Raw genomic sequence first — 57,671 nt, forward strand, 5'->3', positions numbered from 1 at the left:
TAGTCAACCAACTCTGTGCAGATAACCGAAAGGGAGGAACTGTGAAAAGAGACAAGGAAGGAGGAAACAGACAAGATGAGGTCGTATGAAATCTCCTTTGCACATTGGACAATGAGGATAATCTATGCGGCTGGATAATGGGAGCCGGATGAATCGAGAGGTTCAAGTCCGGTTCTGAGAGAGCCTGGGGGTGAAATCTCCCTGGGCTACTCACGGAGAGACAATGACCGTTGCTGACGGTGAAGAATGCTGGATCGTCGAATTCTATGGAAGAGACCTCTGGGCTGGCGTAAGAATCCCTAGTGATCACTTCACAGTTGCTGCGAACAGAGCAAGGATCATGGAAGTCGATTTCGAAGATACAGAGAACGTGATGGCCTCCCCGAATATCGTTTCTTTTGCAGTTGACCAGGGCTGGTACGATCCCAGTTCAGGTAAGCCCTTCAACATAGCAGAGATTTACGCTCCGAACGACAACCTTTATGCAACTAGAAGAGAGTGGAGAGCATTCGATCTGGTAGCCCCGTCTCTGGGTCTTAGCCCTCACGACGTAAGGTTCCCTCTTTCAGTGAAGCCTGACAGACTGCTTACGGTTCACGACATATTTGTGATTAAGGGCGATTACTATCAGGGAACGGATTACGATCTTACGGTAGGACTTGCTGCCGGACCTTGGGGCGATCCTCTCAGGTACGCAAACACAAGTAGAACTGGAACCTGGGAACGAAGCATCAACATGCACAGGACTTGCTACGTCCATATCGGGCAGACAAACTCCGCCTATGCAGACCCGTTCAAGGGAATCAGCTGGTACGGTTACGGTGCGCCTGATACAACTTACATAGTTCCACTGTGGCCTATTATGAGAGAGCTTCCCAAGTTCTACGAAACAGGCAGCAGGTATGAAGAGTTCAGAAGAGACTCCGGTTGGTGGGTCAACTCTTACGTTCAGCAGATGGCTGAACTTCACTATAATCTTGCGATCCAGGATATCAGGAATTACAGGGATCCCAAACTGGAAGTTCTCTACAAGGTTACACCGGAAGTTCAAAAGATTGCTACAGAGATGTATGAGACTGATCCAGAAGGCGCCATAGATTTGATTTCCAATTATGCCTTTATGAACGCGGTTGCATGGCACGAAGAATGGAAACTGCTTGGCGACAGACTTCTTGGAAACTACGCTCTCGGATATGTCAACTTCAGATCTTCACCGTATCCCGACTGGTGGAACGAAGCTATCGGTTACGGATTCCCCGAGAGATAATTGATTGGGTATCGGAAGCGGCCCTTGCGGCCGCTTCTTTTCATTGCCTATGAGTCTTGAAACGCTTGAGTGTCCTACACTCTTCTTCATCTCAAATGACTACCCGAATAATCAAATCTGCGCTTCCATTTCGACTTTGTTCAAGAAGAATATCGAAATTGGAAATTGGAGCTTCTCACTGTACAAAAAACGTTGGACTTGTGATAACATCTGTCAGTATAGAAGCTGAAGCCGAAAGGAGTGGCAAAGGTGCAAAACATAGAGAAAATCCTTGATCTAGTTGAGGAGCTTTTCGACGAGCTTGAGAATGCAGATGTTCAAGAACTCCATGAAGCGTTGCCTGACATGGAGCAGGACGAAGTGACAGAGTTGAGATCTAGCATTGAGGATTGGATCGACGGTCTTGACGAAATCGTCGCTCGCCTTCCCGAGCTTCAAGCCTCGATTCTCGATCTAAAGGGTGATCTTGAGAGATTGAATGATTCTGTGGTAGAGATGGAAGAGGGTTTTGAGGAAGACTGATAACTACTTCTTGGGGGCTGTGGCCCCTATATCAAACGAATACAGAAAAGAACGGACCAGGGTTACTGGATCACTCTATGACGGCTCCTGCTAGCTCACTCAGAAGCAAAGAGTCAAATAGCCTGTGAATTACGTATTTCACTAGAAGTTCCTTAGGAACGTATCTTTCAAGTTTTTCGCCGAAGAGCTCGTATTGTCTCTTCAGCTCCGAAGGATTGGCCAGGAGAAAGGTAGAGAGAATCCCCGAGACTTCACGAACTTCCAATCTTGAGATAGCGAGAAGCATCTCATGCAGCTCATCAATGTCGACACCTCTTTTTATTACAACACTGTGCCAGTTCGCACTTACCGATTTGAGGCCAGAAACTGCCTTTATACACAGGGATAGAAAGATGTTGGACAAATCGCCCGCAAACGTCTCAATAATCACTCTTTTATTGGATTCTCGAAGGGAAATCAGATTTGGCGAAGCTCTGTGATTGTCAACGAAGTCAAGCAGTATTTGCGAAGCGCCCGGAGAAAGAAGCATTCCATCTGGAATTCTCATTTCAAGGAGAGAAGACCTTATAGCTCTTGCGAACTCCTTCGTCATCAAGGAGCTTCCCCCAAACCACGAGGGCGGTTTGCCACTGCTACCCTTAACTACATGAACGGTCTTCCTGTTTGAGTTGACTTCCTTGACCAAATATGAACGACCGCCGAGCAGAAAACTCATTTCATCATCAGAAGAACTGCTCAGGACGGCCGGGTGGATTTTCCCGATCTCATGTCCGTTGAATATCACAGAGTACTCAAACCCTCCCGGGAAGAGAACTACGAAATCCATCTTTTCCTTCCCGCTGCCAACAATTTCTGCTGTTGATGCACCTTGTGTTACCGATCTGCCAGTCTTTGCAAGAAAAGCCTCGTCGATCAGGTGCTTCAAAAGAATATTGAAGTCTTCAGTCTCGACTTTTCTGAAAGGGAAGGCTCTCTTAAGTATTGAGAGATCATCATGGTAAAGCGAACCTCTGTTTAGGGTAAGACCGATTAACTGGTGACCCAACAACGGTAAGTGATAATCGCTAGGCTTAAGAGGTTCGACCGAACCTACGGCCAGCATCTGCGATATTCCAAGAAGATTATAAAGACTTTGCGGATCTTCTATGAAGACCGAAACCGATGACTTGTTTCCTTTCCTTCCTGCCCGTCCGGCTCTCTGAAGGAATGAAGCAGTTGATGGTGGGATCTCCAGGAAGATCACTCTATCAATATCACCAATATCGATACCCATTTCCAGAGTTGAGGTTGCGACTATGGCCCTCAGCTTTCTGTCCTTCTTAAATTCCTCTTCGATTTCTACTCGCAAAGACTTGGACACAGAGCTGTGGTGGACCGGGGTGTCTATATCTATCGATCTCGCTTGTGCTGCAAACTCCTCTGCCTTAGACCTTGAGTAAGAAAAGACGAGTACTTTATCGTTAGTTTCCGTAAGAAGCTTTTCAAGATATTTAGCGGGAGAGATTTCTTTCTCGGTAAGAACCTCGATTGTTTTTTTGTTTCTCTTCTCATCTACCACCAGTTCCGATTCTCTGTCTGAACTTCCGTTTAGCCACTCTAGCAGCAGCTCTGGGTTCCCAACCGTTGCGGACATCGCGATTCTCTGTTGATCAATGCCGGAGAGTATCTTGATTCTCTCCATCAGAGAGGCGAGTTGAGCCCCCCTTGGAGAGTCAATGAAGGCATGGACCTCGTCAATGATTATAAATTCGAGACAAGAAAGCAGTTCTCTGTTATCACTCAAGAAGATTCCCTCAACTGACTCAGGAGTTGTTACAAGAACTGAAGCTTCCTTTGCCACGGTGAGCTTCTCCGACTGTGTGAGGTCTCCATGCCATTTCCCGACAGTTAGCCCGAAAGGTCTCAACATCAGCTCAAGACGAGATGAAACATCGTTGATTAATGATTTTAGAGGAGCTAAGTAGATGCATTTCAGTCCCCCAGAGATTTCGAGAAGTCTGTTGACCACCGGTATCATTACGGCTTCTGTTTTGCCTGATGCAGTTCCGGCTATCAGTAACAGATTCTTCCCATCAAGAATAGGAGGAATTGTTCTGTTCTGGATCTCCCTCAAGCTTTGCCAGCGATATCTGTATGAGAACAAGTCGATTAGTCTCTGATTAAGTCTTGGATCGACTACCACAAGTTATCAGCAGCCTTTACAGAGTCGGTATTCCCGATCGTGTCTGTCTCATTTCCTAGTCTTGAAGAGTCTAGAAGTTCGACAGTAAGCTTGGTGACTTCCCTAACAGACGGTCTGAGTTTTCCGTCAATTCCAGTGTATTGTTTCATTAGAGTCTCAAGAGTCTTCTCTTCGAAAGAGGAGTCTGCAGCATATGAGTAGCAACTTGAGTAGAGCGATTTTATTCTTCTGATCAGTTTTCTTAGGTCCTCTTTACTTAAGGGATCAAGGTTAAGGATAACTGTCTTTCCGCTGCTGTCACCTGATATGTTTTTCATTCTGTCATAGAGTGCATGATAAGAGGCTATGCCTCTATGTTTGTTCTCAAACCATACGTCCGTTCCTAACCAAAGAAAATAACTCTTCTGAAGAAAACCAGAAGACATCTTGTCGATTATTTCCCTTAACTGGTTGAAAGTCCTATCCCTTACGTCTCTCCTTCTGTTCATAGTTGCTTCAAGTTCGTCCATGATCACAACTAGTCCTGGCACCTGCAAAGTGTCCATTAGCGAAGTGAAAGACCTTAAGAAGTTCCAGCCGTCGTCTTGCAAAAAGTGGTATATTCCGTGCTTCTTCATGGTTCTTCTGTCGACGTTGTCTCCTACCAGGTAGGCGTAAAACTCTTCGCCGGGAGCTCCTTTCCCAGCGCTCGCAACATAAGCCGCGCAGAAATGAGAGAACATTCCATTGGGATCGTAATTGTCACGGGTAGATAGATACTCCCTCACATTACTAACATCATCACTTGCTATTTTCAGTTCTTCGAGTTCAGCGAGTGTTTTCTCTGCCCAGGCCCTAAGGAATATCTTAAGTGGATTGCCGTTGATACCGACCATTGACATATTCTTCATGATAGACCTGAAGAACTCATCCTGTTTGTGAAGGGTGTCATAGTCCTTTTCGGAAAGGCAAGATATCATCATTCCTCTTTCTCTGGAGACATATTCGGCATATCTTGCGAGGGTAGTCTTGCCCAGACCGTATTCGCCTAGAAAGACTCTGACTTTGCTCTTTCCGGTGAGGACATAGTCTATGTCGCTTTCAATTTCCTGAGTGTATCTTTCTCGACCCGTTACAATTTCCTTAACATAATCGACGGGAACCGCCGTTCCGGCTCTTATCGCCTCAAACATGGGATGGTAATCCACTGATATCTCCTTTCAACTTTCCATCATTCTTCTGAAGCGAATCTCGCTCTAAGTAAATCCCTCGTTTCTTCATCGAAATTCGTTCCCCAAACAAGCTTCGGTACATCGCCGCTAATCACTTCTATAAGAGGCTTTCCCCCACTTGTTATCTTGGGCGCGACAACGAAAACGCTCCAGAACGTCAATCCCAGCTCCTGAAGAGTGTACTCTCTCTCGGGCTCAGAAGAGAGAATCCTGAAGACGGTCTTCCTTGCCTTTCCAGCAAGGGATTCAATCTTTTCTTCCAGTTCTTTAAATCCATCTCTTTCTTCGGGCATTTCTGGAAGGTTCACACGACCTAATTCAGCCGTATCCAGCTCTGGAAAGCAATAGTTCCATTCGATTTCGTTCATCCGCTTAACCGTCCATTCAAGTTCATAGTGGAGAGAATTTATCTTCTCCAGCAAGTCTATGGATATCGGCTTATTCTTTGTTTCCGGTACTTCAGGTCCCTCAGATTCTTCTTCGGCGTCTTCTTCGATAAGCCTTTCAATGATTAGATCCTCTACCGTCTTCTGATCCTTGTCTTCGGCGTTACTCTCGCACTGATACTCCGAACGATTCTTCTGCTTCGCTTTTAGTGACGCTGGAAGACCGTTTTGTGGGTATTCCTTCCACGTAGACATAACCCTTGCCTCTCTCAAGAACTCTATGAATGTTCTTGCGCTCTCTTCTTTCGCAAAGAAAAGCTTAATTAGTGGTACTCCAAAACCTGTAGCAGAAACGGTGACAACATAGTAATTGAAGCACTCGATCCTTTCATTGTTCTTCGCTTCCTTATCCGGTCCGCCTCCAGGAAGAAGGTATTTCCAGGTATATCCGACGAACAAAGCATCCTTGCTGTCGAGAAAAGCTTCTCTCGAGAGTTTTAGCTCTTCCAGCTGTGTTCTTATCGAGTTGAATGGGAAGTTTCTCCCGGCCTTCATGAGTCCCAACGATGAGACAATGAGCTCGTCAATAGAGCAAAGGACGTAGACGCCACCGCTTTCTTCTGCCTTTATTATGCGGAACTCGCTTCTTCTTGCAGAATACCTCATTGTTTCTCCAGCGTGAGCCAGCGGCTCTTTTATCTGTCGTTCCTCGACGATTGTCCAGCAAGCCCAACCAGCCATCGACTTCTGGAATGACGGCAAGATCCTCGCACTTATCTTTTCGAAGTACCACTTTCTTGCTTCTTCCCAATGGCTTTGGCATAGACCATATTCGGTTCTTGCCTCTTTTATTCCTTCTAACCATGTAGCAAGCGTACCGTGTTTTCGAATTCCCCTTTCCAAGAAGGCTATGAAGAGATTGTCTGGCACTGTCAACCATTTCATGAAGGTTGAACAGTATCGTTTGATTTCTCTAATTATTGTCTCAAGCCTTGATAATTGTATCTCTACACTACTTTCGTCGTATTCACCAACGGCGAGTTTGATCTGATTGTCGAGGAATCTGAAAACCCCTTCTTCAGTCGGAGGGAATTTCGCGAGAAAATCTACGAGATCCGACTCGATCAACGGTAGTAGAGTTGTATCAAGGCCGAATACACTTGAAACAAACTCGCTTAGGGGAAGGTTCACTCCGAATTGCTCTGCCCTTCTACGTACCTTCTCGTATAGAATCTTGAGATCCCTTAACCCTGTAACGAATGAGTCTGATTGATTCACAATTCTGTTGGCGTAATGAACGACTATTCTCTCCAAAATCTGAGGCGCTTCTTTGAAGAAATCCAGGAAGCTCATGAAGCTCTCATCGAAAACCGGACGTTCTGTTGCCGCCAGGATAAGCGTCTCAACGAGGGCAACTGTACTCTCAGATGATGCTGAGACAAGCTGACCTTCGATGCTTCTGTATATGAAAGCGTACTTAGTATCAAACAGTCTCTTGAAAAGTGTTGCAACCATTGGTGTCTTGAGAGATATTAGAGCAGCGTTTGAGGTCTCAATAAGTGGTATCCAGCTCTTACCCTCAAGACTCTCGTTTGCTTTCTCAATAACGTCTTCAGAAGACAAAAAAGTAATGAATTCCCGATGTCGAGAATCAGACAAGATATATCCCTCACTTAAAGTAGCTTCCAAATTGATTATACTACACTTAATGAAGGCGATTTGCAGCTTCCGGAAAACACCGAATCAGCGCTCGATCTCCAGGTCTATCAGCTCGGCGAGATCCAATAATCTTTCGGCAATAAGCGCTCTATTTTGGCAAGCTCTCAGAAATCTTTGATCCTGCCTGAGGGAGGGAAGAGTTTCCCCGGCTTTTTCCAGTCTTGAGATCGCAAGAAGAAGGTAAGCTCCATCGATGAGTTTTCTGATCATGACAGACAGTCGCTCTTCTGTTTTCTCACAGGCGGCTCTCTCAATATCAGCGAAAAGGAAGTTAATAGACTCCAGAATCACTTTGAAGGAGAAAAGCAAAATGTCTTCTTTTGTTTCTAGAGGAAGAGCTTCCAACCTCCTGAGTTCTGTTATCGCCTCTGCAACTGCAAGCCTTGACTGTGAGGGATCTTCCAGGTATCTCTCAAGTTTGTCCACCGTTATTCCGAAAAGATCTGCAATTTGATCGGCGCTTCGTCCTTCGGAGATGATCTTTCGCAGAAATTCCTTCTTACCCATATAATCACCTCTCTTTAATTATATATCCTGTCGTCTCTGAGGTTAAGCGTCATTATCAAGAGGGCGAAGTGATCTCGTGAATGCCAGTGTTCGCAATTGAAGTTGTTTTTCTCCAGAAACGTACTAGAATTTAACTGGAGGTGGTGCTATGAGAAGAAGTATTCCTCTACTGGCAATTATCATTATTAGTTCATGTCTTTGCTCAACAACTTTCTACTTCGGAATGGGATTCGGCGGGCTTGTAGAAGTATCACTAAACGACTACGAATGGAAGGTTCGGATTCTTCCAGTTCCTTCTTTGTCTAGTGGAGGAGTCTTCGCCGGCGGTCTGATCTTCAATGTACTAAGAGATAGAGGATTTGCGGTGCTGCCAGCCAATCAGCAAGAGAAGTTGAGTGTAGTTGATACTTTTCACTGCGAAGCAATAGATGTAGATATTGAGAGACTGGAGGTGTTCGTTGCAGATGGAACGCTTGGCTTGAAAGTCTTCAAATTCTATGGACCGCTCTTCTATAGGCATGTCCAAACCATTCCGTTGAAGGGGTGGACAAACTCAGTGTCGTACTGCAATGATTATGTTCTGGTCGGCAGTGAACTCGATGGATTGTTTGTTGTGAGAAGAGGTGATAGCGGATTTGAGCTGATTGATCAGATTCATCCGCGTTATATTAACGATTTGGAAAGTGGATTGACCATTAATGCGGTCGCCGTATCCAAAGGAGCGTTCTACGTTGCTGCTGCTAATAAAGGCGTTCTGATATTCGAGATAAGCACGTTCGGTCTGGAAGAAAGACAAGGGATTCCTGTTGGTTACGCTATGGATGTTGCAGTTCTTGATGGAGAAGTCTTCGTCGTTGACTCTTTGGGAAGCAGGATTCTGATATTTGACGAGAGCGACCACACCCTAAAGGAGAGTCTGGAAGTTGAAAGACCCTTGAGAGAGTTAGTGCCGATATTTGACTGGCGGCAGGGCAGAAAGCTTCTTTTGTGCCGATTTGATGATTCCGTTTCCGTCATTGATAAAGAAACCTTTCAGGAAGTGTTCTCCCTGAAAGGCTCGTTCTTTGGAATAATCGAACCAAGATACCTCTTCGGTTATCCCTTTCGCGAAGAATGAAGTGAAGCACCACTGACGAAATATCTGGACAGCGCCAGGAAGAGAACAAGGATTGGAATGCTTGCTATGACTGCAGCTGCCATCATCGCACCTTCATTTGTGTGCTTTTCCGTTGCGAACTTGACGATGTAAAGGGGAATGGTCTTCATTTCCTCGCTTTGCGAAATCAATAGCGGCCATAGAAGATTATCCCACTGGGTTCTGAATGTTAGAATTGCCAGAGTCGCGATAGCCGGCGCGCTGTTGGGGAGTATTATTCTCAAGAAGATGCTGAATTCACCGGAACCGTCGATTCTTGCGGCATCAATTATCTCGTCTGGAAACGTGATAAGGTATTGTCTCATCAAAAAGATGCCGAACGCGTTCATTAGAAATGGAAGGATCAGTCCTATATAGGAGTTTTGAATCTTCAGTGATGTGGCTACCAGATAGAGAGGAATCATGATGGCTTCAAAGGGGATCATCATTGTGGCCATTATCAGCAGAAAGACAAGATTTCGACCCCTGAAAGGGAACTTCGCCAATCCATATCCTGTGAGGGCGGAAAGAAAAACGGTAGAAATCGATACTACCCCGGCTACGATGAAAGAGTTAAGAATATTTCTAGGAAAAATGAAACTCCCATCGTTTCCCCTCAAGGCCTGCCAGTAATTCTGCCAGTAGAGATCTTTGGGTATCCACGGATAAGGCATCTTAAGGATATCTCTCGATGGCATGAGAGATGCGGTAAACATGAATACAATTGGTGCAAGGATTACAATGGCGGTTAGGATCAGGAAGGCCCAAATCAAGACATCGACGATAAATGATTGCTTCTTAATGGTCTTCATCAGCACCCCCTAATAATCGACTTCTCCGCCCGATCGGCTTACCCTAAACTGAATCCAGGTGAAGAATAGCATAATAGCGAATAGCAAAACGCTCATAGCGCTTGCCCTTCCTATGTTGTGATCTCTTATTGCTGTGTTGTAAATGTTCAATGTAATGACGTTGATCGGTTCAGTAGGGGCTCCTGATTGGGTGAAAAGGTACTGCGTGCTGAACGTCTTGAGACATTGCAGCATCGACATTATCGATACTAAAACAGTTGTAGGTTTCAGCAAGGGGAGAGTAATGTGCCAGAAGTCTTTCCAGCCATTGGCACCGTCTATTTGAGCTGCTTCGTGCATACTCTGCGGAATACTTGCGAGCCCCGTTATATAAATGATTGTGAAGTAACCGATATATTTCCAGAAATAGACAAGTATTGTGGATAATCTTACCATACCTGCAGTTGCTAGCCACTTGTAGTCTTTCCCCACGGTTCCTAACAACGTGTTCATTGTTGTGTTGGCCAGACCCCTTGGATCGAAAATCAGCAACCAGATCGCTGCTGAGACCACAGAAGAGAGAACGGCCGGAGAGTAGAACGCCATTTGGAAGAATTTCTGAAATCTTCGCCTTGACATTATCAAAACTGCAAGAAGAAGACTGAATACAACAATGGGAATGAATGTGCCTAAAGTGAAAATGAATGTTGCTTTCACCGAGTTCCAGAAGTCTGGGGATTTCAGCAGGTACTCGTAATTTGAAAAACCGATAAATGTTGGTGGACGAAGATCAAGTAGTCTCTTTCTGAAGAGGCTCGTATAAAAAGCATTTATGATAGGGTAGAACGAAAAAACAGCAAAGAAAGCCAGCGATGGTAAAACAAAGAACCAGCCCCACCTTGCCTTTTTGTGCTCTATACCCCGATTGAAGATATGTCTCAAAGGTAAGGCTCACCCCTTTCGATATTAACATGCCCGCCTTTCGGCGGGCGAATTGTCTAGTATTGATCGTCCAAGACTTCTTGAACCTTTCTGCGAAGAGTGTTGAGTGCGTTTTGGGAACTTGTCCCGCTTAGCATAACGGACTCAACAGCTTCCTTAATCAACGACTGGATCTTCGCAGAGCTTTCGGAGAAGTAAACGACAGTTGACTTTTCAAGGTCTGAGATGAAGACATCTGAGTACGGATAGTTCTTGAAAGTCTCTGATTCGAGAAGCTCGTTTGTTGGAATTATTATCGCTACCTTTTCAAGGTATTCCTCTGCGTGGCTTAGCATGTATGATATGAACTTCCACGCCATTTCCTGGTTCTCCTTCGGTTTCTGGGAGTTAACCATGTAGTAATGTCCATAGTAGTGAGCCGGAACGTGATTCACAGCGTTTTCAAATTGTGGGAAGGGGACAACCATGAATTCGCCGCTTTCATAGAACTCAGGATTGTCTGCCTTTATTCTAGCTATCTGATAAAGCCCTGATGTACACATTCCAATGTCGTTGTTGTCCATATTGAAAAGACTTCTGGCGTTTTTATACGTGGGCGACCCGAGATTTTGCCCATTTGGGCCCCAGGCGGCCATATAATCGAGGAAATTGAGCCAAGCTTCATCGTTAATGATTGCAGTCTTCCCATCGTCACTTACAAGTTTTCCTCCCATCTGTTCAACCAGAGGCATGAATGCAACGAGATAATACGGATATCTGAAGTCGAAACCTCGGCGGGTGATAATCTCACCCTCTCTTATCGTTAGTTTCTCGGAGACATCCATCATCTCTTCCCAAGTCTTAGGATAGTCGACCTCGGGGTCGAGACCAGCATCTCTGAAGACTTTCTTGTTCAGGAATATGCACCAGTTGGTTATTTCGAGAGGCAGCCCGTATATCTCGCCCTCATATGTTACTGGAGCGAGAGTTCCAGGTAGATACGATGCTAAAAGACCTTCTTTACCTGTGTAACCAGCTGCTTCATAATTTACTGGAGCCACTCTACCATTAACAATATAGGCGAACTCATCTTCTACTGACATATTGAAGATGTCTGGGCCCTGGTTGGCTGCGAACGCGGTCAGAATGAGTTCCTGGATTTTCGTCGAAGATTGGGTAACCCTTTTAATAACTACATTGGGGTACATCTCTTGAAATTCCTGGATGAAACGTTCTTCAAGTGGAGTTCTGTTCGGATCTTCATGAGTCCAGAACTCCAGAACGATTTTGTTGGCGATCAGTGCAGACATAGTCAGAAGAAAAGACAGGATTAGCACGAAAAGAAAACGCCTATTCATCAAAAAACACCTCCCCATAGAATTGGAGCAACTGCTCCTGATAAAATAATACAACGTTGATGCATAAATACGAAACTTATTTTGACTGGATCTAGGCTGTTAGGAATCCTTCTTGCAGAGATAATGACCAGGGTGTGCCAAGAAGGCGAAGAAAGAAACTTCAAGCCATGCTTAATCGAAGATGAGGGAGGGCCCCTCGAAGCCGCCATGCAGGTGGAGGCTTCAAACCACCGTAAGCTGCTGTGGTAAAGAGCCATGGTAGTGAACGTTACGGGAAAAGGCGGGACAGTGATCCCGTCAGGTGAGTACCAGAGGAGACGAATACAAGTGAACCACCGTGAACGTGTCGTAAGGACCTTTAGTGTCATCTAAACCGGNNCAAGTGGAAGACCCACGAGGGTGAAAGTACCGATGCCAGATTCAGGGGCGGAACAGTCCGTAGTAGTGATGAAGCTCCTGTAATGGGAGTGGAGCGAAGGGACGTGTTATCCAGTTTTGTAGGTTAGTCAACCAACTCTGTGCAGACAACCGAAAGGGAGGAACTGTGAACAGAGACAAGGAAGGAGCAAACAGACAAGATGAGGTCGTATGAAATCTCCTTTGTACACTGGACGAAGATCCGCTGTAAGCTTAAGAACAAAAACCCGCTGAACTCTGTGAAGAGTCGTCCTTAGTCCTTCGTCCCAAATCATGGACCCGTCCTTGGGCTTGGGAAGAGCCTGAGGTCAGAGGCAAGAGGTCGGAAGAGCGAAGAGATCTTGATCTTCTTACCTCTAGCCTCATTCCTCTTACCTCTGATCCGCCTCATCCCTGACCAAGAGCACGTCAGGATGACCAATTGAGTTAGTTCATGCAACCTAACGTCCTGCCCCTAGAAAGGTTCTCCCTCCTGGCGAAGCCAGCCTTACGTCCCCGGATGGTTGGGGGTGAAATCGCCCTGGGCTACTCACCGATTTGTTCGTACAAACAAACGGTCGGTTTATGTGGTCTTATTACCAAGGAGGTGACTAAATGAAGAAGACATTCTGGGTTTTAATTGTAGTTTTCAATCTTCTATCCTATCTATTTGCTTTTAACGTTGGCTATGTTGAGCTTGCAGAACTTGAGCCGTTTGTTCTTACGGAGAGTGTAGGAAGTAGAACAAGCAATGTGAACTTCACAGTTCTCTCGAAAAGCTATTCAGGAGAAGTCGCAATTGTCTTGTCCGGCTGGTTGTTCGATCCAGGAAGCCAGAATTCGGAGCGAGAAGTATTCATTCAACTTAGAGGAAATGGGGAGAGTTATGAAAAAAAGATCTCATTGATGAGAGAGGGTATATACTACACAATGAATCCCTTCATTCTCACGTTTCAAAGAGGTTATACACTCGTGGTAATGGGACTCGAAGTTGATTATGATAAAAATAGGGGGGATGATGCTATAGAACTTGGGTTTGAGGACGTCTCGGTTGAAGTTGAGTGGGATAGCGATGTGAGCATTCTTCTGGGGGAGGTTAATGAAGGTCTTTTTACTCAGGTCTCTGCAATCCTTGAAGAACCGGTATTGTTAGTCAAGGGGGGAGAAAGGCCTACGGGCGGCTACAGCATCGTGATAGACGGCGTTTATCTCCACAAAGATAGAACCATTGAAGTAGCTGCAAAACTGCAGACTCCGGGAAGCGGAGATTTCGTTACACAGGCCTTCACTTACCCTCATAAAGCGATAAGAATTCTGGGGCTTCATTCTGGCAATTACGATGTCTCAGTTCGAATGGAAGTGCTCAAGGATGGCGAGGTGATTGATATCTATGAATACAGCTCGTGTTTCACTCTTTACTCGTCAAAGAACTGATCTTTTGCACATAGGCATCGGCATCAAACTTCCTTTTTAGGCCGTTTGAGTTCATATATCTGACTTTTCCGAATACTGAACGCTCCGCCCAAGCTCTGTCGTGTTTTCCGAAGCACCAGAGAATGCCGCTATAACCATTCGGATCTCTACCGTCTAGTTCGTATTTGTCGTTAAGATAGATCGCCGAGCTGATTGCAGTTTCAGGATCTGGACTCCATTCGAGGATCTTCTTTCCCCAATACATACGCATATAACCGTGCATTTTGCCCTTCACGACCATTTCTCTCTGTGCTGCGTTCCAGTAAGGATCGTGAGTCATCCCGCCTTCCAGTTCAGAAAGTGAGTATACGTATTCCCGCCTATCGCTTCTATGTTCATTGAGCGTCTTCTGAGCCCACGGGGGGAGTGCTTCGAAGGAATCGTACCTGGAGTTATAGAACACGAAATTCATGCTCAGTTCTCTTCTAACAATAAGCTCTTCAAGATAAGCTTCTATTCCCGATGAACCAGACTCCATAACCCTCCTGGCGATCAGACAAGGGGAGATTTGTCCGAAGTGAAGAAATGGACTCATCTCTGATAGACAGTCACAATTGGGGTCATTTCTCTCTTTCTCGAACCTATCTATTTTGGTTTCTAGAAATATCTCAAGTTGTCTATTTGCTTCTTCCTGTCCGCCAGGAAAGTTGCTGACCATGGATGCCGTGTCGTCGATATTTGAAAGGTCCGGATTGTCGAGATCAAATGTGGTCTCAAAATCGGTTACAGGGTCTCCGGGTTCGAACACGACGGATTCGAAGTCAGTTATGAAATCTTGAAGGCGACTCAACACTCTTGGCCTAAACGTAGCTGCGCTGTATTCCTCCTTATTACTGGCTGCTTTGACAGGAACAACTACGTTGGCTTCGACCGCGATTACCGGGCACGAGGATGCTTTCGCAATTTCCCTTCTCCATGCGATCTGATGCCTGAGGTATCCAACGTCTGTGACGATCAAAGCACAGTTCCTTGAGGCCCGGGGGACGATTTCTGTTGGATTACCCTCTAGAACAGTGAATCTGATACCCATTTCTTTGAGCTTTGATTTAACAGCCTTGAGCCCGTCAATCATAAAGGAAAAGTTCCTGAGATTTGCAGAGGGGTAATCGGTGTTGAAGACGAAAAGGACTATAAGAGGAAGGCTATTTCTCTTGGCTTCTTGCTTTGCGATCTCGAGTGCGGGGTTTTCTTCGGTTCTTTGAGAGGCCTGCATCCAGTACATAATGAATCTACCTTTCATATCTCGTCTCTTACTCAGGTTATGAATCCTATCACTCTTCATTTTCCGGACCTTCCCTTCCCGGAGTCCGTTATCTCAATCAATTCAGCAGGGTAGGGTTGGAAAAATGTTTGACGAGCAAGATACTCACTGTCAAATGCAACAATGTAAGAACGCAATATGTAGAGAGGAACACTTAGCGGGATTTTTCCGTCTCGATATCTTTCAAGCGTCTCTAGAAAAAACCTCTTCTCAGAAGAAGAGATGTATTTAGAGAAGTAACCAAGCCCATGCATCAAGACGTTTATGTGTGAAGTATGTTTTGGGGGGGTGGACATCATCTTGTAGAAGTGGGATGAATAATCGCTGTATACTTCTTCAATACCTCTTGAATCCATCTTTCCGATTATTCTTCCCATTATTCTCATTTCGTTCTGGTTGTAGGACATGAAGAGCAGCTTGTTATCCGACTGAAAATCAACCAGACCTTTTCTGGTGAGATTTATGGAGAGGTCTCTGAAGCGCGTGACGGTGAATAGAATAGTTAAGAAATGCTCTCTTATAGTGAAATTAGAAAGTCTTCCCTCGTCTTCTATAGGAAGCCCACAGTATCTTTCTAGTACAGCGCCTCCAAAAAAACCAGAATCCCTTCCTGATGAGGCGACTTTTCCTTCTCCTGGATAGACCTTAACATCCTTTATGCCACACGTAGGTGAGGCCGACTTGAGAATGAAGCCATCTACCCTTTCCAGTCCAGCAAAAAAACTCTCCGTAAACTCCAAGAGGCGTTCAGTAACGTCAACTCCCGTTAAGGGTTGCACTAGTCTTGTTTCATTAGATCTGAAAACCATGCGAATGGGCGGCCTAGGAACTCCGAGCCCGATGTCGTATTCCGGACATACGGTCCTGTAATTGACGAACTTCTTCAGCTTCTCCACGAATTTGTTCGGGATCATCTGAGCGTTGTATCTGCAACTTTCGAAGCCCAGGCACCTGCTCACGACTACTTCCGGTTTGGTTAGCCTCAACACATCGCCCTCCTCGTTCATTCCAGAAAACCGATGATTTCTTTTGCTATCCTATCAGGTGATTCAAGAAATGGAGCGTGTCCGCTTCCCTCTACTACTTTCAGAATGCTATTGGGAATCTTTCTAGCCAGCGGCTCTCCATGCTCCGCAACTGGGAGAATAATATCTTTTTCTCCCCAAAGGATCAGCGTGCTGCATTCGATTTCGCCAAGTTTATCCGATATAGAAGCTGTGTCATCACTGTTTATGAATTCATAAATGAAAGAAGAGGACATATGGTCCACGAGCGAGAAATATCTGCCGAAAGTTTCAGAACTGAATAAGGATTTGTCTCCCAATCCTTTAGTATAAAGCAATCTTTGAACCGGAAAAGTTTGGAAATAGAACCTCATAGCGATCCGCGTCATTATCTTGCTTCGCGCAAAGAAACCGGGGAGAATATCTCTATCCCCGTGAATGGAAGAGTCAATGAGAACAAGGCGGTTGACCCTTTCGGGAAAATAGTAGGCGATGTTCAAAGAGACCTCTCCTCCAAATGAATGGCCAATCAAATCAGCTTTCTCAATGTTCAATAGGCTCATTAAATCAACCACAAGCTCAGCATAACCCTTTCTTGAATAGTCACCTTTGTTAGAGGCAGTGGACAGCCCAAAACCGGGCAAGTCCAACAAGTAGACTCTTCTATTCGATGAAAGCAGTTTAGCAAGCTCTAGAAAATCAAAATGTGATCCAGCAAAACCATGTATCATTAGAACTGGGTCGCCGTCTCCAATAACCTTGAAGAAGACCTCCTCTTGTTCTACCTTCAAATACCTTCCGTCTCTCTCTATTCTACCGAAATAAATCCTGGCCATGGTAACGCTGAAGATACTGTTGATAACGAGGAGAGCAGCACCTATTAGCAGAATCAAAAAGAGCGCTTTAATCAATTTCATTAGATACACCCCTTCACGGGAAGTATTCAAGCAACAATAATATACCATTTTTTCTTTGCAGATCGTTGGATGGTTACGAATACCGAGTATCTAGGAAAGCAATTCTTCTTTTTGAAGAGCAGTGCTTCTTTCTTTTGGAAGAAGCCACCATTCGAGAACGATTAAGAGAAGCTGTTGCCTTTTCTTCTTCTTGCCTAGAAGCTCTACACCTTCCTTGGCACTGAGATTTCCTTCTTCCAATTTCCTGATGATCTTCGAAGCTTCCTGAATTTGGCGATTTGCAAGCTCATATCCGAGACTTGTACCAGTTACTCCAGTTTGCTTCTTGCAGTGGGATAGGAAATACTTAGCTCCTTCTGGAGTTCAGAGAGATTTCCTCTATTCTTAATGAACACTTTCAGGAAGTCAAGGAGTTCTTCGGGCAGGTAAAGCAGCTCGTCTTGCACAAAGGTCCCGATAATCTTAATCTCGCAGTTCTTAAAGGTATACTCGGTAATTGTAGATATCCGCCGCAGCTGGGACACTTAGCAAGCCGCTTCTTCATCCAGAGCCCTCCATCCGATCGGCAATAAGCGTACTGCAAGAGAAAATATCGGTAAACCCGGGAAGAAGTCAATCTTTGGAGAGTCATCAATTCAATAAAGTTCAATAATATTATCTAATAATTGATAACTATATGACAATAACTAATAAGTGTAAATATTGCATAAGCAAAATCTTATTTCTTCTGAATTCTAGATATATCCCAGCGATTCGATTTGATGGAGTGTGCGCATGACAGAGAAATGACCAATATTGAAACAATTCCTGAAATTCACCTGGAAAGAAAACTTTAGGTGTTTTCTGCAACGGAGACACGCTTCTGCAAGACAATCCTTGATGTAAATGAATGCGGAGATTCAAACTATTCAATTATCACCTGTCTTGTTTCTACACCCATTCTGAAGACAACTATAGCTGCAAATGTACTGAGAGCGGCCATAAAAATCATTACAACAAATACGCTACCGGTGGCTCCCATTAAAGTGCTGGTGAAATAGGGCGCGATAATTCCTGCTGACCTTGCCATAGCTCCTGAAGTACCGTTTCCAAGGCCACGCATCTCGGTTGGATATAATTCAGGGGTATAAGCGTATACCATGCCCCAAGCTCCAAGAACGAATAGAGAAATCAGAACGCTGGCGAAAAGAAGAAGCGAAGAGCTGCTTACAAAAGCCATCACAATAGACGATACTGCCATTCCCGCAAAAAAGAATGTGAGAGATGGCCTTCTACCGAACCTCTCTATAAGAAGCGCTGCGGCAAGATATCCTGGAAGTTGCATGATAAGCATGAAAAAGGTGTACCAGAGAGATGAAACTGGGGTGAGCCCTTTCGACATGAAAATCTTTGGAGCCCAAGTATAGATTCCGTAGTACACAAAGCTAACCGAGAACCAGCTTATCCATATCATGATTGTTCTTCTCGCAAGACCGTTTCTAAAAAGCCCCAGAATAGGCTGCTTTTGGCGTTGGTGCATCTCAACTTCTTCATCTATACTCGTCGAAAGAATCTTTTCCAGAGCTGATTTTCCCTTCTTCATGAATTCATATTTTGGACTCTCAGGAAGAAGAAAGGATACGAATATAAGGGGAATACTGAAGAAGGCAAGCAAATAGTATGACCACTGCCATCCAAGGGATTCCAGCGTTAACATTGTGAATCCACCTATCAAGATACTTCCAATTGCCCAGCTAGATTCCAGGAGAGCAAGATAAAGGCCCCTGATTCTGATGGACGAGAATTCGGTAAGGTAGGCGTTTACAACAGGCAACAATCCGCCATAACCAAATCCTGAGATAAATCTTCCCAGGGAGAACACTCTCATTGAGTTAGAAGCGCCGGTGAGTCCTGTTGAAAATCCGGCGATCAACAAAAGAACAAGATTAGTCCACTTTCTTCCGAATCTATCAGAAATTGCACCGGAGAATAGGGCTCCAAGAAGCATACCTGCAAATACGGAACTCGCCATCATGTTCTGGCTTCCAACAGTTCCAGCGAGATCGTCAACAATAGAAGGAAGAGTCAGGGAGGTAATCATCACCCCTCCGGCCACAAGCATCCATTCCATTGATGTCAAGAGAAGCATTCGTCTTCTTCTACCGGAAGTGATATATTTCTGAATGACTTCGTCTATGTTCATTCGCTTACCCCTCTACTTGGCAAAAAAGCCCCTCTCCTCCAGCATGTTTCTGATACTCCCCAGTACCTCTTCAGAGTCCGCCTCAATAGTGTGAAGGTGAACTCCGTCTTTTGAAAGACTAAGAAGAGGAAGTGCATCTGATGCTTTCAAAGCAGATACGAACCTGTTTAGATGATCTATGCTTGATAGATTAAGCTGACCTTTGAGTTCACCATAGACTGCGTGAATCACGCTGACATCAATTACGCGTCCTCCAGCTCTTATTATTGCTGAAAGTTCCTCGTAGATATCCTTTTCCTCGTGTTTTACGGAGACAACCATTCTTAAACTCTTTCTTCCGTCAAGAACATATCCTCTCGGAGTAGAGACGATTCTATAGCCTCTTTCCCTTAGCTCGTCAACATCCTTTACGATCATCTGTCTACTAACGCCTGTTTCAGCTGCCAGAGTCTGTCCCTTTACCGGAACGGTAGAAGCTTCAAGAGTCTCTAAGATGTGTTTGTGTCGCGAAGATCTCTCCACCACCTCACCCCCAGCATAAAGCTAATTATAGCAGCTACTTTACAGTAATTCAGTCTAAAAAAATATGCCCGGAAGGACATATCGTGAATTAAGAATCCACGGAAAACTCTGGTGGCAAGGGACGGAATCGAACCGTCGACACACGGATTTTCAGTCCGCTGCTCTACCTGCTGAGCTACCTCGCCATCAATCTGGTGGAAGCGACAGGGATCGAACCTGTGACCTTCTGCTTGTAAGGCAGACGCTCTTCCTCTGAGCTACGCTTCCACCTCTGGCGCCCTCACGGGGATTTGAACCCCGGTCGCCGGCGTGAAAGGCCAGTGTCCTAGGCCACTAGACGATGAGGGCCGAAGCACGAATTTATATTACACTATAAACCGTCCCCGGTCAAGAGGTCGATGCTTTTCTTTCGTGGCTTTCGCCGACTACTTTGGGTTCATAATCCGCCTAGGGTAGGGTTTTTTCATGATAGAATCTTGAAGAAAGGGGTGATCGTGATGCCGATTGACTTCAGAATGACAAAAAAAGGGCTGATTCTTCTCATTGACTCTTACAGAACCGTCGATGAATTGAGGCAAGACATCATGAAGAAGTTTGCTGACGCGAAGGATTTCTTTCGTGAAGGAGATGAGATCTCGCTCATGCTTACTCAAGATACAAGCAAACCGGATGACATCGTTAAGATCGTCTCGCTGTTGAGTGATCTTGGTGTCCACGTTAAGGACATACTCGTGGGTAGTATGGAGCAGAAGGATGTGAAAGTCGGTCAGAAGTATGATCTTGTTAGAGAGAAGATTACTGAAGTCCGAGGAGCTCAGATCATTAGGCGTAATCTCAGATCAGGACAGATAGTTGTTCACAATTATGATGTTGTGGTGGTTGGCAATGTTCATCCCGGTGCAGAGGTAATCGCCGGTGGTAGTGTTGTAATATTTGGAAGTGCAAGAGGGGTTGTTAGAGCCGGTTACTCTCAGGGTGAAATCGGGATAATCGCAGCGATCGATTTGCAGCCTTCACTGATCCAGATTGGGAATTTCATAACTCAGGAATACGATCGTTTTGATAAGCCTGCCGTGGCACACGTAAGGACGGGCAGGATAGTAGTTGAAGAGGCGGACAATGTTAAGTTTGAAGTAAAGGGGGAGGCGAATTGAGTTTAGCCAGGTTATTGATTAATCTCTCCAATGCCTTTGGACCTGTGGGATACGAAGATGAGGTCCATTCGGTAATTAGGGAAGCGATAGGTCCGTTTGTGGATGAGACCTATACAGACGAAATTGGAAATCTGATTGCAGTTAAGAAAGGAAGTGGGAAGAGAATAGGCGTATTCACTCATGTTGACGAGGTATCGCTTGTGATTTCGAGAGTCGATGAAAGAGGGTTTGCAAGGTTTGAAGAGCTAGGAGGCGTCGATCCTAAGGTATTGATTTCTCAGAAGGTTAAGATCAGGAGCAGAGATGGAAAGGAAAGATCAGGAGTAATTGGAATGTTGGCTCCCCACCTTCAGAAAAGGGAGACAAGAGGAGAAGTCCCTTCTTTCGATGAGCTCTTCATTGATGCTTCGATTAATCCGGATTATGAGAAGATAGGTGTTGGCGATCTTGCAGTAGTAGACATTTTAGCGTTTGAGATGAACGGCAAGGTTGCTGGGAAAGCTCTTGACGACAGAGCGTGTGCAGCGATAAGCATAGAGACTGCAAGAGAGCTCTCGAAATACAGTACAACTCCTACCGTCTATTTCGTGTTCACAACAAGAGAAGAAGTCGGGGCAATAGGAGCAAAGGGCGCCGCTGAAGCTTTGGAAATCGATCTTGGTGTTGCCATGGATGTTACTCACCATGACAAAGAGAACGATGTCGAACTTGGAAAGGGTCCGGCCTTAACTGTTGGAGGCCCGAATATCCACAAGAAGTACTTTGAGTTACTCGATAAACATGCGAAAGACAATGAAATCAAAGTTCAATATGACTTCACCTCAGGTAGAACGGGAACTGATGCAGACAATGTCCAAATAGCCGGCACCGGAGTTCCAACGCTTCTGCTTTCTCTCCCTGAAATGTTCATGCACACTCCAGTCGAAGTAGTTCAAGTTAGTGATGTTGCAGGAACGGCCAGATTACTTGCAGGATTTTTCATATCACTGAAGGGGGCTGAGGAGCAATGAAGCTAGAACGCCTGAAAGACCTTTGTGAACTCCCGGGAATATCAGGTTTTGAGGAAAAAGTCTCTTCCTTCATCAGGAGCATTGTCGAGCCAAGAGTCGATTCGATCTGGACCGATACAGTTGGAAACCTAATTGCGGAGAAAAAAGGGACGGGGAAGAGTTCTAAGAAGCTTATGCTTCTTGCTCATACCGATGAGGTTGGTCTTATGGTGAAGAAGATCAATGAAGACGGCACACTCTCTTTCACCAGTGTAGGAGGAGTCGATCCAAGAGTATTGATGGGTAAAAAGGTTTTGGTGGGAAAGGATTTTGTTCCTGGGGTGATAGGGTTTGAAGCCATACACACTCAGGATCCAACCGCTTTGCTTAAAACACCAAGCATGGGCAAACTGAGAATCTATTTGGGTTATTCAAAGAAGGAAGAGGCTCAGAAGAACCATCGCATTGGAGACCCAGTATTCTTCGATACTCAGTACGAAGAGATTGGCGACTATGCGATTGCGAAATCATTTGACGACAGGACGGGGTGCGAAGTATTAATAAGGATTCTTGAGAGCCTTGAAGGGTACCGTCTGGATTTTGATGTCTATTTCGCCTGGGTGGTCCAAGAAGAGGTTGGTCTGAGGGGAAGCGGGGTCGCGGCGAAACAGATAAAGCCGGACGCAGCTCTTGTGTTCGAGAACACTACGGCTGGAGACAACCCGGAGCTTCCTGATTACAGGTGGGCCACAAGTCTTGGAAGAGGCCCCGTCTTAACATTTGCCCACAGTGGATTGGTGCTAGATAAGAGGATACTCGACACAATCGTGGATACTGCTAAGAAAAACTCAATAGAATTCCAGTACAAGAGCAGGATAGCTGGGGGTACTGATGCAGCTAGGCTTGCAAGAGTAATTTCGGGTATACCGTCAGGTGTTATCTCGACTCCTTCGAGATACATACATTCTCCAACTTCTGTAATAAACGTCAATGATTTTCTCGGAGTGGTAAAACTCGCCAGTTTACTAGTTAAGGAAGGGAAGGTGCTGTCTAGATGAAAAAGCTGATTGAGAAACTGGTTACGATTAGTTCTCCCAGTGGTAGGGAGGATGCTATAAGGGAAGCGATCGCCGAAGAGATCAAACCATACGTTGATAGCATGAAGATAGATCCGTTAGGCAATCTTGTTGCTCTGAAGAAAGGAAAGAGTGGCAAGAAGCTGTTATTTGACGGTCACATGGACGAAATCGGTGTCGTGGTCACACATATCGACTCAAATGGTTTTCTCAGGATTGATTCGATAGGTGCGCTGTCTCCATATATGCTTTTGGGTTCGAGATTGATTTTTGAGACAGGAGCATCAGGTGTCGTTGACCTAGAAGGTGAGACGATCAAAGAGCTCGGGGAGAGCATCAAGAATCTTGATTTCGACCACATTTTCGTTGACATCGGAGCAATAGATAAGAGTGATGCAGAGAGGAAGGCACCGATCGGGACTTTTGGAACATATGATTCAGAGTTCATCGATCTTGGAAAGAGACTCATCTCGAAATCTATGGACGACAGGATCGCCTGTGCAATTATGATACAGGTCTTGAAAGAGCTAAAGGATCCCAAAGACGATGTTTACTTTGTCTTCGCCGTTCAGGAAGAAGTTGGACTAGTGGGTGCAAGTGTCGCTGCATTTGATATTATGCCAGATATGGCTGTTGCAGTAGATGTTACCACAGGACCCGACACCCCGAAATCTTTGAAGAGAATGGGATTCAAACTTGGAGAAGGACCTACGATAAAGATAAAGGATCGCGGAAGCATAAGCTCTTCGAGAGTAGTATCTAGATTGAAGGAGATTGCTGAGAAAAAGGAGATTCCCACTCAGTATGAGGTCTTGATTTTTGGAGGCACTGACGCTAGAGGTTACCAGACGACCGGAAGAGGAATAGCCTCAGGAACGGTCTCGGTTCCTTGCAGATACGTGCACTCGCCTCACGAGATGGTTGATTATGATGATGTTCTTAATGCGGTTCGTCTGTTAAAGGCACTTGCTGAAGAAGGAGTGGAATGAGAAGAATCACATTTACCAGTGAATCAGCTGAAAGGTGTCAGTTGATTTTTGGGAAGGCTTTTGCTGGAAGACTTCCAGAGTCCCTGAAAATAGTAGACTCTGGTTTTAGAAAGGTTTTTGGCGAAAGACTGGAAGACGAATACTTGATGCCCGGTGGAGAACATGTGAAGTCAGTTGACAGAGTGTTCGAAATATATCAGGCTATAAGGGCATCGAGAAGAAACGCAATAACAGCCGTTGGAGGAGGTTCTCTCATCGATCTGGTAGGTTATGCGTCATCAGGTCATACCGATATTGAGAAGCTCTTCCTCTTTCCTACGACGACAGTTAGTCAGGTGATGCCTGCGCTGAAAGGATTCAGGGTGAATTTCGAGTTTGTGAAGGACCTTCTCTCTTTCAACTGTCTCCCGGACAAAGTCTTCATTGATTTTGAGGTCAGTTACAGAGAGTATGCTTGCTCGTCCAAGAGTGTTCTGATCTTTCCTTTGCTGGTTGCCCTTTCGTTTGATAATAGGCTTTTCAAGTATCTTTTTAACGTTGTGGTCTCTGGTAAAGATATCTCTGCTGAGCAATGGGAAGATATTGTTTTCTCGTCAGTGAAAGCTTATCTTAAGGGAATTGAAACTGGCAGATTCGTTGTAGGCACGGAAATTGGAAGGCTTATTGAAACTGCTTCTAGGCTTAAGGCTGGATATGATTCTTCACTTCTATTTGGAGCCATGATGGAATTACGTCTGGCCGAGAAATTTGGTACAGGGGATAGTAGTGTGACAGAAGACTTTTTTAGAGTGGTGAAATTGCTGTGGGACAGTAGATGGTCTTCCAGAATTGATATGTCGTCCTTGGTTGACTTGGTCGAACAGAAAGGTGGTGTAAGAATCAGTACTCCTGACGGAAATCTCGACAAGACTTACTTCGTGGGGTGTTCTATATTTGAGAGATTTGTCAGGGAAAAGACCTGGAGGGGATTGGAGAATTTTGTATGAGCGAAGTATCGCATGATTATGTTCTGAAGACTCTTATCGTTATCGTTCTTGCATTGTCGGCAGTTGTCATGACGCTTGGAGGATATGCTATTTTTCTCCGGGAGGAAAACAGAAAGTCGGAACTCATAATTGAGGAAATCAGAAGTTCTGTGCTTTCTCAGGGGATCGATCAGCCTGAACAGCCGGACAATCCCGTACAATTTCCCACAGGAACACAGGTTGTCAGAGAGACAATATCGATTCCAGAAACTCAGAACTTCTTTCTTGAGGTATTCGACTATAGGCGGCTAATACTGAACTCCTTCGACTTTCTTGCAGAAGGTTCCGAGTTTGGTTATGTTGTTGTGGAAGAAGATACAGCATTCAAGTTGTGCGTGGAGAAAGGTCTCGGGAAGTACTTTATCACCAGGGTGGGGGATAGTTTTGGCGTGATGTTTCTGGGGAAGAACCCACTTGACGGACTTTATGACTCAAAGACGGCTTATGGAATTCAACTCGTATCGCACACAGTCTCAGATGGGATAGCACCACAAGTAATGGATCTGAGGAGTGCAGGTTACCCTGCCTTTGTGTATAAGTCAATAACCGCGGACGGGAGAACATTCTATGCAGCTGTTTTAGGGATTTTCCCTGATGCGGCAGCGGCCAGAGAGTACTCTTCATCAGTCGACGTTCAGGCACTCCAGAGGATAACGGGCTGGAATATCACTGACAGGTTTCCGAGGCAGTTGAGATGAGGAAGATTTCGGTCAAGGAGTTACAGATAATCGGATCAATTGTGATACTAGTGCTCATGGGGTTTGTGGCCCTCTCAGGGTATAGCGGTAGCAACTCAACGGCCATCGGTGAAAACTCTGATAAACCGAAGTCGGTTAGCTTCCCTATTGATTTGAACTCTTGCTCGGAGAAGGAGCTGGAGCTGTTGCCGGGGATAGGCCCTGCCAAGGCCCGAGCAATAGTCGATTACAGAGCTACGTCCGGTCCGTTTTTTTCCATTGACGATCTTCTTCTTGTCAGGGGAATTGGTGAAAAGACCCTGAGTAACTTGAGAGAAATGGTGACCGTTTCCGGTCAGCTGTATTCCAACGCAGAAGGAGTGGTTTTAATCGACATAAACACGGCTTCCTCTCAGTCTCTTCAGAAAATTCCAGGAATCGGTGAAGCTAAGGCAGCTGCTATAATCGAATACAGGGAACTCAAGGGACCCATAATAACTGAGGAAGACCTTCTCAATGTACCTGGAATCGGACCTTCCATACTTCCTGAGATACTTGCTGCCATTATTCCTCTTATCGGGGCTGAAGAACAATCCGGTTCGAGAAAGGTGAATGTTAATAACGCAGATGTGGAAGACCTCTGTAAGCTTCCAGGCATCGGGCCCGTGCTTGCTCAGAGAATAGTTGACACGCGTGCTCATTTCGGTCCATTTCGTTCGTGCGATGATCTGGCTAAGGTAAGTGGAATTGGTGATAAGACCATTGCCAGTTTGAAGGAGCTGGTTGAGTTTTGAATCTGCTTCATGTTTGCTGCGCACCGGATCTAGTTAGTTCTGTTTTGAAGAGAGAGGAACTGAAGCATTCAATGCTGCTTTTCTATAATCCGAATATCTATCCTGAAGAAGAGTTCTTCAAAAGATATCATGCTTTCCGAAGAGTCTGTCAAGAAATGGGAGTTGAGTGTCCTGAACCAGACTACAGCCCCGAGGACTTCTCTGCTATTCATGATTCCTTTGAAGATGAGCCGGAAGGGGGCATGAGATGTACGAAATGTATAGAATTAAGGTTGAGAAAGGCAGCGGAAGCTGCAAAATCCTTAGGTGCCAAGAGCTTCAGTACCACGCTTCTTGCAAGCCCCCAGAAGCCAATTTATCTGATCTGTCAGATTGGGCAGAAAGTTTCGGAATCGTTTGATTTGGAGTTCATTTCGGAAAACCTAAGACTAGAAAGGGGAAAGCTAAATCAGTTTTTGGGTAATGTCTATGTCCAGAATTACTGTGGCTGCAAATCTAGTCTCAAGGAAATTGTCCAGACCAGAGAGATCAAGAAAAGGAGAGATAAAGAGGCGCTAGAGAGAGACTTTTCATGCTTCGCCGATCTCTGGAGATTCAGAGGTGCCGTAATTTCTCGAAGCAGCATCCCCGTTGAAGAGGTCTCCGTGTTGAAAGAGCTGATAACTCTCATTAAGCCTTGTGCACTTCTTGATGATGTCGAAGATGTTTCACTACAAGGCAAAAGATGGTTGAAAACCGGGAGTTACAACTGCCGGATAATCAGGGAGAAGAAGTAATGGATACTCTGGCAAAAAGAATCAGATCACTGGGGGAAGAGTGTGGAATGGTCTTTCGCCTGGTCGACGAAAAAGGGATTCCTTATGATGGGGAGTTGGAATTTGATATCCCTCAGCTCATAATCGCGCTTTCAAAAGCTACGGGTTCGAGAAGCTCAACGGTTGTGAATGGGACGCAGATTACCGCTCTATATCTTGATGGAATTAGAAAGAGTTCTTATCTCATAGTGCTCGGTGAGTTCCTTGAAGACAACGCATATAGGCTTTTGAAAACGGTTATCGAGTCCCATGAGGCGAACCTGTGATTGAATTCACTTTGAAACCTGCGGGTCTAATTGATCTTGATTCGACACTTGACTGTGGTCAGACTTTTCGATGGCGAAAAGAAGGAGACTGGTGGAAGGGAGTTGTTCGAGATACAGTTCTCTTCCTGAAAGAGGACTCAGATGGAATTATCGTCAGATCTTCCTCCAAATCTTTGCTCGGAAAAGATATCTATGAGGAAATTGGGAACTACCTTGGACTTGGGGATAATCTGGAGGAGATTCACTCTATAATTCTGGAAAGACTGAAGTGTTTTGATCAAAGGGTTAGAATAGTGTCTGAAAAGGCTCTCAAGGAAGCCGAAGGACTGAGAATACTAAGGCAAGATCCTTTTGAGATGGTTGTGGAGTATATTCTCTCAACTAGAAACAGCATTCCTATGATTCGATGGATGAGCGACAAACTATCGGAACTCTTTCCCGAAAACAGGATCGATCTATGTCAGGAGAGTTACTACACGTTTCCTTCATTGGAGCAGGCCAAGGGAATCTCAGCAGAAGCTCTGACCGAGCTCAAAATCGGTTTCAGGGTTCCGTGGCTTATGAAACTCTTTTCAGACATAGAGACAGAAGGGTATTTCTCACGGCTTTCTTCACTGGCTGCTGAAGACTTGCTCGAAGAATTGATGAAGCATGACGGCATTGGTTACAAGGTAGGTAGCTGTGTAATGCTCTTTGCCTACGGTAAGCTGAGCGCCTTCCCGGTAGATATCTGGGTGAGCAGAGTGATGAAAGATCTGTTCGCGCTGGACGGTTCAACAAAAAAGGTAATGCAGTTTGGAATGGATTCCTTCTTTCCTTATGGAGGGTACTATCAAGAAGCACTATTCAGGTACTATAGAACTCACAAACTAGGAAGAGAGAAGAAATGAGGATAAATGTTATCGGTGGAGGACTGGCCGGTTCTGAAGTTGCTTTGAGCCTCGCGGATTTCGGAAAAGAGGTAATGATTTTCGAGATGAGACCTGCCAGGAAAACCGATGTTCATCAAACGGAAGACTTTGCGGAACTAGTATGCAGCAACTCTTTGAAATCTAAGTCACTGGACAATGCATCGGGCCTGTTGAAGGAAGAGGGTCTGCTAATTGGCTCCCGACTTCTGGAAGCCGCCCACCGTCATAGAGTACCTGCGGGAAAGGCTTTGGCAGTAAACAGAGAGACCTTTGCAAGAGAGATCACTAGGAGGATAGAGAACCACCCACTTATCAGTGTTCGGAGAGAAGAGGTGTGCCAGCTAGACATCTCCGGGTCAGTCAATATAGTGTGTACCGGCCCACTAACTTCTGAATGCCTTGAGAATTATCTAGGTGAACTGTTCGGCAACGCACTCTTTTTCTTTGATGCTGTAGCTCCAATAGTCGCTTCGGATTCGGTAAACTTCGAGAGAGCCTTTGTTGCTGACAGATATTCCGACACCGGAGACTACGTGAACTGCCCTCTTACGACTGAGGAGTACGAAGTTTTCTGGAAGGAGATTGTATCGGCAGAAGTTTTGGAGATCGAAAACTTCTCGGATCGATTTCTCTTCGAACGCTGCCAGCCTGTTGAAGAGATAGCGCGAAGCGGAAAAGAAGCTCTGAGATTTGGTCCAATGAAGCCGGTGGGACTGACCGATCCTGCAACGGGAGAAGAACCTTTTGCGGTTGTTCAGCTTAGAAAGGAAAATCTCTCAGGTTCACTGTTAAGTCTTGTTGGGTTTCAAACGAGGCTGAAATGGAGCGAGCAGAAGAGAATCCTAGGACTTATCCCAGCTCTAAGGAACGCCGACATTGCCAGATATGGAGTAATGCACAGGAACACCTTCCTCGATTCACCCAAGCTTCTGAATCCCGATCTTCAGTCCAAAGATTACCAAGGGCTGTTCTTTGCAGGACAGATTTGCGGTCTTGAAGGATACGTGGAGGCAATAGTCTCCGGAAGGCTTGTGGCAATCAATGTCAATCGATTTGTTGACGGTCGCAGAACGTTAATTCCTCCGAAGGAGACAATGCTTGGAGGGCTGGTCAACCATGTAACAGTATCTGGCAGGAGTCCCTTAAGGCCAGTCTATGCGAATTTTGGTCTTCTACCGGAGATAAGGATGAGAGATAAGAGAGAGAAGAATAGAAGAAAGGTATTAAGAGCGCAAGAGCAGATGGAGCATTTCCTGAAAGAGGTGAGAAAGTGATATACAGAAGCAAACCCGTCTTTTCGAGTAGACCGTGGGGTGATAGTGATTTGAACACCATCTACGGAGTAGATTCTGAAGAACCGATAGGAGAAGTTTGGCTTCTGTCAGATACAGCTAATATGAAGACTAGTCTTGAGTCAAGCTCTTCAAGACTGAATCCTGAAGATGTTACTGAAGAGCTTTGCGGACGAGCTTTGCCTAGGCTTCCTTTGATGGTTAAATATATCTCGGCAAAGGAATGGCTTTCAGTCCAGGTTCATCCTGATGATGAATTTGCCCGTCGCATTGAAGGAGAACCATGGGGTAAGAGCGAATGCTGGTATTTCTTAACAAATGGTCAGGTGCTTGCAGGGTTAAAGAAAAAAACCGAGACAATCGACATCAGAGAGAAAGACCTGAATCACATCAGTCTTAATAAGGGAGATCTTCTGGCTTTGCCTGCAGGTGTCGTACACGCAATAGGGCCGAGTTCTAAGCTGATCGAGATTCAGCAGAACAGTGACACAACGTACAGGCTCTTCGACTGGAACAGGGGTCGGGATCTTCATCTTGACAAGGCAATCAAAGTAATTAAGCCGTCTGTTAATCCAGAATACTGTAAGAACATGAAGAGTTTTCAGTGGAAATACTTTTCGATAGAGAAGACAGTAACATTCTCCGGTACTGGAATATGTGTCACAATTGAGGAAAGACCTAATCTATATGTGGTTATCAATGATAATGTTGAATCCCAAATGCCATTTCTTGCTATCACTTTGGGACCATTTTGGAGTGAGGACTTGTGAAGCACATTTTGGTTCTTGCCTTTATATTGACCGTTTCAGCTCTTGCCTTTTCTGTTGACAAAACGGATTTGCTTCTTTCGAAGAACTACCTTATGGATATTCAATCACTTGACAGCAGAGATTTGGAAACGAAGGCTTATCTTACGTTAGCCGTGGGTCTGAAGTACAGAGAGACTATCCAACCAAACTACAAGGTTTGGTTTAGTAATCTTTACTCAGAGCTTCAAGGAGAGGTACTTCCTCCGTACCTTCAGGAAGCCATCGAGGTGGTCTACCAGTTAGTCGCTGTTTCAACTGTCTCTGCGTTGAATATGCTCTATTCGTCTGAAAGCGAGGACCATCTCTTGAAGGCGGTATCTCTGAGAGCCTTCTTCTATGATTGGGTTGATACAAGAGATCCGAGATCGGCAAAGCAGATCGAGGAGACGGCAAATGAGTTGATTGACGCTCGACCCGGGCAGTATTTCCCATACAAAGCTTTGCTGGAGTTGTATTCCAGCATCGGCTCAATGGATATTGAAAGGTTAATGGAAATCCGAGAAACGGTATTCTCTGAAAACCTTCAGGGACTGCTCGGAGACGATCTTATCGAAAGTGAATTTGTCTCAGGGCTTACAGAGGTGGTTATAGAGGACTTTTCGAGGCTGGAAACAGAGGATCCACTTTCCAGCTATTATGTGGCGATGTCCTATCTGCAACTTGGTGAAGTACCTCAAGCTTGGGAGATCTTAGACTCCCTCGATCTGAATCAGATTCCTCCCAGATTTGCGTCTAATGCTTCGATGGTAATTGGAGACATCTACCTTGAAGATGGTGACTTTGAAGAAGCAATTGAGCGCTATCAGGAGGCAGTACGTTTTTGGCCGAACAACTCAAGGGCTATTAGGAATCTTGGAATGGCCTATTATGAGACGAAAGATCGAGACTACTATGATTTAGCTAGGTTCTATCTTCAGCTGAGTGGATTCGAAGATTATGATTATGCAGTAAGTTCTGCACTGAAGGAGTTAAGGCGAAGAGTAATCTTTGAACTGGCGCTTGTTACAGTAGTCCCGCTTACTGCCGTAGTAGTCCTGGGGCTCTTTCTGTTAGAATACTTTAGTAGAAAGAGAAAGAGTTCACAAGAGAGAAAGGCGATGAAAGAAGACGGAGGAAATGATGAGAATTGATGTTCTTGACAAAGGGTTCGTCGAGCTTGTAGACCGAATGGGAGATGACTACTCAGCGGTTCAGGCAGCTAGGGTAAGTTATGGTAAGGGCTTAACTAGCAAAGATAGAGATGATCGCCTAATTCGTTATTTGATGGAGCATGGTCACCACTCCCCTTTTGAACACATAGTGTTCAAGTTCCACTTGAAGCTACCGATTTTCGTTATGAGACAGCTCGTGAGACACAGAATAGCGTCAATAAATGAGCGAAGCGGAAGATATACTGAGTTCTCTGATGAGTGGTATCTGCCAGATTCCATAAGGACTCCAGACGGCGAAAACAAACAGGGTTCAGTGGAATGTGCAGATAAGGCAATCACTCAAAAGGCGATTGCAATAATCGAAGAAGCCTATAAGAACGCTTTTGTCGCTTATAGTAGACTCATAGAAATGGGCGTTGCGAAAGAGATGGCGAGAATTGTACTGCCCACATCTATGTACACAGAGGCGTACTGGACTATCAATGGAAGGTCGATTATGAATTTCCTAAATCAGAGAGCAGATTCTCATGCTCAGCCAGAAATCCAACTGTATGCTAGTGCAATCGCAGAGATTTTCGAAGCTAAATGTCCGGTAGTATATGATGCTTTCATCAGGTACAACTATACAGGTGATCTTCTGAATAAGGAGGTTAGGGGATGAGACTTGCCAATATCATCCGGTTACTTGATTGCGAGATACTGAATAATGTAACTGAAGATCCTGAAATAGAGTCGGTAGGAGCTGCAGATCTGATGAGTGATGTGCTTGCTTTTGGAGGACCTGGAATGATTCTGGTAACAGGCCTGAATTCTCCTCAATGTGTTAGAACTGCCTCAGTGGTTGGAGCCGCTGCAGTGTTGATAATAAGGAAAAGAAATGTTCCTGAGACCACGATTCATCTGGCTCAAGAACTTGAGATGCCTTTGATTCACGCAAGAATGTCGATGTACAGGACTTGCGGAATTCTTTATAGAGAGGGTCTTGGAGATTCACTAGAAGAAGGGAAGAACTTTGACTGAACGAAGTGTTGACGACCTCCTTGAAAAGTTAAGAGGGTTATTTGTAGATATAACGGCAAAAGACATAATGTTGAAGAGCGTTATCACGCTAACCAAAGATAGAACGATGTGGCAGGCGAAAGAACTGATGAGGATCTGCAAGATATCAGGAGTTCCCATTACCGATGCCGATAACCAGCTGGAAGGCATAGTGAGTATAGAGGACATTATTGTTGCTCTGGAGGGCAACTACATAACTGATTCGATTGAAAAGCATATGACAAGGGATTTAGTTACACTCTCTCCAGAGATGAATCTTGAGGCACTGATTGAGAAGTTCAACAGATACAGATACGGGAGATTCCCAGTTGTTGATTCCGAAGGGAAGCTCATCGGAATAATTACAAAGAAGGATATTATCGGAGCCATTCTTGATAAATTCAGGCTAATCTACGTTCACGATACCCGACGAAGGGAAGTTCTGGAGAGAAGTGTTGACTGGTTTGATAAGTCTCTTATTTCGGGAGATGCCGTTGAGAAAAAGAGTGCTGACTTCGTATTCCATATTGATTATTCGGAAATTGACATGGCCGGAGTTGGATCTGCGAAACTGAAGAGCTATCTGAAGACGCTTACAGATGACGACAATCTGATACGGAGAGTATCAATCGCCTGTTATGAAGCTGAAGTGAACGTCGTAATTCATAGCGGTAGCGAAGGTTATATCTTCGCCTGGTACGATGAGGCCCTGGTAAGAGTGAGAGTTGAAGACTATGGAAGAGGTATTGAAAACGTGGAGCAGGCAATCAAGGAAGGATTCTCCACGGCGTCTGATCACATTCGCGAGCTGGGTTTTGGAGCGGGGATGGGCCTTCCGAACATGAGAAGGTACTCAGACAAAATGGTTGTAGTATCTGAGACGGGAAAAGGGGTTGTGGTTGAAATGCACTTCTATCGAAATGGGAGGAAATGACATGAGATTGAGCGAACTGGTTGACAAATGTGGGACAAAAGTAGTCACAGACTTACCTCTCGAGGCTGACATATCGGATGCTTACATTGGAGACTTGCTTAGCGACGTAATGGGAAATGCCCCATCGAATTCTATCTGGTTGACTGTTCAGTCTCATATGAATATTCTGGCAGTTGCCACTATTGTAGGGGTCAAAGCAATTGTGTTGTGTAATGGTCTTCACTTCGACGACGCGACTATTAGAAAGGCCGAGGAAACGGGAATCGTCCTTATGGAAAGCGAAGAAACTACCTTCGATCTTGTTTACAGGCTAATAAAGAGTGGTTTCAAGGGCTGAAGTGTTTTGCAGTTTCTTTGCGACTTTCACATTCATAGCTGTCTCTCTCCATGTGCCGAAATTACAATGACGCCAGGCGAGATTGCAAAAGTATGTGTATCAAGAGGGATCGATTGGATTGCTATTACGGATCATAACAGTGCGGGTAACGTTAGAGTTTTCAGCAGTGTTCTTCAAGAAGTGGGGGTTTCCGTGATCCCCGGCATAGAAGTACACACACTTGAGGATGTTCACGTATTAGCGTATTTTCCAGATGTTTCGTCAGCAGAAGGGTATTCTGCATTTCTTAAGAGAGAGAAGCTTCCGATAGTTACGATAGACCCTGAGATATCTGGTTATCAGTTGTTGGTGGATGAGAATGATTCTTTTGTAGGTATGGAGGAAATCTGGCTTGGACAGCCAGCTTCTCTGAGCATTTCTGAGACTCTTAAGACTGTAGAAGAGAATGGTGGGATTTCGGTAATGGCTCATATTGATAGGAAAATGGGTCTCATTGTGCAGCTCGGACTTGTACCAGAAGAATGTATAGAAGTGCCCATGGAGATTTCTTTTGAAAGGACTCTGAAGCGGGGGCTGCAGACGAAAAACATTATACATTCAAGTGATGCACATAGTTTAGACCTGATCAAGCCCACAGTGGCAATTTCGGCCAGCACAAGAAGCTTCGAGGAGTTCAAAACTGCGATTTTTTCCTCAGGAAGGGCGTTGAGTATAATATGGGACTGAGAACAATCTGCGACCACATACTGGATATTGCTCAGAACTCAGTAGATTCTGGAACAAAAACAGCGAAGTTAACGATCGAAGAAAGGAAGGAAGAGACTCTCTTTTTCTCGGTTGTGGACTGGGGTAAGGGCATTAATGCTCAATCTTTGGAAGCAGTCATGGATCCTTTCTATACGGAAAAGAAAAAGAAAGTCAATTTCGGATTAGGCTTGCCGATGCTGAAGTTTGCAGCTGAATCTACGGGAGGCAACTTCGAAATTCGTTCAGAGCCTGGGATTGGTACAGAGGTTAGCGCACTGTTCATTCTTTCAAGTGTCGACTGTCAGCCTGTAGGTGATGTCCCATCGACTCTATTTGCTGTGATTACTATGAAAGACAATGTAGACTGGACAATAGAGAGAGTTCTAGATGAAGATGGTTATTCTTTCTCCTCGGCTCAATTCAGAGAAGTTCTGGGGAACGACTGTTTCGTTTTTCCAGTCAAAATGAAGATGATTCTTGAAATTCTTCAGGAGGCAGAAATTTCACTGGGAGGTTTATCGGATGTCCATTAGAAGATTATCGATTATTCTTAGTCTGCTTTTGCTATGTGGGTTTGGTTTGGCAAGCATCGTTCCGTCAAGGATCGCTGTTCTTGACAACAGAGTGATCTCAGACAACGAAGTTCTAGAGATTCTGAACATTCAGCGTGGAAAGGAAATAAGCGGTTCTGAACTAGAAGAGGCGATAGAGAGAGTGAAGAACAGTGGTTACTTTTCCGATGTGTATCACAGCTTTGATGAAGCATCCAGACTTCTGACAGTTCAGGTCAAAGAGTACCCTGTTGTAGAGGTTTCAGTTGTTTTCGACGGTCCGAAAATCGTTGAAACATCTCTACTCGAAGCTGCTTCAGTTATCAAGAGTGGCAAACCTATGAATCCTTCAAGGTTGATGTATGATATTCCCTTAACCCTAGAAGCAATAGAGAGCAAACTGGCTGAAAGCGGTTATATAGAACCGTTTGTACGGGTAGAGTGGGAGACCGATAAAGACAGAGCCGACGTTTTTTCAGGCAATGTTACTGATAAGGTGAAGGTCACTTTTACAGTTAAAATCTCTTTCCTGTGGGAGCTTTCGATCGATGCTCCAATATCGGATGAAGCTAAATCCTATCTCCTTAGTAGATTGGAGATAGATTATTTGAAAAAGTATTACGATACTTCGATCCTGATTAGATGGGTCAATTCTAAGAAAAAGTATGTTCCAAGAGTCGAAGACATTAACAGAGTCGTTCAGACGATTTACTCCACTTATTATGCTAATTCAAACGGACAGTGGGGATTCGATGACAGAACTTATCAGGCGATGATCGTGACACTGAATAACGCCCTGAAAAGCGTGAGACAGGTGACGCTTCCCGATGAAGTTAGGGAAAGCAGCGCATTATCAATGAGTATCACTTTCACGCCGATAGAGTATGTAAAATCGGGATTCGAATTAAGAAGTGTCTTTATTGAGGGGAACGTTAACTTGCAGAAAGGAGAAATCCTTAGACAGACCGGTCTTGCTGAAGGTCAGAAGGTTGACAATGAGATTGCGGCAAAGGCAATTCAGGCAGTTCAAGACTTATATACCGATAGGGGTTATCCCTTTATGAGAATTGAGCCGGTAATTGATGAAAAAATCGGCTTCTTCAGTCTGAAGATAACTGAGCCCTTAGTGAGAGACGTAACAGTTGAATTTGATGGTCCAAAGAAGACTCAGGATTATCTCATCAATGACAAAATCGTCATTGAGAAGGGTAAGGTTTTGTCCTTGGATGAGCTTAGAAACACATATGCCTTCTTAAACAACACAGGTTACTTCTCGAAAGTGGATATTGCTCCTGTTCCTGTAGGTAGCGATGCATTGGATGTGAAGATCACGCTTACGGAAACCGATAAAAACAACAGGATTGGTGGCGGCGGAGGATGGCAGAATGGTCTGAATCTTTATCTTGATCTGGGACTGCTCAATGTGTGGGGTTATGGTCAGAATATCTCAACTACGCTCAGTGTTACCCTTCCAATGCCCAACAACAAAGAAGTTGTTTTGACTGAAGGAGCCACGGAAACAACAACGAGAAGACCGGCCTTTGATGCCACTATAGGCTATTCGATTCCCAAGATCGGTGGTTCCAGGCTTGATTTGGACACGGCCTTCAGACTGAAATTTACTGGATTTACGACAACAATCGATTCCACCGATACCATAGTAACCAAAGCTTCTCAGGATACAGAGTTCATGCTCTCATTTACTCCAAGTTACAAGCTGTCACCCGGACAAAAAATTGGGTTTACTGCGGGGTATGAGTATATTATGTCAGAGAGCAAGGTTTCTACAGAGACTAAGCCTGCGACTGGCGACGATACTGGGAGCGTCTCCGAAAGCTTTGACGGGCTGTTTACTGGGATAAGTTATCAGCTCTCTACCCGAGATGACATCCTAAGGCCGACAATGGGAAGTGAGTATCTTGCCGGCCTCACTGCTAGAGGTATCCTTGGGAAGGACGACAAACTGTTCCTTTCGGGATATGCAGAGTACAAGAATTTCATGTCAATAGGAGATCCAGTTCTTGGCTTCAGGATAAGAACGCAGCAGCTTTTCCCGCTCTCTTCTAACGGTGTCTTCAGAAACTATCTGTTTAGCCCGGACTCTCTCATTAGGGTAAGGGGTTCTCAGAGTATCGGTCAGAATTCCTACGGTGTAACTGTCGGTTCTGCCCAGCTGAGATATCCGTTGACACCGGAAACATCGTCAATACCTGTTGACATAGTTGGGTTCGGTGACTTGCTTTTCTATCGGAACAGTTCGGGCGGGGACATAATCGGAGGAAACTTTCTTGCTGATTTTGGTCTTTGCATAGATATATCAATTCCAATGATTGGGTTGGTTCGTCTTGGTTACGGATACAACACGAGCCTTGCTGAACAGAATTCCATGTATGGCAAGCCGTATTATGGAACTCCCTTCTTTGGTTTTGGGCCTGCATTCTAAGAAGATAAAGAAAGCGCGGCTTAGTCGCGCTTTCTTTATTGGTGAGTTGAGTTAAACTACTGCAGTCAAAAAGTTAAGCACAGATTCTGAGTTCGCAACAGGGTTGTAGCCACCCTCCTGTACAATAAGCTTTTGAACATCAACTTCCTGTATGAGTTTCCCCATCATTGAGAAGTCCTCATTGTTCAGGCTGAAATGGCCTATCCCGTCGTTTTTGTGGCTGTCAATTCCAAGAGAAATTATAAGCAAGTCAGGGGAAAAATCATCGATTTCCTGAAGTGCTTTCGAAAGAGTTCGCATGTATTCAGGTCCCTCTGTGCCACCCGGAAGAGGGAAATTCATGTTGAAACCTTCGCCCGAATCGGAACCAATCTCCCAAGAGTTGCCGCTTATCCAGGGGTAGAATATCTTTGGATCGCCATGAATGGAGACATAGAATACCGTGTCGTCGTAGTAGAAGATCTCCTGAGTTCCGTTTCCATGATGGAAATCGACGTCAAGAATTGCGACGAAGCCTCTAGTGTGTTTTTGGTAGTATCGCGCGGCAATTGCTGCATTGTTGAAGTAGCAGTATCCTCCACCAGTCGATATACCGGCATGATGTCCTGGGGGTCGGCAAAGAGCATAGGAAACACTTTCACTGTCGAGGATTGAATCGACGGCGTTTAAGGCTGTGGAAACGGCAGCAAGCCCTCCAACATAGCAACCCGAGGTGACCGGCGTGCCAGTATCGAAGAGTTTGTCATATCCAAAGACCTCGGGGAAGTACTCTCTGTCTCTTGATACTGAGAGACTCTTTTCTCTTAACCATTCAACGTACTCTGGTGTATGCACCTGATAAAGATGAGAACAGTGGTAATCTCTTGGTTCCCTAATACGAAAGCCCGCGGTCTCCAGCGTGCTGCGAATTGCCTCTATCCTTTCAGGTTTGTCCGGATTTTCGATCCAAAGGCCGTCTTCCAATTCTTTCATAGGTAGATGAAAGAGATGTCTTCTGTCATAGTAAGTTATCAATTTCCATTCACCCTGTCCCCGGAAGGTCCAGTCTCAAGCTTGTTCACTCTGACCTGGTGACGTCCACCCTCTTCAGATGAAGCGAGAAAAGCTTCCACTATCCAACCGGCTAGCTCGCTACCTATCAACCTTCCACCCAGCACGAGAACGTTAGCATGGTTGTGCCTTCTGGCAAGTGCGGCCATTTCCGGAAATAGGCAAAGAGCAGCGCGAACACCCCGATGCTTGTTTGCGGCAATCGACATGCCAATTCCAGTCCCACATAGTAAAACACCGAAGTCGGAGTCTCCGCTCGTTACCGACTTACATACCTTATCGGCATAGTCTGGATAATCAACAGATCGTTCACCAGATTCAGGACCGAAGTCGACCACTGAATGACCCTTTTCTCTGATGTAGTTTACAACGAAATCTTTGAGCTGATAGGCAGCGTGATCAGAAGCAACTGCGATTTTCATGTCCATACTCCTTAGAAATGGCTTTGCTATTTGTACCAGCGGAGTACACCGGAAAGCCGTCCCTGGATTTTCACCCTGTTTGCTTCAACGACAATTGGAAGCATCTCCGGGTTTGAAGGCACCAGCCTAATCTTAGGTCCCTCGTTCTCATATCTCTTAAGGGTAGCATACTCGTCGTCTATTAGGGCCACAACAATATCACCGTTATTAGCCCATTCCTGTTTTCTAATAATAACAAAGTCACCGCTCATGATATGAGAGTCAATCATGCTGTTCCCGGTTACTTTCAGCATGTAGTATTCAAAACCTCTTCTTATCATCCACAAAGGAACAGGAATCTTCTCTTCCTCAGTCTGGACAGCTTGGACAGCCTCACCCGCTGCTACGTTACCAATAACAGGGAGCATGACAACATCTTCGCCAGGTTCAAGCGATGAGCCGTCAGGACTCTTCAAGACTCTTATTCCGCGAGAAACGCCGGTTCTTTCAATGTAACCCTTCTTCTCAAGTGACTCAAGATGCTTTGCCACTCCCCTTGGAGAAGATATTTCAAAGTCTCTGCAGATATCTCTTATGCTAGGCGGGTAACCATAGAGCTTAATGAAATTCTCAATGTACTCCAGAATCTTCTTTTGTTTCTCGGTCAGAGTCAATTCATTACACCCCCTATTCTTGGCTGGGTTATTAATCAACGACAACTGCCATCGTAGCGACGGTATCGTTTTCTTTTAGGTCCACTATCCTAACTCCCTTGGTTATTCTTCCGGTCGGTCTAACTTGTGAGATAGGAATTCTTATTGACATGCCCAACTTGGTCGCAAGAATAATCTCGTCTTCGTCGGTCACGACGAGAGTTCCGACAACAGGACCGATCTTCTCGAGTCCGTAGATGTTCTTTACACCCATGCCTCCCCGATTCTGGCATCTATACTCGGAAATGCAGGTTCTCTTTCCTCCTCCCTTTTCTGTAGTTGTCAGGAGGAATCTTTTGTCGTCAGCAGAAACGATGCTGGCTCCAACGACCTCGTCATTCTTCTTCAGTCTTATGCCCATAACTCCTGCTGCTCCTCTTCCCATTGCACGTACCTGTACAAGCGGAAATCTAGTTACCATACCGTTCCTTGTTGAAATAATAATGGTATCATCTTCCCTTGATGCAAGTGAAGCATCTATCACCCTATCGTTCTCGTTCAAACCGATTGCCCTAATTCCGGATACCCTCACATTCAGGAAGGCCTCGAATACCGTCTTCTTGATCTTGCCAGATCTAGTGGTAATAACCAGATGCTTTCCTTGAACCTCTTCCTTTCTCGTTGAAAGGACTGCCTGTACGTTCTCATCGGGATCGATCTTGATGTAGTTGGCGAGAAGCTTTCCCTTTGAGTCTCTAGAAGAGTGATCGATGATGTGGTTGCTAAGTACGTATGCTTTTCCCTTTGATGTGATGATAACTGTCTTGCTAAGCCTGGTTGTTGTAAGAATGTTGACAACGAAATCCTCTTCGCCCGTTCTTACTCCGATGACGCCTTTGCCGCCACGCCCTTGCTTTCTGTAACTTTCAAGAGGTGTAGATTTTATGTACCCCTTCTTTGTTACCATCAAGACGATCTCTTCATCCGGAATCATGTCTTCGATGTCAAAATCCCTTCCATTGCCCAAATCAATCCTTGTGCGTCTAGCATCTCCGTACTTGGTCTTTATTTCATCGAGCTCCTTAACAATGATCTCATAGACCTTTTCATCACTTCCTAGAATCAATCTGTACTCGTTGATCTTGGCTACCAAATCCCTGTACTCACTGAGAAGCTTCTCGATTTCCATTCCTGTAAGCTTGCCCATTCGCATGTCTAGAATCGCGGCGCTTTGCTCCTCAGTTACTTCAAGTGTTTCCATCAGATTCCTGGATGCCTCTTCCGTATTAGCCGAATTCCTTATTATGTCTACAACTGTATCAATAGATCTTGTCGCCTTCGTCAGCCCCTCGACAATGTGAGCTCTTCTGGATGCTTGCTCAAGATCGTATTCAGTCTTTGCTCTAATTACATTGAACCGGTGAAAAAGAAAGCCCTGAAGTATTTGCTTAAGATTCATTACTCTTGGGCGCTTCTTCTCGTCGATAACCAGCATGTTCACGCTAAAGGTTGTTTGAAGCTGTGTATGCTTGAAAAGAAGATTAAGGACTACGTTAGGATCGGCACCGCGTTTCAGTTCAATAACTACCCTGAGCCCTTTTTGATCGGACTCATCCCTTATGTTTCTTATCTGAAGGTCGCGGTGGTTCTGAGTTGCGCTAACTATCTGCTGAATTAGATCTGCCTTCGATATGTTGTAAGGTATCTCATGGACAACTATTTGAGGACTTCCACCTGACTCTTCAATCTCGGCAATAGCTCTAATGGTGATTCTTCCTTTCCCTTCCTCATATATTGAAGGGATGGATCCTGCATCCATTATCATTCCGCCAGTAGGAAAATCCGGTCCCTTCACGAATTTCAAGAGATCGGAAACCGTACAATCTGGATCCTTGATCAGCAGATTTAGGGAATCAACTATTTCGATTAGGTTGTGTGGTGGTATGCTCGTCATCATTCCCACGGCAATTCCAGAAGTGCCATTCAGGAGTAGGTTTGGGATTTTAGTAGGAAGCACATCAGGTTCTGAAAGAGACCCATCAAAATTCGGCATCATCGGTACGGTGCTCTTATCGATGTCCTGAAGCAATTCTTCTGCAAGAGTCTGCATTCGTGCTTCGGTATACCTCATGGCAGCGGGAGGATCTCTATCGACTGATCCGAAGTTGCCCTGCCCTTCGACAAGAGGATAACGCATAGAGAATGGTTGAGCCATTCTCACTAGAGCGTCGTAAATGGCAGCATCGCCGTGGGGATGGAACTTTCCCATGACTTCTCCGACTATACGGGCGCTTTTCTTGAAACTTTGATTATGACGAAGACCCAATTCCGACATCCCGAAAAGAATCCTTCTCTGAACAGGTTTCAGACCATCGCGCAGATCCGGGATCGCTCTCCCTACTATAACGCTCATAGAGTAGAGCATGTATGAATTAATCAGTTCATCATCAATATTCTTGTGGATAATTTCTTCAGGCAAAGACGTATTCCTCCTCTACTTGTCACGAAACTTTGGCGCCTGGAAGCAGATCCTTATGAACAGTTAGCAGTGAAAGCGCATTTCCTATCTTTGCGGCAAGAAGCATCCCGTTTGACTCAATCCCCATCAGTTTTGCAGGTTGAAGATTAGCGACCACCACCACCTTCAGACCGACCAATTCTTCCGGGCTGTAGAATTGAGCGATTCCAGCTACGACCTGCCGCTTGCCAAGTTCACCTAGATCGAGCTGCAACTTGACAAGTTTCTTGGATTTCGGAACGTTCTCCGCCTCAATTACAGCCGCCACCCTAAGTTCAACCCTGGTGAATTCGTCGATTGCTATCAGAACGTTATTTTCTGTTTCAGGCTTAGTATCCTGACCGTTCAAGTCTGTCACCTTCTTATGTTTTTCTATGTCAATTCTCGGAAAAATCGGTTCACCGTGACTGACTCTACTTCCAAAAAGCGGATCGGCCCAGTCAAGGTCTTGAAGAGTCATTCTCGACTCAATACCTAATCGCTTTCGAATCTCCTTTGCAGTATTGAACATAACCGGTTCAATCATTAACGACACATTTCCAAGAACACAGACAAGATTGTGCAGGACAGTGTCTAGTCTCGTTTTCTTTTCGTTGTCTTTCCCGAGCTTCCATGGCTCAGTCAGATCGATGTATTTGTTACCATATCTTATGAGTTCCCAGACGCTTTCAAGTGCCTGTGTGAACCTGAGTCTATCCATTGAGTCCACATATGTGGAAAAGGTGCTTTCCAAAAGCTCTTTAAGGGACTCATCAACCATCTCTTCTACGCCTCTTTCAGGAACAACTCCGTCATTGAACTTCTGAATCATCACGACTGTTCTATGCAGAAGATTACCCAGATCGTTTGCAAGATCTGCGTTGATTCTGCCAATAAGGTTGTCTTCGGAAAAGTCGCCATCGCGACCAAACTGGATATCCCTTAGGAGGTAGTATCTCAGAGCGTCGTTACCGTAAACCTTGACAAAGCTCATCGGACTTATCGCGTTTCCCAATGACTTGGAGATCTTCTGACCATTAATTGTTAGCCATCCGTGGGCATAAACCTGCTTAGGCAAAGAGATTCCAGCAGACATAAGCATAGCTGGCCAAATAATTGAGTGAAAACGATTTATCTCCTTTCCAATCAGATGCACATCGGCGGGCCAATACCGTTCAAAGGAGTCGTGATCATTCGGGAACCCGATTGCACTCAAGTAGTTTATCAGCGCGTCCACCCAAACATAAATCACGTGTTCTGGATCGTCAGGCATCGGTACCCCCCAATTGAAAGACGTTCTCGTTATACTTAAATCCTTCAGCCCGGATTCGAGAATTTTCAGCATTTCATTTCTTCTAAAATACGGTTGGACAAATTCAGGGTTCTCTTTGTAGAGTTTGAGAAGAGGATCATTGTACTTAGAAAGTCTAAAAAAGTAGTTCTCTTCACTCACCCATTTCACTTCGCGACCACATTCTGGGCAAGTCTTTCCTTCCTTCAGATCTTCCTCATTCCAGAAAGTTTCATCTGGTATGCAGTACCACCCTTCATATCTTCCCTTATATATATCACCGTTTTCCTTTAGTCGTGAAACGAATTCCTGCACGGCTCTCATGTGATTCTCATCAGTAGTTCTCACGAACCCATCGTTCGTCAATTCAAGATCTTTCCAGAGCTTTATAAATTTGGCGGCCATTATATTGCAGTATTCCTGAGCATTGATATTTCTCGTTAGCGCTTCATTCAAGACCTTTTGACCGTGCTCATCGGTGCCAGTGAGGAAGAATACTTCATAGCCGGAGAGTCTCCTATATCTGGCAATTACATCTGCAATTATTGTAGTATAGGCAGAGCCAATGTGAGGCTCACTATTTATGTAGTATATTGGCGTGGTAACATAGAACTTCTTCAAAGGACACCTCCAGAAGTATTATATCATTTACCTAGCTAAATGTATACCAGGGAAAATCACTCAAAGCGTTTCGAAGAGCGAGATTAAGCTTTGTATCTGATCAACGGTTTTCTCTGGAAGATTGGGCGTCTTCTCAATCAGATCCCTATTTAGATTGACCACTCTTTCGTAAATATTTTTCAGATTTTGCTCGAAGTTACTTAATTCTTCTCCAGAAAGATTTGATCTGCCCCACTGTACTGCGAATTGCAGTGTTTCGTCTGGAGTTGCCGGTCCCATGTTCTCACAGGCCCATACGTGTTTCCGGACAACCTCAAGTATCTTCAGTTTCTGTGCATCTATAGAATCAACAATCGAGGGTATTGAGTTCAAGTATTCAATGTAGATGTCCTCCCAGTCCGGGTATCTGTTCCATGTGCCGGGAAGAAGAGTGATCGCAAGATCAAACCAGTAAGTTGCTCGAATACCACTTTCGTATACCAGATCTATGATTATCTGCCTGAACTCTCCGCTTTCTCCGAAGGCAGAGACCACAGTGCTTTCTCTAGAATTGATGAAGTTGAAGTACTTCTTGAGTTCGCTATTCAAGCTTGTGTATAGGCGGCCAAGAATCCTTGGCGTCTGGCGCTCGCTGAACAGTATAACAGATGATTCATAGTAGTCGGCAGCATCGAGTATCATCTGAATCTGTGTAATGAAGTAAAGCTGTAAGCCCGACACAAGTTCAGGATTGTCGAAAACCGAAGCGTGCTTCTGGAAGAACTCAGCGAACGGAAGAGTTCTAATGCTTGTTCTATGAACCGGAATTATTTCGGGATCTCCCTTGAACTCAAGTATTATGTCAGAGGAATACTCATCCTTCCCTGTTAGAATCGATTTCATGAGCTCCGGGTTGTCTCTCACTGTCTCAAGTCGCTGTGCCTTTGTCCCCAGGCCTGCAATATACCATAAGGGTTTGCCAAATACGGGATACAGTCTATTTGAAAGTTTGAAATCGTCTAATGCCTTATCATAGAACTCCCCCGCCTTGGAAATATAGAAGTTGTACTGGTTTATTCGATTGTTTATCTCATCCAATAGTTTTCTGATCTCGCTCTGTCTCTCTTTTTCAGCTAGCTCAAGAAGATCGATTTGATTGGCGCCAGGATACTTCGATCGGATCTCGCTTCCCTTCACATTCATATAACTCGCGACATCTTGCAGGTGAGCGTAGTTGCCAGAGAAAGTGCTGATCTCATTCTTGATTTGCTGAAGAGCACTTAGATTGATGTTCTGTGCTTGATTATAGTAAGCAAGATAATACTGCTGGTTAGTTTGTCCAATCCTGAAGAAGCCCTCTCCAAGAAACGCCGACGTCTTCAGGAAGATCAGTACGGCGGCTATAGCGAACAAGGCCACCACAGCAGGAACTCTTGGAAGCTTTCTTTCCTTAAGATCTGGATTGAAGTACTTTCCAACGGCGATAGATCCCAAAAAGATGGCCAGCATAAGATTTGGCTGCATATGGAGAGGAAATTCAAAGAAACTGTGAACTGCCAGGGAAAATATTCCCGCTCCCAGGGAGCCATAAAGCAGCAGATCCCTCTTATTGTCTATTCTGAACAAGTTTTTTACGTACCTGAAGACCAGTAGGCCGACCATCAATACAATGAAGAGGAGGCCGATGATTCCCATCTCTCCCAGACCCTGGATGTAGTCGTTGTGAGTCCTCTTGAAATTATTCCATACAGGCATGAAGTCAGGACTATGGTTAAGTACCTGAGGACTGTATAAGAGATGATACAGCTGAAACGTTCCGATTCCACTCCCGAAAGGGATTCTCAGCTTATTGTTATCATCGAGCCACTGGAAAAGCGAGTTGTACCATGCTGAGAACCTCTCTTTCCACGATCCAGAGGAAGTTAATACATATTCAAGTCTGGCAGTGATATTGATTTTTCCGTCGCCGGTCAGGGGAGATGGTGTGAGATAAAGATATGACAATACGGCTATGATTACTAGAGCCAAGAGAAGAAAGATGAGTGAGAGTCTTTTCAACTTCTTCTCTTCAGAGGTTTCCAGAGCTTCTGGCTTCTTTCCTTTCCTCAAGAAGAAGTACAATAGCAAGAATAGTAGATTGCCTATGAATATCGCAGTTATTACCGTTCTTGTCTGTGATACAAATACAGAGGCTACCATCGGAATCAAGAATACCAGCATGATTATCTTAAGGATAAGTTGACTTCTTGCACTCTTGAACAGAATCCCGAGTGGTCTTCTGGAGATCAGGAAATAGAAGATCATAGGAATTGTCATGCCCATGTAATCAGAGACGAAATTCGGGTTTCCAATAGTCGATCTAGCGGAGGCTCTTGCAAAAGGTTCTCCGACCTTGCCTAGAAAAATGTCAAATCCCAGGTAGAAGTTAAGGAGTGCATCAGCTGCGACAACGGCTGCTCCAATCAAGAAGAACAGCATAATTACTTCAATCTTCTCGACGGAGTCCCATTTGCTGGAAATATAGATCGCGGTGAAGGAAAGGAACACAACATAAAGAGCAATCTCCAAAGAGTACCTGAAGTACTGAGGATTGTCCATCGAAACCACAATCAACGAGAGTAAGGCAGCGATTCCGATTCCGAAAAAGGCCAGATGTACGTACCCAAATCGCATCAAAACCTCTCTCTTCCTAATAAACACAGAAAGGAAGATTACTGTGAATCCGACAACGTAGAAGAGATGTTTTCCGGTTGAAGGCTCGTGTGTGAATCCCTTGGTGACAAACAAAGGAATAAACAGAGTCAGAATCAGATAAACAATGGTTTCGAAGTCTATTAGTTGTTTCTTCTCCGTCATTGAGACCACCTCGAAAAATGAGATTAGAATTCTACAAAGAGATACCTTCTCAATATGTTGTCTTCATAGCTTGCCAAAAAGCAACGTTATTGCCTGAAACTTCTACTTGCTGGTTCTCTTCCTTCTCTTTTTTCTTTTTCCTTCTTCGTTGTAATAGTAATAGTAGTGGTAGTAATAGCTTGAATTCTTCTCATCTACTCCATTGACTATTACTCCAAGAATCTTCACTCCCACGGTCTTGAGATTCTCCACAACTATTCTCAAGCCATCCTTTATTGCCCTTCCGGGCCTAACAACTAGCACGATTCCGTCTAACTTGTTTCCCACCAAAGAAACGTCTGAAGTGACAACCGCCGGTGGCATATCTATCAGAACTCTGTCATATCTCTGCTTCAGTTCAGAAAGGAGAGTGTCGATCCTTTTCGACGAAAGGACTATTGTGGGATTTGGGGGAATGATTCCCACTCCTATGAAATCCATGTTTTCAGCGTAGTTCTCGACAACGTCATCAATTGAGGCAGTTCCCATTATCACATCCACCGCGCCCTTGGTTCTCTTGCCAGCTTTGAGTATCTTTTCGACCCTGGGGCGACGCAGATCAAGGTCCAGGAGGACTACTCTTTGACCGCTGTTTGCCATTGAATAGGCGATATTTGCAATTACGAAACTCTTTCCCTCAGTAGGGAGAACCGATGTAACTGCCACCGTCTTTCCCTCGCCCATCGTGAAAGAGAGATTGCTTGCTGCAAGCTTTATCGATTCTGAAGAAGGTGCCGTTGGGTTTTTCTCTACATACATTTCTTCGCTTGTTCCTTCGATACTCGGAATTCTTCCGATTATCGGCTGCCTACTGAAACGTTCTATCTCTTCCTCTGTCTTGAGAGTTTTGTCGAGGTACTCGGCAAGAAAGACCATTAGCATTCCAAGAAAGATCCCCAAAACGCCTCCAATGGCCAGAGATAGTTTCTTGTTGGGTTTCACCGGCGACTGAGGCACGGTCGCGGGGTCGACAATTGCAGCGTTTCCAACTACGGCAGCTTCACTGATCTTTGCCTCCTCAAGTCTCTCCAGAAGCAAGGTGTAGAGGCTCTCTTTAACTGCTATCTGCCTCTCAAGATCGAGCAGCTGTTGCTCCTTTGCCGGCAGGTTTCTCAGTTCAGATTGATACTGGTCCCTCAAAAGACCCACTGCCTGAATCGAAGCTTGAAGGATTTGAAATCCTGCTTCTGAACTGATGACGCCAGTTATTATCTGCTGGTACGCAGGATTCAAGGTCATGCCCTGGCCTGAGACTATGAACTCGTTTTGAATCTGTTCTGCTATCAAACTCTCAGTCTTCGAAATCTCTGTGATTTTCGATCTCACTCTAGGGTCAGTTTTTGGATACTGCTCCTCCAGCGAAGCAAGCTCAACTTGAAGAGTTGCAAGGCTCTGTCTTAGACTGGTAAGCACGGGGTTTACGGAAAAACTCTCAGATGTCTGAACCCAAAGTGCCTTTATGCTCTTTGAATCAATGCTGTCAAAATCGTCGAGCATACTCTGGTAAGTTTCGATTTCAGCTTTCTTCTCTTCAGCGGAGATCATCAGTTCGTTGTGCTGCTTGTCATAGTTGCTGAGCATTTGGAATAGTTGATCGGCATGCTTGTCGAGTACGTAGATGCCTGTTTCTTCTTTGAACTGCTTTATCTTATCGGTAGCCTCGTTCAGATCGCTCTCCAGAAGTGGGATCTGTGCCTCAATGAATTCACGTTTTCTTGTCAGGTCTCTTTTTGACAATTCTGCCAGTTTGGTATTGTAAACCTCGGCTAGAGTATTGGCGATATCCCTCGCAAGAACGGGGTCCTTGTTCTGAACTGAGACTCTGACAATCCTGGTATCCTTAACAGGTGAGACAGTTATCATTGATGAAATACTTCGCGTGAGTGAAGCTACTAGATCACGGTCCGAATAACCTTCCGATAGTAGCCGAGCCTTCGTATCTTCTGAATATACTCTGTCGACCAACCCGAGCACTTCGATTATCTCTTCGATGTTCGTCCTGCTCTTAATAAGTTCAACCTCGGTTGAGATATTCGATCCCGAGCTCCCTGTAAGGGAACTACTAAAGAGATCCCCCACAGATGATTGAGAGGTTGGATCGACTTTGATGGTGACGCTGGCTTCATAAATTGGCGTAGCGAAAATGAGATAAACGCCTGTGACAACAACTACCGCAAGTACAATAGAAATGAAGAGAACCATTCGCTTCTTAAACATTCTAAAAATGTCTTCAAGAGTTAGTTCCCTATAATCGCTGCCCTCGAACTCGCTCACGAAAGCACCTCCATCTAGAGATAGTAATCGTTCAAAAAAAGCCTATATCGATCATCGTGAAAATCTATTAAGAGTCTGTTGTCGCCAGACTTGTGTTTATCGCTTCCAATGATCTCGGCTATTCCTTCGTTGATAAGAACCCGAGTTCTGGGATTCTTGTCGAGACTGTTCCAGTTTACCTGAAAGAGAACTCCCATGTCTCTAAGCCTAAGTATATCGTCTGTAAGCTCTTGCTTGCCAAAAAACAACCCGCTTTTTCTGAAAAGGTATTCATAACGCTCAACATGAGCAAGTATTATTCTTAATCCCTTGACCTGCAGTTTTTCGATCACTTCAAACAGATAGTGAGGTCTTCGCTGCGTTGGAAGCTCCAATAGAACAGTGTTTGACCCACCCATAGTAATCAGATCGGCATCCAGTATCTCTGGTCTAAAGAATATCTCAGAGCCAAGCAAGACTTCAACTGAGTGAGAGTTCAGTTCAAAATGGTATTCGTTCCATCTCTTCACTATCCGTTCAGGATCGGAAGGACTCATCGGGGAAAAAAGGTGAGGTGTCAAGTAAAGTCTCTGAAGCCCCTTGAGCTTCATTTCTTCAAGGAGTGCCAGAGACTCCTCAATGCTATCAACACCGTCATCCACTCCAGGGAGCAGATGGCAGTGAGAGTCGATATTCAATGCAGATCAACCTCACTTGAATATGCCGACGGCCGAATTCACTATGCTAAGCGATGAAGCAACAATCGACATGATGTCCTTGATGTTCACGATAGACGACTGGGGAACGAAAATGATGTTTCCCGGCGTCAAAGGAACGTTGCCTTTCGCAGGCTTTCCCTTCTGCTGATCAAGATCAAGTACTAGAGGCTGTTTGTCAGGGTCCTGGAACAGCAGCGCGTTACCTAACACTGCATAACTTGTGGGACCTCCCGCCTCGACGACCGCCTCGATTGCCGTTATGCCATCATAGAACCTTACAACTCCCGGTCTCTGCACTTCGCCAAAGACGTACACTCTGGCGGGTTCAGAATAAGGAACATATATCGTTGACCCCGGTGAGACAGTCCTTCTGGTTAATGTGAGGAAATCTTCCGGGGTAGTAATCACTTCTTCAGTCTTTCCGGAATAAGAGATGAAGATTCTGCCCCTGGTTTCGAAGCTGGCAAGACCCCCTGCAAGACTCAGTAGTTCTGCAAGCGAAAGCTCCCCATATTCTGAAACAGAGAATATGCCTGGTGACTTGACGTCTCCTACGATAGTAACGAATGAATCATAGTTTCTTAGCGCAACAATGGTATCATCATCCTTAACATAGCTTCTAGCCAGTTCCTCGGTCTTCAGTGCATCTACCAGCTTTATTGTGCCATCGATTCCTACAAGACTGAGCGTAGTCACTGATTTGTCGAGTCCTCCAGCAACTGCAATCGCTGTCGCCAATGAAGGTTTTTCTCCGCTGATCTCGTACTTTCCAGGTCTTACTACATCGCCGAGCACTGTGATTGATATCAAGGATTTGCTCGACACATAAATGTATGAGTTGTCTGATAGAGGATCCCCTCGCTTTTGCAGAACCGATGCGGTGAACTCGCTGACGGATTTTCCATCATGAATTACTATCTTTCCAACCTGATTCTCGTCAACTATTCCGCCCGCTTTGGCTATTGCATCAGAAAGAGAATGGCTTTCATCTACGCTAAATGTGTAGAGGCCTGGATTGTTTACTGCACCCAGAACAGTTATCCTAATCACCTTTCTTGGAACGATAACCGTGCTTCCCGCTTCAATTACCGTATCTCTACCTTCGTTTTTGACTTCAGCCAGACTAATCGGGAGAATCTCTCCGGAAGGCATGAGAATCCTAACTTGATCTGAAGCAGTAATCTTCTCTCCTCCTGCTCTCGCAAGTGCTCTGAGAACAGTGATCTCCTCTTCGAAGGAAAACTCAAACTTGCCAGGAGAATTCACCTCTCCGCTAACATAAACGTAGCGGTCATCTCCGGCAATGTACACAGTCTGACCTGCCGACAAATGAATGTCTTCACCTTCAATTAGGTCGAACCAGCGAATCTCTCTGTCTTGATCTGTGATCTTTATATTAGTAGCAGCCCTATTTGTTAGACCGCCGGCCTTGGAAATGGCTAGCATCAGGCTAGGGGTCTCATTCTTGTAAAACTCGACGATTCCCGGGTTTCTAACTTCTCCAATTACATTCACTCTAACAGCCTCATAAACTGGTACATATACGAAGGACCCATCTTCGAGCGTAAGATCGAGGGCCTTTCCTAGTAGTATTGGGTCAACATTTACTGTGGAAGTTCTACCAAAAGGATCTGTTATCTGTATCTTGTTGCTGAGTGCAAGTGGCGTCATCCCGCCAGCTCTTGCAATTAGAGTAGTCAATGTAACTTTTTCTCCTGGCTCGAACTGAACTGATCCTGGACTATTGACTGCACCAACCACAAATATCTGGCGGAGAACGTTGGGATACACGATTATCGATCCGGGTGAAAGTACCATGTCATTATCTTTGAGATCGGAGATCTGTCTTTCTCTTCTTGTTCCGTCGGGAAAAATCACAGTTACTCTACTGTTTGAGTCAAAATCAAGCAGGTTATGCTTTGCAAGGGCAGTTCTAAGGGTGATCTCCTCATTACTAGAAAAGTCAACTCTCCCGCCTCTTTCTCTCGAGATAACGTAAACGAACCGTTCTGAAGTCTCGGGCACGTATACTATTGAACCACTTGTTATCTGTGGATCAAGTGATATGCCCTTTATAACTGCCTGAAGGTCAAGTTTCTTGCGTTGGTCGGATTCAACTATTTCAACGTTTTTTGATAGAGGATCGATTAACCCTCCGGATATTGCTATTAGCTTTGTCAGGGTGGGATTCGGTTCTTCTCTGCTAATCAATTTGAGCCCAGGCTCCTTTACACCACCAAGAATGTACACATATCTTGATTCTATCTCGGGCACGAAGACTGTTGCTCCATCAGGAATAGACGGAGGGGTATCCTTCGATAGATCATCAATAGTATATACGGTTATTGAGGCTGCTCTCGAGTCAATTACTGTTATGCCGTATCTGTCAGCATAGTCATCAAAACCACCGGCAGCGGAAATCACGGTAGCCAGGTTGAAGGGGATACCGGGTTTCAGGGTGATTGTACCTGGGTTTCTTACTCGCCCAAGAACATTCGCCACGTTGCTTGCCTGCGGATAGAACACAACACTTCCTGTCTCAAGTTCCCAGTCAGTCTTTATTAGAGAACTGATAGGAATCCTTCTTTCGCCGCCGTCAGGAGATATCACCCTTATTTCCTTCTCTGAGGAAATCTCTACGAGATTTAGTTTCGCCAGAGCGTTTCTCAATGTGATCTTCTCTCCCGAAGAGAAGTCAACTTTGCCTCCGCTGTTGTCGGAGATAACGTACACGAATCTGTTGTCGATTCTTGGAACATAGATTAAATCGTCATACCCAATTTTCGGGTCTATTGAAAGACCTTTAAGAACTCTATCGAGATCGACGTCGATTATTTTCGTTCCTGAAAGAACCTGTACTGAAGAAATGTCGGCATTTTGCGAAAATCCTCCACCCGCGCTAATGGCTCTGGTTAAGAGAAGGTCATCTTCATCTAGCTCGATTTTTCCCGGTCTTCCCACTTCTCCAAACAAGTATACCCAAGTGCTGGTGTCAGGAACAATTACGATTGAGCCGGGTTCAAGGAAGTAATCCTTCTCTTCCAACTCCGAGGCAGGGATCTCTAGATTAGTACCGTTTGAACTAATTATCGAAATGGACTTGCTTGACTTGAAATTAAGGAGATTGATTCTGGCAAGAAGGTTTCTCAGGGTGAAGGCTTCATTCTCTTGAAAGTCGACTCTTCCTCCCTCTGTGGAAGAGACAACGTAGACAAATCGCTGTTCTTTCTCCCTAACAAGAACAATAGATTGCGGTTCTAGAACCAGAGAGCTTCTAGTGGCCTCTTCTATTGACAAGAGCCTTGTTCCGTCTTTCATAAGAACCTCGACAAGTCCTGCCTTTTCATTAAGACCGCCCGACTTAGCAATTGCTCTACTGAGAGTGATTTCTTCGAAATTTGAAAAGGGTAGAGAGCCTGGGTTTCTAACCTCTCCAGTTACAAAGACCGTCTTCTCTCCGTGGGGCAGGATAATCATCGAACCTGCCTCGAGAAGCATATCCTCTTTTTTGATGGAGTCATAACGTTTTCCAGAAGGTTCAACTATCACGACAGAATCGAGACTAGATGGGTCGTATAGGTCTACCTTAACCAGAGCATTTACAAGAGTAAGATTCTCGTCGATACTGAATTCTACTTTTCCGCCGAATGATGCTGAAGCGACATAGACGAACCTTTCTCGCAGACGAGGAACGAAGACCGTATCACCCGGATTCAATTTCACGTCATCGATTGAACCGCTCAAGAGCTTATCGACTTCAAAGGACTCAGGCACCGCGACGCCACTTCTCAGAATGTACAATCCTTCTGATGCAGTTTGTCTAAGGCCGCCGGCCTCTCCAATTGCCTGTAGAAGGGTAAGTGTTTCACGGTATGGTAGCGATGTTGGGTTGTTGAACTCACCAAGAAGTTTCACGGATTTTGATGAAGAATCGTTTGCTATTACGATACTCCCGGCGGGGACTTCCGGGTCGCTTACTCTTCCAAATAGTATACTATTCAGGTTTATTGAGGATGAGTTGCCCTGGAATTCGTCGCTAATGATCAGAATCTCTTCTTTGTCGGCCGTTTCGGCAAGGCCGCCCGACTTAGCAATAACCTGGGTTAACGTAATGCCTGGATTGAATTTCACTAGAGTAGGTGACCTGAACTCTCCCATAGTCAAGATCCATGCTTTTGTACCCGTTGGAACGTATAGGGTTGAACCTTCCGTAATCTTCTCCTTCAAAGCTTCGCCTGCCGACAAAATGGAAGACAGATCGACGTGCTTTCTGGTTCCATCCTTATAGACAACGAAGGCAGAAGAGAGATCTGCCCCATCCTGGAGCCCGCCAGCAAGGGCAAGAAGCTGAGAGATTCCGATCGTGCCTTCATGCCACTCTATCGCCCCTGGTTTGTTTACTTCCCCAAGGATGTAGAACATGAATGGTGCATATGATTTCACAGATACCGTAACCTGTGGTTTAGATGTAAGGATGCCCTGATTTAAGAACTGAGAAGACAGCAAAGATTGGATTTCTTCGAGAGTCTTTCCCAGTAAAGCAATATTTCCTAGCGGTGGAATAGAAGCGGTACCGTCAGGACCAACAAGTACTTCGCTGGAAAGATCGCCTGAACCATAAACAGAGATCAATAGCAGATCACCTGGTCTAACCGAGTATCCGAAAAGGGAAACTGTAATAACAAGCAATATTAGAAGCGGGATGATTCTAAAACGCATGTAACTTCCTCCTTCTCCAATTTTCAGTTCTCTTCCAGGAGTCTTTTGATCTGAGACTTCAATTCCGAGAAATCGGGTGACTTAACGACATACGCGTCAGCGGCCCAAGAAGAGAGATCATGTTTGTAGTGTGTGTACGCTGTCAAAAGAACGATCTTCTTATCAGGATATTTTTCGCGCAATATGCCGGCTAGCTCAAGTCCATTTATCCCTTCCATTTCAACATCGATAGTAATGAGATCAAACGATGTTCCCTGCTTTAAGATGCTCAGAGCTTCTTCTGCGCTACTTGAGCCCTCGACTTCATATCCCGATTCCTTGAGCTCTTCTTCAAGGAGTAGCCTCATGTTCTTTTCATCTTCAACTATCAGCACTCTTTTTTTCAAGATCAAACCTCCCAACTCTTCTAGTCGGCAACCTGAAAGTGAAGTTAGTTCCTCCGCTTCCGCTTGAAGCGGAAATCTCTCCCCCGTGTTCCTCAACAATCTTCTTGCATATCGAAAGTCCTAGACCCGTGCCAAAGGTCTTGGTAGTGAAGAACGGCTCAAAGATACGCTTCAACGTCTCCTCTGGTATCGTTCTTCCGCCATTCCAGACGGAAAAGTTTATACTATCATCTTCTTCTTGAATAGTTATCCGTACTTCACCATCACTTTCAGAAGCCTCAATAGCGTTCTGAACAAGGTTAATTATTACCTGTTTAATCCTGTCTTTGTTGCCGTAATACTCAATTTCATCTTTTCTTGAGTATAGAACAAGTTTAACACTTTCTTGGACGGCTTTTTCTTCAAAACCGGCAAGTATCTCGCGTGTTATGGAAACGAGATCGAACTTCTCGTCCGTTGTTACACTCCTTCTTCGCGAGGCTTCTAGTACTTCTCCAACTATGCTGTCGAGTCTACGGAGTTCTTCCATAAGTATCTTCGCATATTCTCTAGTTTTTTCCCTGTCGGAAGAGGCCAGAATCCTCTTAACAAAACCGCCGATTATCGTGATGGGGTTTCTGATTTCGTGAGCAACTTTGGCAGACATTTCTCCGAGAGCAGCGAGTTTTTCTCTGCTTTTCAACTCCTGTTCCAGCTTTCTTCTTCTAGTTATTTCATCTAGAGATAGAATCACACCGGTAAGCTTCTTTCTTCTCTCTTCTCTCAAAGGTGTTATTTGAACATCGAAATACTTGTCGCCAAAAGCGTTAAAATGCTGATCAGTCAAAGTAATCGTCTCTCCAATTCTCATCGCGTCAAAGAGTAGTTCGATGATACCGTCGAGTTTCAAATTCATGGACTGGATGCTCTTTCCGATAATGTCATTTCTATTGACGTCAAGAAGGAACTCAGCGGTTCTGTTTACCTCTGTTATTTTGCCTTCAACCGAACAGACGATTATTGCCGATTCGAGAGACTGAAGAATACTTGATACAAACCTACGATAGTAATTAGATAGGTTTTTCTCCTTCTCAAGGCTCTCAGCCATCTGGACAATTCTCTCGTAGTTCTCCGTAAGCTCCAGAGCTACCCCTGTGCTGTCGGCAAGCAACCCGAGAATCTCCGTATCGGCATTGCTGATTCTCTTTCCTGAATCACTGTTGTCGATTATCAGAATTCCTAATACTTCTTCTTCACCGGATACGGGAACAATCAAGTATTCATCTGAACCGATGATCCTATTGAGAAGAGCCAACTCTTCCCCTCTCAGCCTAAGCATTTCGGGTGTGACGTGAACGATTTTCTTCCTCAGGACTACTCTCTCAAGGATGATATTACCCGGGTAAGAAATCAACGCCCTAGATTCATTTTCATCATTTGAAGATTCCTCAAACGACACATCCTGAAGATATCTTGCTAGATCGCTATACACTGATCTGTCCGAGTTTTCTCTGCTTTTTGAGAGCATTTTGCTCTCTTCAACAAGAACAGAACGTGCGTTATCCACTCTGAAGAATATTGCTCTATCGAATTTAAGTCCGGAGGAGTGGGTTGCGCCCATAAGAAGAATTCTAATTATTCTCTCTCTGTCAAGGCTTCTCTTCATTGCCTCTGTGATTTTGTGAAGCACGCTCAATTTGAAGAGTTGCTCTTTCTGTTCGCTTATTAGTTCCTCATGCTTCTTTCCGAGCTGCCTGAGTTTTCTCACTTCCATTTCCAGTCGAGAAGTAAGTCTTAACCTACTTATGGCAACTGCCATCCTTCTACTCATATCATCAAGCATCTTCAAATCTTCTCTGTCAAGGTGTTTGTAAGCTCTGAATTCACCTTCTACCTCTTCTCTATCGGCAGCAACAATCAATCCAACTACCATTCCCTCGACCAAGAGTGGAACTGCTATGAACGAACCTACGGAGACTTCTTCTGTGAAGATCACTGATGAAAGATCCGACTTCTTGGCTGAAACAAAAAGCCTCTCTCTTGAGAGAGCATCAAGTTGCTCATCGGAAATACTCATCTCTATTCCTCGTAAAGGACTTGTTCCTTCACCAATCGCTGCCCTAAGGTGAAATGAGGTGTCAAGCCTTTCAAGAAAGAAGATCCATCTAACCCTTAACATCTCTCTGGCAATTTCAAGAGATCTATATACAAGCTCTTCCGAATCGGTTTCCGTTTCGAGAACCGAAGTTAATCGAGAGACAAGCTTCAGTCTCCTGTAGCTTTCTTCTTCTAGCGATCTCTTGATTGAATAGTGCAGAGCCATTTCTAGCTCCTTTATCCAGCTTCCGAGTGAGCCTTTGACTTTAGATTTTGTAGGGAAGGTCAAAAGGCCGAGCGGTTCACCCTCGCAAAACAAACCTATGAACTTAACCTTTTCCTTATGTTCCTCGAGATGAGTAGAAAGGACTATCTCCTT

Annotated in this window: 48 protein-coding genes and 3 tRNA genes (1 of these 51 running past the window's edge); 24 read left to right on the forward strand and 27 right to left on the reverse strand. The window is 44.9% G+C overall.

Annotated elements, in window-relative coordinates; translation table 11 throughout:
- Window positions 1-190: 190 nt before the first annotated feature.
- Window positions 191-1,267, forward strand: a complete 1,077-nt coding sequence (locus Q502_RS02120; protein ID WP_243392353.1) for a dipeptidase — start codon at window positions 191-193, stop codon at window positions 1,265-1,267.
- 249 nt (window positions 1,268-1,516) lie between these two features.
- Window positions 1,517-1,789: a hypothetical protein gene (locus Q502_RS02125; protein ID WP_099830199.1), complete on the forward strand. Its 273-nt coding sequence runs from the start codon at window positions 1,517-1,519 to the stop codon at window positions 1,787-1,789.
- A gap of 70 nt (window positions 1,790-1,859) precedes the next feature.
- Here Q502_RS02125 and Q502_RS02130 read toward each other — a convergent pair whose 3' ends face one another.
- The 4 genes from Q502_RS02130 to Q502_RS02145 all read right to left on the reverse strand — a co-directional run bounded on the left by Q502_RS02130 (window position 1,860) and on the right by Q502_RS02145 (window position 7,794).
- Complete coding sequence (locus Q502_RS02130; RefSeq protein ID WP_099830200.1) at window positions 1,860-3,971, reverse strand: DEAD/DEAH box helicase; 2,112 nt, start codon at window positions 3,969-3,971, stop codon at window positions 1,860-1,862.
- Complete coding sequence (locus Q502_RS02135) at window positions 3,965-5,158, reverse strand: BREX system ATP-binding domain-containing protein (RefSeq protein ID WP_099830201.1); 1,194 nt, start codon at window positions 5,156-5,158, stop codon at window positions 3,965-3,967. The genes Q502_RS02130 and Q502_RS02135 overlap by 7 nt, the downstream gene beginning before the upstream one ends.
- Before the next feature lie 23 nt (window positions 5,159-5,181).
- On the reverse strand, window positions 5,182-7,227 hold the full coding sequence (locus Q502_RS02140; protein ID WP_099830202.1) for a hypothetical protein: 2,046 nt from the start codon (window positions 7,225-7,227) through the stop codon (window positions 5,182-5,184).
- Window positions 7,228-7,311: 84 nt separating this feature from the next.
- Window positions 7,312-7,794 carry a hypothetical protein gene (locus Q502_RS02145; protein ID WP_099830203.1) on the reverse strand — a complete coding sequence of 161 codons (483 nt, stop codon included), beginning with the start codon at window positions 7,792-7,794 and terminating at the stop codon, window positions 7,312-7,314.
- A 148-nt stretch (window positions 7,795-7,942) separates the two neighbouring features.
- On the opposite strand from Q502_RS02145, the gene Q502_RS02150 reads away from it, so the two are divergent.
- The gene (locus Q502_RS02150) at window positions 7,943-8,911 is read left to right on the forward strand and encodes a hypothetical protein (RefSeq protein WP_099830204.1); all 969 of its coding nucleotides are present in this window, start codon (window positions 7,943-7,945) and stop codon (window positions 8,909-8,911) included.
- Here the strand turns inward: Q502_RS02150 and Q502_RS02155 are convergent.
- From Q502_RS02155 to Q502_RS02165, 3 genes are read right to left on the reverse strand one after another with little or no spacing between them, the layout of a single operon-like run.
- The gene (locus Q502_RS02155; protein ID WP_099830205.1) at window positions 8,890-9,741 is read right to left on the reverse strand and encodes a carbohydrate ABC transporter permease; all 852 of its coding nucleotides are present in this window, start codon (window positions 9,739-9,741) and stop codon (window positions 8,890-8,892) included. The two genes, Q502_RS02150 and Q502_RS02155, sit on opposite strands and share 22 nt — an antisense overlap.
- Before the next feature lie 9 nt (window positions 9,742-9,750).
- Entirely contained in the window at window positions 9,751-10,662 is a 912-nt protein-coding gene (locus Q502_RS02160) for a carbohydrate ABC transporter permease (protein ID WP_099830206.1), read from the reverse strand.
- A 56-nt stretch (window positions 10,663-10,718) separates the two neighbouring features.
- Window positions 10,719-11,999, reverse strand: a complete 1,281-nt coding sequence (locus tag Q502_RS02165) for an extracellular solute-binding protein (protein ID WP_099830207.1) — start codon at window positions 11,997-11,999, stop codon at window positions 10,719-10,721.
- 1,011 nt (window positions 12,000-13,010) lie between these two features.
- On the opposite strand from Q502_RS02165, the gene Q502_RS02170 reads away from it, so the two are divergent.
- Complete coding sequence (locus Q502_RS02170; protein WP_099828745.1) at window positions 13,011-13,829, forward strand: protease complex subunit PrcB family protein; 819 nt, start codon at window positions 13,011-13,013, stop codon at window positions 13,827-13,829.
- On the opposite strand, the gene Q502_RS02175 is transcribed toward Q502_RS02170, so the two are convergent.
- The 9 genes from Q502_RS02175 to Q502_RS02215 all read right to left on the reverse strand — a co-directional run bounded on the left by Q502_RS02175 (window position 13,804) and on the right by Q502_RS02215 (window position 20,102).
- Complete coding sequence (locus Q502_RS02175) at window positions 13,804-15,150, reverse strand: deoxyribodipyrimidine photo-lyase (protein WP_099828746.1); 1,347 nt, start codon at window positions 15,148-15,150, stop codon at window positions 13,804-13,806. The genes Q502_RS02170 and Q502_RS02175 overlap by 26 nt on opposite strands.
- Window positions 15,147-16,118, reverse strand: a complete 972-nt coding sequence (locus Q502_RS02180; protein ID WP_258001746.1) for a DUF523 and DUF1722 domain-containing protein — start codon at window positions 16,116-16,118, stop codon at window positions 15,147-15,149. The genes Q502_RS02175 and Q502_RS02180 overlap by 4 nt, the downstream gene beginning before the upstream one ends.
- Window positions 16,119-16,132: 14 nt before the next feature.
- A complete protein-coding gene (locus Q502_RS02185; protein ID WP_099828748.1) occupies window positions 16,133-17,050 on the reverse strand; it encodes an alpha/beta fold hydrolase in 918 nt (305 codons plus the stop codon).
- Between the two features lie 308 nt (window positions 17,051-17,358).
- Window positions 17,359-17,574 carry a DUF2089 family protein gene (locus tag Q502_RS14545; RefSeq protein ID WP_243392211.1) on the reverse strand — a complete coding sequence of 72 codons (216 nt, stop codon included), beginning with the start codon at window positions 17,572-17,574 and terminating at the stop codon, window positions 17,359-17,361.
- Window positions 17,575-17,954: 380 nt separating this feature from the next.
- Entirely contained in the window at window positions 17,955-19,232 is a 1,278-nt protein-coding gene (locus Q502_RS02195; protein WP_099828749.1) for an MFS transporter, read from the reverse strand.
- A 12-nt stretch (window positions 19,233-19,244) separates the two neighbouring features.
- Complete coding sequence (locus tag Q502_RS02200) at window positions 19,245-19,754, reverse strand: transcription repressor NadR (protein ID WP_243392212.1); 510 nt, start codon at window positions 19,752-19,754, stop codon at window positions 19,245-19,247.
- A gap of 109 nt (window positions 19,755-19,863) precedes the next feature.
- Window positions 19,864-19,939: transfer RNA gene (locus tag Q502_RS02205), tRNA-Phe, on the reverse strand.
- A 7-nt stretch (window positions 19,940-19,946) separates the two neighbouring features.
- Window positions 19,947-20,021: transfer RNA gene (locus Q502_RS02210), tRNA-Val, on the reverse strand.
- A 5-nt stretch (window positions 20,022-20,026) separates the two neighbouring features.
- Window positions 20,027-20,102 (reverse strand) — tRNA-Glu (locus tag Q502_RS02215).
- Between the two features lie 149 nt (window positions 20,103-20,251).
- On the opposite strand from Q502_RS02215, the gene minC reads away from it, so the two are divergent.
- Genes minC through Q502_RS02315 form a run of 20 tightly spaced genes read left to right on the forward strand, consistent with a single transcriptional unit; the run spans window position 20,252 to window position 37,752 of the window.
- Window positions 20,252-20,908, forward strand: a complete 657-nt coding sequence (gene minC / locus Q502_RS02220; protein WP_099828751.1) for a septum site-determining protein MinC — start codon at window positions 20,252-20,254, stop codon at window positions 20,906-20,908.
- Window positions 20,905-21,918, forward strand: coding sequence for a M20/M25/M40 family metallo-hydrolase (locus Q502_RS02225; protein WP_099828752.1), 1,014 nt, complete (start codon window positions 20,905-20,907; stop codon window positions 21,916-21,918). The genes minC and Q502_RS02225 overlap by 4 nt, the downstream gene beginning before the upstream one ends.
- Window positions 21,915-22,955, forward strand: a complete 1,041-nt coding sequence (locus Q502_RS02230; protein WP_099828753.1) for a M42 family metallopeptidase — start codon at window positions 21,915-21,917, stop codon at window positions 22,953-22,955. Before Q502_RS02225 ends, Q502_RS02230 begins: the two co-directional genes overlap by 4 nt.
- Window positions 22,952-23,962: a M42 family metallopeptidase gene (locus Q502_RS02235; RefSeq protein WP_099828754.1), complete on the forward strand. Its 1,011-nt coding sequence runs from the start codon at window positions 22,952-22,954 to the stop codon at window positions 23,960-23,962. The genes Q502_RS02230 and Q502_RS02235 overlap by 4 nt, the downstream gene beginning before the upstream one ends.
- Window positions 23,959-24,948: a 3-dehydroquinate synthase gene (locus Q502_RS02240; RefSeq protein ID WP_099828755.1), complete on the forward strand. Its 990-nt coding sequence runs from the start codon at window positions 23,959-23,961 to the stop codon at window positions 24,946-24,948. Before Q502_RS02235 ends, Q502_RS02240 begins: the two co-directional genes overlap by 4 nt.
- Window positions 24,945-25,685: an SPOR domain-containing protein gene (locus Q502_RS02245; protein ID WP_099828756.1), complete on the forward strand. Its 741-nt coding sequence runs from the start codon at window positions 24,945-24,947 to the stop codon at window positions 25,683-25,685. Before Q502_RS02240 ends, Q502_RS02245 begins: the two co-directional genes overlap by 4 nt.
- Window positions 25,682-26,458, forward strand: coding sequence for a ComEA family DNA-binding protein (locus Q502_RS02250; protein ID WP_099828757.1), 777 nt, complete (start codon window positions 25,682-25,684; stop codon window positions 26,456-26,458). The genes Q502_RS02245 and Q502_RS02250 overlap by 4 nt, the downstream gene beginning before the upstream one ends.
- Complete coding sequence (locus tag Q502_RS02255; protein ID WP_099828758.1) at window positions 26,455-27,234, forward strand: epoxyqueuosine reductase QueH; 780 nt, start codon at window positions 26,455-26,457, stop codon at window positions 27,232-27,234. Before Q502_RS02250 ends, Q502_RS02255 begins: the two co-directional genes overlap by 4 nt.
- The gene (locus Q502_RS02260; protein ID WP_099828759.1) at window positions 27,234-27,539 is read left to right on the forward strand and encodes a hypothetical protein; all 306 of its coding nucleotides are present in this window, start codon (window positions 27,234-27,236) and stop codon (window positions 27,537-27,539) included. The genes Q502_RS02255 and Q502_RS02260 overlap by 1 nt, the downstream gene beginning before the upstream one ends.
- A complete protein-coding gene (locus tag Q502_RS02265; protein ID WP_099828760.1) occupies window positions 27,536-28,429 on the forward strand; it encodes a DNA-3-methyladenine glycosylase in 894 nt (297 codons plus the stop codon). The genes Q502_RS02260 and Q502_RS02265 overlap by 4 nt, the downstream gene beginning before the upstream one ends.
- Window positions 28,426-29,724 carry a methylenetetrahydrofolate--tRNA-(uracil(54)-C(5))-methyltransferase (FADH(2)-oxidizing) TrmFO gene (gene trmFO, locus Q502_RS02270; RefSeq protein WP_099828761.1) on the forward strand — a complete coding sequence of 433 codons (1,299 nt, stop codon included), beginning with the start codon at window positions 28,426-28,428 and terminating at the stop codon, window positions 29,722-29,724. Before Q502_RS02265 ends, trmFO begins: the two co-directional genes overlap by 4 nt.
- A complete protein-coding gene (locus Q502_RS02275) occupies window positions 29,721-30,512 on the forward strand; it encodes a type I phosphomannose isomerase catalytic subunit (protein WP_099828762.1) in 792 nt (263 codons plus the stop codon). The genes trmFO and Q502_RS02275 overlap by 4 nt, the downstream gene beginning before the upstream one ends.
- Window positions 30,509-31,681: a tetratricopeptide repeat protein gene (locus tag Q502_RS02280; RefSeq protein WP_243392213.1), complete on the forward strand. Its 1,173-nt coding sequence runs from the start codon at window positions 30,509-30,511 to the stop codon at window positions 31,679-31,681. The genes Q502_RS02275 and Q502_RS02280 overlap by 4 nt, the downstream gene beginning before the upstream one ends.
- Window positions 31,671-32,363, forward strand: coding sequence for an FAD-dependent thymidylate synthase (thyX, locus tag Q502_RS02285; RefSeq protein WP_099828763.1), 693 nt, complete (start codon window positions 31,671-31,673; stop codon window positions 32,361-32,363). The genes Q502_RS02280 and thyX overlap by 11 nt, the downstream gene beginning before the upstream one ends.
- A complete protein-coding gene (locus tag Q502_RS02290; protein ID WP_099828764.1) occupies window positions 32,360-32,722 on the forward strand; it encodes a hypothetical protein in 363 nt (120 codons plus the stop codon). Before thyX ends, Q502_RS02290 begins: the two co-directional genes overlap by 4 nt.
- Window positions 32,715-33,674, forward strand: coding sequence for a CBS domain-containing protein (locus tag Q502_RS02295; RefSeq protein WP_099828765.1), 960 nt, complete (start codon window positions 32,715-32,717; stop codon window positions 33,672-33,674). Before Q502_RS02290 ends, Q502_RS02295 begins: the two co-directional genes overlap by 8 nt.
- A gap of 1 nt (window position 33,675) precedes the next feature.
- A complete protein-coding gene (locus Q502_RS02300; protein WP_099828766.1) occupies window positions 33,676-34,011 on the forward strand; it encodes an iron-sulfur binding hydrogenase in 336 nt (111 codons plus the stop codon).
- 6 nt (window positions 34,012-34,017) lie between these two features.
- Window positions 34,018-34,737 carry a PHP domain-containing protein gene (locus Q502_RS02305; protein ID WP_099828767.1) on the forward strand — a complete coding sequence of 240 codons (720 nt, stop codon included), beginning with the start codon at window positions 34,018-34,020 and terminating at the stop codon, window positions 34,735-34,737.
- Window positions 34,728-35,291 (forward strand): ATP-binding protein, encoded by a 564-nt coding sequence (locus Q502_RS02310; RefSeq protein ID WP_099828768.1) that lies wholly within the window; start codon window positions 34,728-34,730, stop codon window positions 35,289-35,291. Before Q502_RS02305 ends, Q502_RS02310 begins: the two co-directional genes overlap by 10 nt.
- On the forward strand, window positions 35,281-37,752 hold the full coding sequence (locus tag Q502_RS02315) for an outer membrane protein assembly factor (RefSeq protein WP_099828769.1): 2,472 nt from the start codon (window positions 35,281-35,283) through the stop codon (window positions 37,750-37,752). The genes Q502_RS02310 and Q502_RS02315 overlap by 11 nt, the downstream gene beginning before the upstream one ends.
- A gap of 51 nt (window positions 37,753-37,803) precedes the next feature.
- Here Q502_RS02315 and Q502_RS02320 read toward each other — a convergent pair whose 3' ends face one another.
- The 11 genes from Q502_RS02320 to Q502_RS02370 form a co-directional block, all read right to left on the reverse strand.
- On the reverse strand, window positions 37,804-38,766 hold the full coding sequence (locus tag Q502_RS02320) for a histone deacetylase family protein (RefSeq protein WP_099828770.1): 963 nt from the start codon (window positions 38,764-38,766) through the stop codon (window positions 37,804-37,806).
- On the reverse strand, window positions 38,763-39,224 hold the full coding sequence (gene rpiB, locus Q502_RS02325; RefSeq protein ID WP_099828771.1) for a ribose 5-phosphate isomerase B: 462 nt from the start codon (window positions 39,222-39,224) through the stop codon (window positions 38,763-38,765). The genes Q502_RS02320 and rpiB overlap by 4 nt, the downstream gene beginning before the upstream one ends.
- 26 nt (window positions 39,225-39,250) lie before the next feature.
- Window positions 39,251-39,877, reverse strand: a complete 627-nt coding sequence (gene lexA, locus Q502_RS02330) for a transcriptional repressor LexA (protein WP_099828772.1) — start codon at window positions 39,875-39,877, stop codon at window positions 39,251-39,253.
- Between the two features lie 31 nt (window positions 39,878-39,908).
- A complete protein-coding gene (gene gyrA, locus Q502_RS02335; protein ID WP_099828773.1) occupies window positions 39,909-42,335 on the reverse strand; it encodes a DNA gyrase subunit A in 2,427 nt (808 codons plus the stop codon).
- Between the two features lie 22 nt (window positions 42,336-42,357).
- The gene (gene metG, locus Q502_RS02340) at window positions 42,358-44,265 is read right to left on the reverse strand and encodes a methionine--tRNA ligase (protein ID WP_099828774.1); all 1,908 of its coding nucleotides are present in this window, start codon (window positions 44,263-44,265) and stop codon (window positions 42,358-42,360) included.
- Window positions 44,266-44,325: 60 nt separating this feature from the next.
- The gene (locus tag Q502_RS02345) at window positions 44,326-47,100 is read right to left on the reverse strand and encodes an O-antigen ligase family protein (protein ID WP_099828775.1); all 2,775 of its coding nucleotides are present in this window, start codon (window positions 47,098-47,100) and stop codon (window positions 44,326-44,328) included.
- Window positions 47,101-47,202: 102 nt separating this feature from the next.
- The gene (locus Q502_RS02350) at window positions 47,203-49,413 is read right to left on the reverse strand and encodes a polysaccharide biosynthesis tyrosine autokinase (protein ID WP_099828776.1); all 2,211 of its coding nucleotides are present in this window, start codon (window positions 49,411-49,413) and stop codon (window positions 47,203-47,205) included.
- Window positions 49,414-49,427: 14 nt separating this feature from the next.
- Window positions 49,428-50,090, reverse strand: coding sequence for a CpsB/CapC family capsule biosynthesis tyrosine phosphatase (locus Q502_RS02355; RefSeq protein ID WP_099828777.1), 663 nt, complete (start codon window positions 50,088-50,090; stop codon window positions 49,428-49,430).
- 12 nt (window positions 50,091-50,102) lie between these two features.
- Window positions 50,103-54,830, reverse strand: coding sequence for an SLBB domain-containing protein (locus tag Q502_RS02360; RefSeq protein WP_099828778.1), 4,728 nt, complete (start codon window positions 54,828-54,830; stop codon window positions 50,103-50,105).
- Between the two features lie 23 nt (window positions 54,831-54,853).
- Entirely contained in the window at window positions 54,854-55,177 is a 324-nt protein-coding gene (locus tag Q502_RS02365; RefSeq protein WP_102818856.1) for a response regulator, read from the reverse strand.
- A gap of 13 nt (window positions 55,178-55,190) precedes the next feature.
- Window positions 55,191-57,671, reverse strand: the 3' portion of a protein-coding gene (locus Q502_RS02370) for an ATP-binding protein (RefSeq protein ID WP_243392215.1). It continues 234 nt past the right edge of the window; 2,481 of the gene's 2,715 nt are visible here — the last part of the coding sequence; its start codon lies off the right edge, out of view; the stop codon is at window positions 55,191-55,193.

Source organism: Mesotoga sp. Brook.08.YT.4.2.5.2. (assembly GCF_003351125.1).
In the GTDB taxonomy this organism is placed as follows: Bacteria; Thermotogota; Thermotogae; order Petrotogales; family Kosmotogaceae; genus Mesotoga.

What these genes read in the sequence shown, in the direction of transcription:
- Q502_RS02145 (WP_099830203.1), bottom strand. Translation starts at nt 7,794, where the DNA reads ATGGGTAAGAAGGAATTTCTGCGAAAGATCATCTCCGAAGGACGAAGC.
- Q502_RS02150 (WP_099830204.1), top strand. Translation starts at nt 7,943, where the DNA reads ATGAGAAGAAGTATTCCTCTACTGGCAATTATCATTATTAGTTCATGT.
- Q502_RS02155 (WP_099830205.1), bottom strand. Translation starts at nt 9,741, where the DNA reads ATGAAGACCATTAAGAAGCAATCATTTATCGTCGATGTCTTGATTTGG.
- Q502_RS02165 (WP_099830207.1), bottom strand. Translation starts at nt 11,999, where the DNA reads ATGAATAGGCGTTTTCTTTTCGTGCTAATCCTGTCTTTTCTTCTGACT.
- Q502_RS02170 (WP_099828745.1), top strand. Translation starts at nt 13,011, where the DNA reads ATGAAGAAGACATTCTGGGTTTTAATTGTAGTTTTCAATCTTCTATCC.
- Q502_RS02175 (WP_099828746.1), bottom strand. Translation starts at nt 15,150, where the DNA reads ATGAAGAGTGATAGGATTCATAACCTGAGTAAGAGACGAGATATGAAA.
- Q502_RS02185 (WP_099828748.1), bottom strand. Translation starts at nt 17,050, where the DNA reads ATGAAATTGATTAAAGCGCTCTTTTTGATTCTGCTAATAGGTGCTGCT.
- Q502_RS02195 (WP_099828749.1), bottom strand. Translation starts at nt 19,232, where the DNA reads ATGAACATAGACGAAGTCATTCAGAAATATATCACTTCCGGTAGAAGA.
- minC (WP_099828751.1), top strand. Translation starts at nt 20,252, where the DNA reads ATGCCGATTGACTTCAGAATGACAAAAAAAGGGCTGATTCTTCTCATT.
- Q502_RS02230 (WP_099828753.1), top strand. Translation starts at nt 21,915, where the DNA reads ATGAAGCTAGAACGCCTGAAAGACCTTTGTGAACTCCCGGGAATATCA.
- Q502_RS02235 (WP_099828754.1), top strand. Translation starts at nt 22,952, where the DNA reads ATGAAAAAGCTGATTGAGAAACTGGTTACGATTAGTTCTCCCAGTGGT.
- Q502_RS02240 (WP_099828755.1), top strand. Translation starts at nt 23,959, where the DNA reads ATGAGAAGAATCACATTTACCAGTGAATCAGCTGAAAGGTGTCAGTTG.
- Q502_RS02245 (WP_099828756.1), top strand. Translation starts at nt 24,945, where the DNA reads ATGAGCGAAGTATCGCATGATTATGTTCTGAAGACTCTTATCGTTATC.
- Q502_RS02250 (WP_099828757.1), top strand. Translation starts at nt 25,682, where the DNA reads ATGAGGAAGATTTCGGTCAAGGAGTTACAGATAATCGGATCAATTGTG.
- Q502_RS02260 (WP_099828759.1), top strand. Translation starts at nt 27,234, where the DNA reads ATGGATACTCTGGCAAAAAGAATCAGATCACTGGGGGAAGAGTGTGGA.
- trmFO (WP_099828761.1), top strand. Translation starts at nt 28,426, where the DNA reads ATGAGGATAAATGTTATCGGTGGAGGACTGGCCGGTTCTGAAGTTGCT.
- thyX (WP_099828763.1), top strand. Translation starts at nt 31,671, where the DNA reads ATGAGAATTGATGTTCTTGACAAAGGGTTCGTCGAGCTTGTAGACCGA.
- Q502_RS02290 (WP_099828764.1), top strand. Translation starts at nt 32,360, where the DNA reads ATGAGACTTGCCAATATCATCCGGTTACTTGATTGCGAGATACTGAAT.
- Q502_RS02300 (WP_099828766.1), top strand. Translation starts at nt 33,676, where the DNA reads ATGAGATTGAGCGAACTGGTTGACAAATGTGGGACAAAAGTAGTCACA.
- Q502_RS02310 (WP_099828768.1), top strand. Translation starts at nt 34,728, where the DNA reads ATGGGACTGAGAACAATCTGCGACCACATACTGGATATTGCTCAGAAC.
- Q502_RS02315 (WP_099828769.1), top strand. Translation starts at nt 35,281, where the DNA reads ATGTCCATTAGAAGATTATCGATTATTCTTAGTCTGCTTTTGCTATGT.
- rpiB (WP_099828771.1), bottom strand. Translation starts at nt 39,224, where the DNA reads ATGAAAATCGCAGTTGCTTCTGATCACGCTGCCTATCAGCTCAAAGAT.
- Q502_RS02345 (WP_099828775.1), bottom strand. Translation starts at nt 47,100, where the DNA reads ATGACGGAGAAGAAACAACTAATAGACTTCGAAACCATTGTTTATCTG.
- Q502_RS02360 (WP_099828778.1), bottom strand. Translation starts at nt 54,830, where the DNA reads ATGCGTTTTAGAATCATCCCGCTTCTAATATTGCTTGTTATTACAGTT.
- Q502_RS02365 (WP_102818856.1), bottom strand. Translation starts at nt 55,177, where the DNA reads ATGAGGCTACTCCTTGAAGAAGAGCTCAAGGAATCGGGATATGAAGTC.